Origin of the sequence: Pedococcus sp. 5OH_020 (assembly GCF_027812955.1) — a bacterium.
In the GTDB taxonomy this organism is placed as follows: domain Bacteria; phylum Actinomycetota; class Actinomycetes; order Actinomycetales; family Dermatophilaceae; genus Pedococcus.
The window spans coordinates 1-56,876 of sequence record NZ_JAPYZV010000014.1; the positions used below are offsets into that span (position 1 = coordinate 1).

51 protein-coding genes and 2 pseudogenes are annotated in these 56,876 nt (G+C 70.1%); 29 read left to right on the forward strand and 24 right to left on the reverse strand.

Features of this window, described 5'->3' with window-relative positions; all coding sequences use genetic code 11:
* Positions 1-93: 93 nt before the first annotated feature.
* Entirely contained in the window at positions 94-849 is a 756-nt protein-coding gene (locus PHA84_RS19180) for an alpha/beta fold hydrolase (RefSeq protein ID WP_270889752.1), read from the reverse strand.
* A 466-nt stretch (positions 850-1,315) separates the two neighbouring features.
* Between PHA84_RS19180 and PHA84_RS19185 the strand changes: the two genes are divergently transcribed.
* The 4 genes from PHA84_RS19185 (at position 1,316) to PHA84_RS19200 (ending at position 6,964) form a co-directional block, all read left to right on the forward strand.
* Complete coding sequence (locus PHA84_RS19185; RefSeq protein WP_270889753.1) at positions 1,316-3,250, forward strand: histidine kinase N-terminal 7TM domain-containing protein; 1,935 nt, start codon at positions 1,316-1,318, stop codon at positions 3,248-3,250.
* A gap of 97 nt (positions 3,251-3,347) precedes the next feature.
* The gene (locus PHA84_RS19190) at positions 3,348-4,802 is read left to right on the forward strand and encodes a glycoside hydrolase family 3 N-terminal domain-containing protein (protein ID WP_270889754.1); all 1,455 of its coding nucleotides are present in this window, start codon (positions 3,348-3,350) and stop codon (positions 4,800-4,802) included.
* Between the two features lie 139 nt (positions 4,803-4,941).
* The gene (locus PHA84_RS19195; RefSeq protein ID WP_270889813.1) at positions 4,942-5,541 is read left to right on the forward strand and encodes a DUF1684 domain-containing protein; all 600 of its coding nucleotides are present in this window, start codon (positions 4,942-4,944) and stop codon (positions 5,539-5,541) included.
* A gap of 40 nt (positions 5,542-5,581) precedes the next feature.
* Positions 5,582-6,964: a CoA transferase gene (locus tag PHA84_RS19200; protein WP_270889755.1), complete on the forward strand. Its 1,383-nt coding sequence runs from the start codon at positions 5,582-5,584 to the stop codon at positions 6,962-6,964.
* 3 nt (positions 6,965-6,967) lie between these two features.
* Here the strand turns inward: PHA84_RS19200 and PHA84_RS19205 are convergent, their stop codons facing one another.
* The 4 genes from PHA84_RS19205 to PHA84_RS19220 are packed head-to-tail and all read right to left on the reverse strand — an operon-like array spanning position 6,968 to position 9,559.
* Positions 6,968-7,717, reverse strand: a complete 750-nt coding sequence (locus PHA84_RS19205; RefSeq protein WP_270889756.1) for an energy-coupling factor ABC transporter ATP-binding protein — start codon at positions 7,715-7,717, stop codon at positions 6,968-6,970.
* Positions 7,714-8,427, reverse strand: a complete 714-nt coding sequence (cbiQ, locus tag PHA84_RS19210; protein ID WP_270889757.1) for a cobalt ECF transporter T component CbiQ — start codon at positions 8,425-8,427, stop codon at positions 7,714-7,716. Before cbiQ ends, PHA84_RS19205 begins: the two co-directional genes overlap by 4 nt.
* A gap of 50 nt (positions 8,428-8,477) precedes the next feature.
* Positions 8,478-8,873 (reverse strand): PDGLE domain-containing protein, encoded by a 396-nt coding sequence (locus PHA84_RS19215; protein ID WP_270889758.1) that lies wholly within the window; start codon positions 8,871-8,873, stop codon positions 8,478-8,480.
* Positions 8,870-9,559: an energy-coupling factor ABC transporter permease gene (locus PHA84_RS19220; RefSeq protein ID WP_270889759.1), complete on the reverse strand. Its 690-nt coding sequence runs from the start codon at positions 9,557-9,559 to the stop codon at positions 8,870-8,872. Before PHA84_RS19220 ends, PHA84_RS19215 begins: the two co-directional genes overlap by 4 nt.
* Positions 9,560-9,678: 119 nt before the next feature.
* On the opposite strand from PHA84_RS19220, the gene bcp reads away from it, so the two are divergent.
* The 3 genes from bcp to PHA84_RS19235 are packed head-to-tail and all read left to right on the forward strand — an operon-like array spanning position 9,679 to position 10,769.
* Complete coding sequence (gene bcp, locus PHA84_RS19225) at positions 9,679-10,149, forward strand: thioredoxin-dependent thiol peroxidase (RefSeq protein WP_270889760.1); 471 nt, start codon at positions 9,679-9,681, stop codon at positions 10,147-10,149.
* 28 nt (positions 10,150-10,177) lie between these two features.
* On the forward strand, positions 10,178-10,447 hold the full coding sequence (locus tag PHA84_RS19230; protein ID WP_270889761.1) for a DUF3618 domain-containing protein: 270 nt from the start codon (positions 10,178-10,180) through the stop codon (positions 10,445-10,447).
* A gap of 25 nt (positions 10,448-10,472) precedes the next feature.
* Positions 10,473-10,769 carry a GroES family chaperonin gene (locus PHA84_RS19235; RefSeq protein WP_270889814.1) on the forward strand — a complete coding sequence of 99 codons (297 nt, stop codon included), beginning with the start codon at positions 10,473-10,475 and terminating at the stop codon, positions 10,767-10,769.
* Positions 10,770-10,811: 42 nt separating this feature from the next.
* Here PHA84_RS19235 and PHA84_RS19240 read toward each other — a convergent pair whose 3' ends face one another.
* From PHA84_RS19240 to PHA84_RS19260, 5 genes are all read right to left on the reverse strand, one after another.
* Positions 10,812-11,360 (reverse strand): rhodanese-like domain-containing protein, encoded by a 549-nt coding sequence (locus PHA84_RS19240; RefSeq protein WP_333742396.1) that lies wholly within the window; start codon positions 11,358-11,360, stop codon positions 10,812-10,814.
* The gene (locus PHA84_RS19245) at positions 11,357-11,842 is read right to left on the reverse strand and encodes a cysteine dioxygenase (RefSeq protein WP_270889762.1); all 486 of its coding nucleotides are present in this window, start codon (positions 11,840-11,842) and stop codon (positions 11,357-11,359) included. The genes PHA84_RS19240 and PHA84_RS19245 overlap by 4 nt, the downstream gene beginning before the upstream one ends.
* A gap of 597 nt (positions 11,843-12,439) precedes the next feature.
* Positions 12,440-12,859, reverse strand: a complete 420-nt coding sequence (locus PHA84_RS19250) for a DUF1003 domain-containing protein (RefSeq protein WP_270889763.1) — start codon at positions 12,857-12,859, stop codon at positions 12,440-12,442.
* A gap of 27 nt (positions 12,860-12,886) precedes the next feature.
* A complete protein-coding gene (locus PHA84_RS19255; protein ID WP_270889764.1) occupies positions 12,887-13,516 on the reverse strand; it encodes an NADPH-dependent F420 reductase in 630 nt (209 codons plus the stop codon).
* A gap of 196 nt (positions 13,517-13,712) precedes the next feature.
* The gene (locus PHA84_RS19260) at positions 13,713-14,330 is read right to left on the reverse strand and encodes an RNA polymerase sigma factor (protein ID WP_270889765.1); all 618 of its coding nucleotides are present in this window, start codon (positions 14,328-14,330) and stop codon (positions 13,713-13,715) included.
* A gap of 158 nt (positions 14,331-14,488) precedes the next feature.
* Between PHA84_RS19260 and PHA84_RS19265 the strand changes: the two genes are divergently transcribed.
* Together PHA84_RS19265 and PHA84_RS19270 are read left to right on the forward strand one after the other, a co-directional pair.
* Positions 14,489-15,238 carry a hypothetical protein gene (locus tag PHA84_RS19265; RefSeq protein ID WP_270889766.1) on the forward strand — a complete coding sequence of 250 codons (750 nt, stop codon included), beginning with the start codon at positions 14,489-14,491 and terminating at the stop codon, positions 15,236-15,238.
* Between the two features lie 89 nt (positions 15,239-15,327).
* Entirely contained in the window at positions 15,328-15,972 is a 645-nt protein-coding gene (locus PHA84_RS19270; protein ID WP_270889767.1) for a dihydrofolate reductase family protein, read from the forward strand.
* 28 nt (positions 15,973-16,000) lie between these two features.
* Here the strand turns inward: PHA84_RS19270 and PHA84_RS19275 are convergent, their stop codons facing one another.
* Positions 16,001-17,458 (reverse strand): FAD-dependent oxidoreductase, encoded by a 1,458-nt coding sequence (locus tag PHA84_RS19275; RefSeq protein ID WP_270889768.1) that lies wholly within the window; start codon positions 17,456-17,458, stop codon positions 16,001-16,003.
* 344 nt (positions 17,459-17,802) lie between these two features.
* Between PHA84_RS19275 and PHA84_RS19280 the strand changes: the two genes are divergently transcribed.
* Positions 17,803-19,431, forward strand: a complete 1,629-nt coding sequence (locus PHA84_RS19280) for a M28 family peptidase (protein ID WP_270889769.1) — start codon at positions 17,803-17,805, stop codon at positions 19,429-19,431.
* A gap of 71 nt (positions 19,432-19,502) precedes the next feature.
* On the opposite strand, the gene PHA84_RS19285 is transcribed toward PHA84_RS19280, so the two are convergent.
* Entirely contained in the window at positions 19,503-20,708 is a 1,206-nt protein-coding gene (locus tag PHA84_RS19285; RefSeq protein ID WP_270889770.1) for a hypothetical protein, read from the reverse strand.
* 441 nt (positions 20,709-21,149) lie between these two features.
* On the opposite strand from PHA84_RS19285, the gene PHA84_RS19290 reads away from it, so the two are divergent.
* The 10 genes from PHA84_RS19290 (at position 21,150) to PHA84_RS19335 (ending at position 33,809) form a co-directional block, all read left to right on the forward strand.
* Positions 21,150-22,388, forward strand: a complete 1,239-nt coding sequence (locus PHA84_RS19290) for a toxic anion resistance protein (RefSeq protein WP_270889771.1) — start codon at positions 21,150-21,152, stop codon at positions 22,386-22,388.
* Positions 22,389-22,415: 27 nt separating this feature from the next.
* Complete coding sequence (locus tag PHA84_RS19295; protein WP_270889772.1) at positions 22,416-23,066, forward strand: hypothetical protein; 651 nt, start codon at positions 22,416-22,418, stop codon at positions 23,064-23,066.
* Positions 23,063-24,574 (forward strand): AAA family ATPase, encoded by a 1,512-nt coding sequence (locus tag PHA84_RS19300; protein ID WP_270889773.1) that lies wholly within the window; start codon positions 23,063-23,065, stop codon positions 24,572-24,574. The genes PHA84_RS19295 and PHA84_RS19300 overlap by 4 nt, the downstream gene beginning before the upstream one ends.
* Before the next feature lie 236 nt (positions 24,575-24,810).
* Complete coding sequence (locus tag PHA84_RS19305; protein ID WP_270889774.1) at positions 24,811-26,004, forward strand: hypothetical protein; 1,194 nt, start codon at positions 24,811-24,813, stop codon at positions 26,002-26,004.
* A complete protein-coding gene (locus PHA84_RS19310; RefSeq protein ID WP_270889775.1) occupies positions 26,001-27,062 on the forward strand; it encodes a glutamate ABC transporter substrate-binding protein in 1,062 nt (353 codons plus the stop codon). The genes PHA84_RS19305 and PHA84_RS19310 overlap by 4 nt, the downstream gene beginning before the upstream one ends.
* Entirely contained in the window at positions 27,059-28,288 is a 1,230-nt protein-coding gene (locus tag PHA84_RS19315; RefSeq protein WP_270889776.1) for a hypothetical protein, read from the forward strand. The genes PHA84_RS19310 and PHA84_RS19315 overlap by 4 nt, the downstream gene beginning before the upstream one ends.
* Positions 28,285-30,525, forward strand: coding sequence for a serine/threonine-protein kinase (locus tag PHA84_RS19320; RefSeq protein ID WP_270889777.1), 2,241 nt, complete (start codon positions 28,285-28,287; stop codon positions 30,523-30,525). The genes PHA84_RS19315 and PHA84_RS19320 overlap by 4 nt, the downstream gene beginning before the upstream one ends.
* Complete coding sequence (locus PHA84_RS19325; protein WP_270889778.1) at positions 30,522-31,697, forward strand: PP2C family protein-serine/threonine phosphatase; 1,176 nt, start codon at positions 30,522-30,524, stop codon at positions 31,695-31,697. Before PHA84_RS19320 ends, PHA84_RS19325 begins: the two co-directional genes overlap by 4 nt.
* Complete coding sequence (locus tag PHA84_RS19330; RefSeq protein WP_270889779.1) at positions 31,678-32,955, forward strand: vWA domain-containing protein; 1,278 nt, start codon at positions 31,678-31,680, stop codon at positions 32,953-32,955. Before PHA84_RS19325 ends, PHA84_RS19330 begins: the two co-directional genes overlap by 20 nt.
* Complete coding sequence (locus PHA84_RS19335) at positions 32,952-33,809, forward strand: FHA domain-containing protein (protein ID WP_270889780.1); 858 nt, start codon at positions 32,952-32,954, stop codon at positions 33,807-33,809. The genes PHA84_RS19330 and PHA84_RS19335 overlap by 4 nt, the downstream gene beginning before the upstream one ends.
* Before the next feature lie 170 nt (positions 33,810-33,979).
* Here PHA84_RS19335 and PHA84_RS19340 read toward each other — a convergent pair whose 3' ends face one another.
* From PHA84_RS19340 to PHA84_RS19360, 5 genes are all read right to left on the reverse strand, one after another.
* Positions 33,980-35,272: an RNA polymerase sigma factor gene (locus PHA84_RS19340; protein ID WP_270889781.1), complete on the reverse strand. Its 1,293-nt coding sequence runs from the start codon at positions 35,270-35,272 to the stop codon at positions 33,980-33,982.
* 93 nt (positions 35,273-35,365) lie between these two features.
* On the reverse strand, positions 35,366-35,737 hold the full coding sequence (locus tag PHA84_RS19345; RefSeq protein WP_270889782.1) for a YciI family protein: 372 nt from the start codon (positions 35,735-35,737) through the stop codon (positions 35,366-35,368).
* A 37-nt stretch (positions 35,738-35,774) separates the two neighbouring features.
* The gene (locus tag PHA84_RS19350) at positions 35,775-36,407 is read right to left on the reverse strand and encodes a DUF998 domain-containing protein (protein WP_270889783.1); all 633 of its coding nucleotides are present in this window, start codon (positions 36,405-36,407) and stop codon (positions 35,775-35,777) included.
* A 439-nt stretch (positions 36,408-36,846) separates the two neighbouring features.
* Entirely contained in the window at positions 36,847-37,554 is a 708-nt protein-coding gene (locus tag PHA84_RS19355; protein WP_270889784.1) for a hypothetical protein, read from the reverse strand.
* Positions 37,555-38,578: 1,024 nt separating this feature from the next.
* Positions 38,579-38,833 carry a Smr/MutS family protein gene (locus PHA84_RS19360; RefSeq protein ID WP_270889785.1) on the reverse strand — a complete coding sequence of 85 codons (255 nt, stop codon included), beginning with the start codon at positions 38,831-38,833 and terminating at the stop codon, positions 38,579-38,581.
* Between the two features lie 81 nt (positions 38,834-38,914).
* Between PHA84_RS19360 and PHA84_RS19365 the strand changes: the two genes are divergently transcribed.
* Complete coding sequence (locus tag PHA84_RS19365; RefSeq protein ID WP_270889786.1) at positions 38,915-40,495, forward strand: phospholipase D-like domain-containing protein; 1,581 nt, start codon at positions 38,915-38,917, stop codon at positions 40,493-40,495.
* A gap of 378 nt (positions 40,496-40,873) precedes the next feature.
* Here the strand turns inward: PHA84_RS19365 and PHA84_RS19370 are convergent, their stop codons facing one another.
* The 3 genes from PHA84_RS19370 to PHA84_RS19380 form a co-directional block, all read right to left on the reverse strand.
* A complete protein-coding gene (locus PHA84_RS19370) occupies positions 40,874-42,811 on the reverse strand; it encodes a helix-turn-helix transcriptional regulator (RefSeq protein ID WP_270889787.1) in 1,938 nt (645 codons plus the stop codon).
* A gap of 97 nt (positions 42,812-42,908) precedes the next feature.
* A complete protein-coding gene (locus PHA84_RS19375) occupies positions 42,909-43,430 on the reverse strand; it encodes a hypothetical protein (RefSeq protein ID WP_270889788.1) in 522 nt (173 codons plus the stop codon).
* A gap of 251 nt (positions 43,431-43,681) precedes the next feature.
* Entirely contained in the window at positions 43,682-44,116 is a 435-nt protein-coding gene (locus PHA84_RS19380) for a MarR family winged helix-turn-helix transcriptional regulator (RefSeq protein WP_270889789.1), read from the reverse strand.
* A gap of 160 nt (positions 44,117-44,276) precedes the next feature.
* Between PHA84_RS19380 and PHA84_RS19385 the strand changes: the two genes are divergently transcribed.
* The 6 genes and pseudogenes from PHA84_RS19385 (at position 44,277) to PHA84_RS19405 (ending at position 49,273) form a co-directional block, all read left to right on the forward strand.
* Entirely contained in the window at positions 44,277-44,819 is a 543-nt protein-coding gene (locus PHA84_RS19385) for a mycothiol-dependent nitroreductase Rv2466c family protein (protein WP_442952943.1), read from the forward strand.
* A 10-nt stretch (positions 44,820-44,829) separates the two neighbouring features.
* The gene (locus PHA84_RS19390) at positions 44,830-45,516 is read left to right on the forward strand and encodes a maleylpyruvate isomerase family mycothiol-dependent enzyme (protein ID WP_270889791.1); all 687 of its coding nucleotides are present in this window, start codon (positions 44,830-44,832) and stop codon (positions 45,514-45,516) included.
* 94 nt (positions 45,517-45,610) lie between these two features.
* Positions 45,611-46,062: pseudogene (locus PHA84_RS20890) on the forward strand (hypothetical protein).
* An 11-nt stretch (positions 46,063-46,073) separates the two neighbouring features.
* Positions 46,074-46,811: a type 1 glutamine amidotransferase gene (locus PHA84_RS19395; protein WP_270889792.1), complete on the forward strand. Its 738-nt coding sequence runs from the start codon at positions 46,074-46,076 to the stop codon at positions 46,809-46,811.
* A pseudogene (locus PHA84_RS19400) lies at positions 46,808-47,809 on the forward strand (aldehyde dehydrogenase family protein). Before PHA84_RS19395 ends, PHA84_RS19400 begins: the two are co-directional and overlap by 4 nt.
* Positions 47,810-47,917: 108 nt before the next feature.
* Complete coding sequence (locus tag PHA84_RS19405; RefSeq protein ID WP_270889793.1) at positions 47,918-49,273, forward strand: pyridoxal phosphate-dependent decarboxylase family protein; 1,356 nt, start codon at positions 47,918-47,920, stop codon at positions 49,271-49,273.
* Between the two features lie 56 nt (positions 49,274-49,329).
* On the opposite strand, the gene PHA84_RS19410 is transcribed toward PHA84_RS19405, so the two are convergent.
* Complete coding sequence (locus PHA84_RS19410; protein WP_270889794.1) at positions 49,330-49,506, reverse strand: DivIVA domain-containing protein; 177 nt, start codon at positions 49,504-49,506, stop codon at positions 49,330-49,332.
* A 299-nt stretch (positions 49,507-49,805) separates the two neighbouring features.
* On the opposite strand from PHA84_RS19410, the gene PHA84_RS19415 reads away from it, so the two are divergent.
* Positions 49,806-50,138 (forward strand): hypothetical protein, encoded by a 333-nt coding sequence (locus PHA84_RS19415; RefSeq protein WP_270889795.1) that lies wholly within the window; start codon positions 49,806-49,808, stop codon positions 50,136-50,138.
* 1,207 nt (positions 50,139-51,345) lie between these two features.
* Here PHA84_RS19415 and PHA84_RS19420 read toward each other — a convergent pair.
* The 3 genes from PHA84_RS19420 to PHA84_RS19430 form a co-directional block, all read right to left on the reverse strand.
* A complete protein-coding gene (locus PHA84_RS19420; RefSeq protein ID WP_270889796.1) occupies positions 51,346-52,965 on the reverse strand; it encodes a phosphodiester glycosidase family protein in 1,620 nt (539 codons plus the stop codon).
* Between the two features lie 201 nt (positions 52,966-53,166).
* A complete protein-coding gene (locus tag PHA84_RS19425; protein ID WP_270889797.1) occupies positions 53,167-53,385 on the reverse strand; it encodes a hypothetical protein in 219 nt (72 codons plus the stop codon).
* Between the two features lie 104 nt (positions 53,386-53,489).
* Entirely contained in the window at positions 53,490-53,708 is a 219-nt protein-coding gene (locus tag PHA84_RS19430; RefSeq protein WP_270889798.1) for a hypothetical protein, read from the reverse strand.
* Positions 53,709-53,769: 61 nt separating this feature from the next.
* Between PHA84_RS19430 and PHA84_RS19435 the strand changes: the two genes are divergently transcribed.
* Positions 53,770-56,763 (forward strand): S8 family serine peptidase, encoded by a 2,994-nt coding sequence (locus PHA84_RS19435; RefSeq protein WP_270889799.1) that lies wholly within the window; start codon positions 53,770-53,772, stop codon positions 56,761-56,763.
* The last annotated feature ends 113 nt before the right edge of the window (positions 56,764-56,876 follow it).

The window sequence follows — 56,876 nt, forward strand, 5'->3', positions numbered from 1 at the left end:
GATCCCGCCGATGGCCCCTACAGTTCCGGAGCCCCGCCGATCACTCCCAAAGTCCACCACTGGGCGGGACGCTCACCAAGGCCAAGCTTCGGCTCAACGGCCAGCAGCATCGGATCGACGTCCTGGCGCGCGAGCGATCGGATCCTCGACACACGTGGTCGGGCGGGCCGCCGAACCTGCGCCTCCGCCGAGCAGGAGTGCGGCGACCGCCTCGGGGGCCTCGTGCATTGCGTCGTGGCCGGTGGGGAGGTCGTGAACCTGCCAACCGGGATCGGCTTGGAGCCGGGTGCGGAGTTCAGCGAACGGCGTCCGGTGTTCCCATCCCGAGCAGTAGATGAACTCCCGACGAGGGACTTGGGCGAGCGTGCCTGCGAGCCGGATCGTTTGTAGGAACGAGGCCAGGGGATGGGGACGGCGGCGGGGATCGCCGCCCTTCGGTGGGCGGACGGCGTAGCCGGTGGTCGCAGCGCCGGCAACGAACGCTTCCCGGTAGCGCTCGGTCGTCGACGACCAGCACGACTCGCCGTCGCGCGGGACGTAGGCGTCGAGATGCACTAGTCGTGAGACCCGGCCGTCAGCGCGATCGGCGGCGGCGGCGATCACCATTCCGCCGTAGCTGTGGCCGACTAGCGTCGCGCTCGTGATGTGGGCGCGATCAAGGAGCCGCAATACGTCGTCGGCATGCGTGTCGAGGTTGGTGGTCGCCACCGTCGCGTTGTCGTCGTCTGACCGCAGACCGGTCAGGGTCATGGCGTGAACGGCATGACCGGCACGCTCCAGCAGCGGAACCACGGCCTCAAACGACCAGGAGCCGTGCCAACCGCCGGGCACGAGCACGAACGTCGCCATACGCTTCTCCTTCTCTCAAACCGCGGCATCGAGGCACGCTGCCTCGATGACATGTGGTTCGGTCGGGCGCTCTGCAGACTGAAGACCACGGCGCATGGAGCCAGTTTCACCAGATCAAGTTCTCGCTTGCGACCGATAGGGTGCCAACTTGTGCGTGTTCGCCGCCAACCTCGCCGGTCACCGGTGTGACGTCGCATGTGTGGCCCTCTGGCGGGTCACCTCTGGCCATCCGGCGAACAAGCGCAGTGCAGTCGCACGCACGGGGACACTGGAGTACGCGGCCAGCTGCACCAACACCACCCAACCAGCACCCTCATAACGAGTGCAGCCAGCGCCTGCCCTGGGCAGTGACAGGCTCAGTGCATGGATCTGGTCAAGAGCCTGGGGTTCTCCAGACCCGTACAGGAGCGCTGGACTAGCCTCGGCTCCACCGGCGAAGGGCCGGCTGTGAACTGTGTCCGGGCTGGTGAGCACACGTGTCGGCTCCCTGCGCGGACGAGGCGCCCAGGGGGTGAGTGTGCTCGGTCTGCTGACGGCCTCTGCTGTGGCAGCCGCGGTCGTGCTCGCCGTCATGGCCGGCTACGTGTCGCGTCGGGGCGGCTCACGCGCCGGGGTGACCCTGGCCGTCATGCTGCTCTCGGTGGCGTGGTGGGCCGCCGCATACGCCATGGAGCTGTCCAGCACCGACGGGGTCCAGAGCCACTGGGGCGACGCCAAGTACGTCGGCATCGAGCTGCTTGCCCCGGCGTGGCTGGTGTTCGTGGCGCTCTACACCGGGCGCGAGCACCTGGTGACCCGAACCCGGATCCTGCTGCTGGCCGTCGAGCCGGTCCTGGTCTGGGTCCTCCTGGCCGTGCCCGCGACGCACGACCTCATCCGCTTCTACCGAGCGAGTCCTGGACCGAACGGCCTACCGGTGGTCGGGGCAGGCCCGCTCTTCTGGGCCACCCTCGTCTACGGCAACGTCATCCTCCTCATGGCGACGGTGATGTTCGTCCGGACGATGGTGCGGCTCTCCCGCACGTACCGCGTCGCGGCCGTCGTGCTCGTGACCGCGGCGCTCGCCCCCTGGGCCGTGAACATTCTCTACAACTTCGAGGTCGGCCCGTTCGCGCGGCTGGACCTCACGCCGTTCGCCTTCGTACTCACCGGCGCTGTGCTGGTCTGGGGCCTGTACCGGGAGCGGCTGATCGACCTGTCGTCCGTCGCCTGGGGTCTGGTCGTCCACACGATGGCCGACGGGGTGATCCTGTGCGACGCGTTCGGACGGGTCAACGACGCCAACCCTGCCGCGGTGACGGCGCTGGGGCTGCGCCGAGCCGACCTCGTCGGACGCCAGCTGACAGAGGTCCTTCCGCTGCCTGCCGACCCCACGGCTGCCCCCGCGTCAGAGACGCCCGATGGCCCTGTACGGCACGACACGGAGGTGACCCTCGGGGCCGGGGAGGATCTGCGCTACCTGGAGCTGCGTCGCCAGCGACTCACCGGACCGGTCGGAGCGCGCAAGCTGGGCGAGCTGGTCCTGCTGCGCGACGTGACCGAACGCCGGCAGGGGGAGCACCGGACGGCCGAGCTGCTGGCCGAGCGGACCCGGATCGCCGCGACCCTGCAGTCGAGCCTGTTGCCGGTCGGCTTGCCGTCGATCCCGGGCTGCGAGCTGGCCGCGGTGTACGAGCCGGCCGGTGCCGCGCACGAGGTGGGTGGTGACTTCTACGACGTCTTCCCCCTCGACGGCAGCCGCTGGGGGGTCGTGCTAGGCGACGTCAGCGGGAAGGGCGCCCCCGCGGCGGCCGTGACCGCTCTCGTCCGCTACACCTTGCGCACCCTGGCGCTCGAGCATGACCGGCCCAGCGAGGTGCTGCGACGGCTCAACGACGTACTGCTGCGCGATGGGGACGGTGAGCGCTACTGCACCGTGGCGTACGCCGTGGCGCGCGTGACTGCGGCGGGGGTGGACCTGCGGCTGTGCCTCGGTGGCCACCATCCGCCGCTGTTGCGTTCCGCCGCGGGGCGGGTTCGCCCCGTCGGCGAGGTCGGCACCGCCATCGGACTCATCGACGAGCCGGAGCTCACCGACACCGCGGTCCGGCTCGGGCCCGGCGACCTGCTCTGTCTCTTCACCGACGGCCTGGTGGAGGCGCGTCGCGGGGGCGTCTTCTTCGGCGGTGACCGGGTGGCCGACCTGTTGGGCGCCGCGGGCGGCGGGGCTCCCGAACCCGTTCTGGAGGGGCTGGCCCGGGCAGCGCGGGAGTTCCACAGCGGTCCACTGAGCGACGACCTCGCCCTGCTCGCGCTGTCCGTGCCGGCTGGGGCCACCGCGTCGGTCGCCGCCTCAGCGCCGTGGACAGGGAGCCTCTCGGCAGCGCGTGAGGACGCTCGCAGCGTCTCGTCAGGAGAGTGACCGCACGGCGTACCGTCACCTCGGCGGGCACCAACCGCTTCGGTCGTCCAAGCGTCCTACAGGGTGCATCGTGCGGCAGGCTTCCCGGGAGGGTGACATGAACGTGCTCCGCGTACCGCTGGTGATGGTGACGGCCTCTGCTGCGATGGGCGCGTTCGCGCTGGCGGCGCCGAGGGAGGACCTGGTGGGTCCTGCATCGACCAGCTCCTCCATCGCGGGTATGAGCACGACGGCGGCCACGACCGCGTCGCTCGCTCAGGCGGCCTTCGACCGGATGACCCCGGCTCAACGGGTGGGCCAGCTGTTCATGGTCGGCACCCCCGTGACCGGTATCTCCCCGGCGACTGCGTCCCTGGTGACCAGGTACCACGTGGGGAACGTCATCCTCACCGGTCGTACGACGTCGGGCGCCCCGCCGGTGAGGGCGCTGACCGCACGGGCCGACACGCTCACCACGGGCGCGGCCACTGCGGGCGTCCCGGTGTTCGTCGCGACGGACCAGGAGGGCGGGTACGTCCAGGTGCTGCAGGGGCCGGGGTTCTCCCGGATGCCGACCGCTCTCACCCAAGGCACCTGGTCGGACACCACACTCGCCGGGAAGGCCTCGACCTGGGGCGGGCAGGTCAGGCGCTCCGGCGTGGACGTGGACCTCGCGCCCGTGATGGACACCGTGTCCGCGGCCTTCGCACCGCAGAACGCCCCCATCGGCCGCTATGACCGGGAGTACGGCCACACCCCGTCGGTCGTGGCGGACAAGGGCACCACGTTCCTGCGCGCGATGCGTTCGCGAGACCTCGCCATGACGGCGAAGCACTTCCCAGGCCTGGGCCGCGTGACGGGGAACACCGACACGACCGCGGGGGTCACCGACCGGGTCACGACGCGGACTTCTGCAGACCTCGTGCCGTTCCGCGCTGCGGTGGCGGCGGGCGCCCGCTTCGTCATGGTCTCCTCGGCCTACTACGCCAAGATCGACCCGCACAACCCGGCCGTCTTCTCCCCGACCGTGGTGACCGGCATGATCCGCGGCGACCTGGCGTTCCGAGGCGTGGTCGTCAGCGACGACCTGTCCAACGCGCGGCAGGTGCAGGCGTGGACGGCTGGCTCTCGGGCACTGAAGTTCCTGGACGCCGGAGGTGACCTGGTCCTGGCGGTGAACCCGGCCACGGTGCCGGCCATGGTCTCAGCGGTGATGTCGCGGTACCAGAGCTCGGCCTCGTTCCGCGCCCGGGCCGAGGCATCGGTGCTACGCGTCCTGCAGGCGAAGGCGGCTGAGGGACTGCTGGCACCCCGACTGAGCGCCGACGGACACTTGGGATCCGTGACGGTCACCGCCCTCCAGCGATGGCTGGGGGTGACGCGGACAGGTCGCCTGGACGCCACCACAGTGCGGGCCCTCCAGCGGCGTGTCGGCACTGTCGCGGACGGCGTCTGGGGACCGGCGTCGATGGCGGCCCTGCAGAGCTATCTCGGGACCTACCGCGACGGCGCCGGAACGTGGAACAGCCGCACGGTGACCCTTCTGCAGCGGTACCTGAACACCCAGCTCTGACTGCAGCGCTCGCCGGGGGCGTCCGTAGGGGTACCCGTGGATGGGAGGATGGAGCGTGACCTCGCCCGCCGACCCTCTGGACGACCCGGACGGCCTCGAGCACCTGGACGACCTCGAGCGCCTGGACCACATCGAGGACCTGGCCTACCCCGACCCTCTCGATGTCGCGGACTGGAGACGCGAGGTGCATGCGCTGTACGCGCGGGTCCGGGCGGAGACCGATCCAGCCACAGCGCATGACAGGTGGGTCGAGACGCGGTCCCGGCTGTTCCATGAGCACCCCGCCTCGCCTCGCCGGGCGGGGCAGCGCCTGCGACATGCGCCGTACGACCGGGCGTACCGGTTCGTCGTGCCGATCGAGAGGGCCGACCAGGAGCGTTGGGAGTTCACGTCCGGCAGCGACGGGACCGTGCCGTTCGCAGGTGCAGGCCGGGTCCGGCTAGAGGGGCTGGGCACGCTCGACGTCTGGTGGCTCGACTCCTACGGCGGTGGCCTCTTCCTGCCGGTGCGAGACGGCTCCGCGGGGGCGCAGACGTATGGTGCCGGTCGCTATCTGCTGGACACCGTCAAGGGCACCGACCTCGGTCGCGACGAGACCGGGCGTTGGGTGGTCGACCTCAACTTCGCCTACAACCCGTCGTGCGTCTACGACTACCGCTGGGTATGTCCGTTGGCCCCGGCGACCAACCGTCTCGCGGTCCCCACGCCGGTCGGGGAGCTTCTTCCTGACGGCTACTGAGGCCCTCTGACGGGTGGGAGCCGCGGCTAGCATCGGAGCCGTGAACCCGCTGCTGCGCGAGGTGCTTCCCGCCTTGGGCCTGGAGCCCGGGTACGTGGCACAGCGCCTCGACGTGCGGCCCGGTAACGCGCTCGCCGCTGCGCTTCCCGTGGGCACGCTGGCCACCGGGGCTGTCGCGGCCGCCGCGTTGGCGGGGCTCGCCCTCCGATCCGTGCCCCCGGGTTCGCAGGCTCCCCTGCCGGCGGACGCCCGGGCGCACGTCGACCCCCGGCAGGTCGCGGTGGCGTTCCGCAACGACCAGCTCCAGACCGTCCACGGCGTCCGGGAGGCCGGGTTCGCACCCCTGTCCGGGTTCTTCGAGGCACGCGACGGCTGGGTCCGGACCCACGCCAACTACCCGCACCATCTGGACCGCCTGGTGCGAGCCCTGGGACTGCCGTCGAGCGCCACCCGCGAGGACGCCGCGGCGGCCATCGCCACACGGGCGGCCCAGGACGTCGAGGACGCGGTGACCCGAGACCACGGGATCGCCGTTCGGGTGCGATCGCTGCGGGAGTGGATGGAGGGTGAGCCGGCCGCGGCGGTGGACACCCACCCGCTGCTCGCGGTCACGCGGCTGGGTCACGCGCCGTCTCGGCCAGTGCCCGAGCGCCCCAGGGTCCTCGACCTCACGAGGGTCATCGCGGGCCCTGTGGCCACCCGGACGCTGGCCTACCTGGGGTGCGACGTCCTGCGCGTGGACAGCCCACGGATGCCCGAGCTCACCGCTGCCCACCTGGAGACCGATGCGGGAAAGCGCTCGACGCTGCTCGACCTTCACGACGAGCATGCGCGCCGCCGGTTCCACGAGCTGCTCGACGGCGCGGACGTCCTGGTGACGGGGTACCGCCCGGGGGCGCTGGACGCGTACGGGCTCGAGCCGCGGCGGTTGGCGCAGTCCCATCCGCAGGTGGTCCACGCCGCGCTTTCCGCCTGGACCCCCGACGGGCCGTGGGGAGACCGCCGCGGGTTCGACAGCATCGTCCAGGCCGCCACGGGGATCGCCCTGCTCGAGTCGCCGGACGGGAGCCGCCCTCGGGCGCTTCCGGCGCAGGCTCTGGACCACGCCACGGGATACCTGCTGGCCGCCGGGATCCTGGCGGCGCTTCGCCACCGAGGCGCCACCGGCGGCACCTGGCACGTGGCCGCCCACCTGGCCCGGACTGCGCACTGGCTGCTGCGCACCGACGCTGTCGACGTGCCGGCGCAGCCAGTGCGTGACCCAGGGCCGTGGCTCGTGCGTGCTCGCACGGAGCACGGGACGGTCGTGCAGGCGCGGCCCGCGTTCGAGCTCGACGGCGGGCGTGACCGGTTCGCCTGGGTCGGTAAGCGGTGGGGAGGCGACGAGGCACGGTGGGCGGACGTGCCCCAGGTGTCGTCCTGACCGCTAGGGCGCTGGGACCGTGCGGGGGTCGAAGCCGAAGGGGAGCTCCAGCCGGTGGGCTTTCATCAGCGCGTCGTCCACCAGCACCTCGCGCGTCGGCCCGTCGGCCACCACGACTCCGTCGGAGAGCACCACAGAACGCGGACACAGCTCGTAGGCGTAGGGCAGGTCGTGCGTCACCATGAGGACCGTCACGTCCAGGGAGCGGATGATGTCCGCCAGCTCTCGCCGGGAGGCCGGGTCGAGGTTCGACGACGGCTCGTCCAGGACGAGGATCTCCGGCTCCATCGCCAGGACTGTGGCCACGGCCACCCGCCGGCGCTGCCCGAAGGAGAGGTGGTGCGGCGGGCGGTCGACGTAGTCGCTCATGCCGACGCGCTCCAGGGAGCTCACCACCCTGCGTTCGAGCTCGGCTCCGCGGAGGCCGAGGTTGGCGGGACCGAACTCCACGTCCGCCCGCACCGTGGGCATGAAGAGCTGGTCGTCGGGGTCCTGGAACACCACCCCGACCCGCCGCCGGACCTCCCGGAGGTTCTCGGGGCGGACCGGCAGCCCGGACACCTCCACGGTGCCAGCGCCTGGCGTGAGGATCCCGTTGAGGTGCAACACCAGGGTCGTCTTGCCGGCACCGTTGGGGCCGAGCAGCGCGACACGCTCCCCGTGGTGGACGTGCAGGTCCACGCCGAAGAGCGCCTGGTGGCCGTCCGGGTAGGCGTACGCCAGCCCCCTGACGTCGAGGACCGGATCCGTCACCGGGACACCGCGACGAGGAACGTGACCAGGGCTGCGGCGGGAACGGTCGCGGCCAGCCGCCACTGGGCGACGGACGCGCTGAGTGGGTGCGCGACGGGCAGGCGGCCGGTGTACCCCCGCGACACCATGGCCAGGTGGATGCGCTCGCCGCGCTCATAGGAGCGGATGAACAGAGCACCCGCTGTGGACGCGAGGACGGGCCACGAGCCCAGGGACCGCGGGCGGAACCCGCGCGACTCCCGGGCCACCTTCATCCGCGCGAGCTCTCCGGTGACCACCTCGAGGTACCGCACCATGAAGCTCATGATCTCGACGAGCTGGTGGGGAAGCCGAAGCCGGTCGAGCCCGGCCACCACGTCGGACGGCTCGGTGGTCGATGCGAGGAGCAGGGAGGCCACCACGCCCAGGGTCCCCTTCACCAGTAGCCCCCGGGCTCCGAGAAGACCTGGCTCGGACAGGGACAGAGGGCCCCAGTGCACCCGGGGCCCTGCCGCGACGAAGGGCATCAGCACGGCGAAGAGGACGAAGGGCACCTCGACGACCATGCGACGCCCCATATAGCCGAAGGGCACGCCGCTGGCTCGGACCGCCACCACGAGGAGGGCGGCGTACACGGCGAAGGCCCAGGTGGCCTGTGCGGGGGTGGCCACCACCACCAGGACGAAGCAGAGGAGGGCGGCGATCTTGGTGTGGGCCGGCAGCAGGTGCACCGGCGAGTGTCCGTGGTAGTGCAGGCGATGGCCGTGTCCAGCGCCCACGGCTACGACCGGTCGGCTCGGTCGACGTGCTCACCGCGCCGTCGCAGGAACAGTGCCAGCGCACTGCCCAGCGACGCCACGAGCAGCACGCCGACGACACCGGCGACGCCACTGGAGAGCCGCCGGTCGGAGACGCCCTTGGTGGTGTACCCGGCGAAGGGGGAGCCGCTGGCGGGGTGCCGGTGCTGGCTCGCCAGACCCAGCTTCTGGGCGACGTAGCTCAGGCCGTCCGGATGGCGCGAGGCGTAGAACGACACGACGCCGGCCAGGAAGAGCGCAACCAGGAGGCCCGCGACGACCACCGCGCGGGTACTGACCGTGCCAGGACGCCGTGAGCCCTGCCGCGAGTCCTGGGCTGAGTCACGCACGTCCGTAGGTGCGCCGGTCCTCCACGTCATGCCGGTACCTGTTCCCGGATGGTGAGCTCACGCCGCTGGAGGACGCGGCGGGCCCCGTACACGAGGTCCGGACGGACGGCCAAGATCGCGGACAGCGCCAAGCCGGTGATGACAGCCTCTCCGACGCCGATGAGCAGGTGCCATCCCAGCATCGCGACGGCGAGGGACTCCAGCGGCAGCTGCGTTCTGCCGCCCACGGCGTACAGCAGCACGAAGGCCAGCGCCGCGACCGGGACGGACACGAACGCACCGACCACCCCTGCGGGCACCACTGAGGAGACCCGGCGAGGAAGGATGGACTGGGCGCCCCGGAACACGGACCAGCCGACCCATACGCCGACCAGGCCCATCAGCGTGACGTTGGTACCCAGAGCGGTCAGGCCACCGTCAGCGAAGAGGAGCGCCTGCACGAGCAGCACGACGCACAGGCACAGTGTGGCGCTGCACGGACCCGCCAGGACGGCGGCCAGGGCGCCACCGAGCAGGTGCCCCGACGTGCCGACCCCGACAGGGAAGTTGAGCATCTGCGTGGCGAAGATGAAGGCCGCCACGAGCCCCACCAGAGGAGCGGTCCGGTCGTCCAGCTCGCGACGCGCACCGCGCAGCGCCAGGGCGACGCCCGTCGCGGCGACGACCCCGGTCCCGATCGATGTCGGTACGTCGAGGAAGCCGTCGGGAACATGCATGGGGTCTCCTTGCCTGCTCAGGTGCTCGCGCTGCGGCTGGGATAGGTTGGCCGCAGTGACCTGTCCACCTTATTGCAAACCATTCGCAATTAGACAAGCCCCCTGAGGTGAGGAGCTCCGTGACCGCACGACTCAGCCCCGGCGATACCGCCCCCGACTTCACGCTATCGGACGACGAGGGTGACCGCGTCAGCCTGTCAGGCCTGCGTGGGCAGAAGGTGATCGTCTACTTCTACCCGGCGGCCATGACGCCCGGCTGCACCACCCAGGCGTGCGACTTCAGCGACAACATCAGCTCCCTGCGACGGGAGGGCTACGAGGTCCTCGGCATCTCCCCCGACTCGCCGGAGAAGCTGGCCGCCTTCCGGGAGAAGGACGGCCTGACCATCAGGTTGCTCTCCGACCCGGAGAAGGCGGTGATGAACGAGTACGGCGCCTTCGGTGAGAAGAAGCTGTACGGCAAGACCGTCGAGGGCGTCCTGCGCAGCACCGTCGTCGTCGACGAGGAGGGCAAGGTGTCGCACGCCTGGTACAACGTCAAGGCCACCGGACACGTCGCCAAGCTGCGCCGTGACCTCGGCCTCGACTGACGCCCACCGAACCGGCCGAGGAGCCCCCATGAGTGAGAGCAGCCGCACGAAGTCCGTGGAGCAGATCGAGCAGGAGATCGCCGAGGCCCGCAGCCGGCTCGCAGGCACGGTCGACGAGCTGCATGCTCGCACCGCGCCGCAGGAGATCGCCCGACGGCAGGTGGAGTCGGCGAAGACGAAGTTCACCGAGGCCACCCGCACGCCCACCGGTGAGCTGCGGACTGAGCGCATCGCTGCCCTCGCCGCTGCTGCCGTCGCTCTGATCGGCCTCGGAGTGGCCCGCCGCCGCCGTGGCTGAGGAGGTCGGCCGGCTGCCGATCAGGATGCTGCACGACCGAGTGCTGGTCTCCCTGGAGGGCGAGGGGGGCGAGCGCCGGTCCGGTGGCGGCATCGTCATCCCGGCGACGGCGAGCATCGGCAAGCGACTCGCCTGGGGCGAAGTCGTGGCGATCGGCCCGACCGTCCGTCAGCTCGAGGTCGGCGACCGGGTCCTGTTCGACCCGCAGGACCGGGCGGAGGTCGAGCTGCAGTCGAAGGACTACCTCCTCCTGCGCGAGCGGGACATCCACGCAGTGGCCGCCGCCCGGGTCAGCGACGGGCAGACGGGGCTGTACCTGTAGGAGTCACGCCGCTCGGGGGTCACGCCGCGAGACGTAGGGGCGTCAGGACGCGACCGGGAGCCCTGCCTCCCGCCAGGCCCGAAACCCTCCTACCACGTCGGTGGCACGCCGGATGCCCAGCCGAAGCAACGAGTCTGCGGCCAGCGAGGACGTGTAGCCCTCCTGGCAGAGGACGACCACCCGGGCGTCGAACGTCGCCACGGGGAGCCGGGCCTCGTGGCGAGGGTCGAACCGCCACTCCAGCACGTTGCGCTCCACGACCAGGGGTGAGAGGTGCCGGGCCACCTCGCCCTCAGCGGCACGCTGCGCCGCGGGACGGATGTCGACCAGCAGGGCACGGCCGTGGAGCGCCTCCTGGTACGCCGCCCGTGCGCTGACCCGCACGAGCCGACCTCGCGCGTCGGCCAGCAGGTCGTCGACCCCGTCGTAGGACGGCGCGGCCCACCGCCGCCCCGGTAGGTCGGGGTCGCTGAACAGCCGTGTCTCCCAGTGCCGCCCGACGCCAGCCCTGGTAACGGCGGTCGCCGTGGCATCGGCGGTCGCTGGCGCCACGGCGGTCGCTGGGGCCACGGCGGTGGCTGTGGTGGTCACCACTGCTCCCCGGCGCGCTCGACTCCGACAGCCTCGAGGGTGTCGCCCGCGACGGCGTACCGCGTCATCCCCCGCAGAGCGGGGGAGTACACGTGGACCGAGAGCGCAGGTCGCTCACCGAGGTTGGTGACGTTGTGGACGTGGTGGCCACCGAACGACCGGCCCTCGCCATCCCAGAGGTAGCGCTCATGGAACGTGCCTGCGTTCCAGCTCTGCTCCGCGAGCTGTCCCGTGACGGTGAGGAAGGCGCCGTCGGACTCGAGGTGGTCGTGCCACCCGGTGCTGGAGCCCACCGGCCAGCCGATCAGCCAGATCTCCAGATGGTCGGTGGTGTCCAGACGGCGCCAGGTCCGGTCGTCGCCGTCCAGGTCGACGAGGTCTGCGAGGTGAGGGTCGGTCGCGAAGAGGCGGGCGGTGCGCAGCAGCTGGCTACGCGTGAAGCGGTTGACTCCGGGAGTTCCGGTGGTGGTGATGGTGGTCATGGTGCTGCTCCTGTGTCGAGGTTCGGATGTCGGGATGCGTGTGGTGGCAACGCATTCGACGACACAGCGAGCCCTCGGTGAGGAGCAGGTCGAGATGGATCCGGCGGTATGCCGTGTGGCTGGTGGCCATGGTCTGTCTCCGGGTTCGGACGCCGCGGCGGGCGAGCGTCAGGCTGGCGCGGGCTGAGGTCAGGCGCAGCAGCGACACCGCATGACGCCGCAGCACAGGGAGGCCATGTGCTCGCGCGTCGCCGCGGTGGTGGGAGACATGCGCCCAGTGGAGCACACGCCGGGCCGGCCCGTCCACGGCTGGTCAGCGGTGTCTCGCCTCGTGGACCCGCTGATCGGCCTGGCCCGCGACCGCGGGGCAGGTGACCGCCGCCCGGTCCGGGGTGGCGGCGTCACCGTTCTGCGAGACAGACGTCTCTCTCCCCGAAGCCTGCTCTGCCAGGTGCCTCGCAGAGGTGCCTGACCGGGTGGGCCTGCTCGGTCGCGGCAGTGTGCTCCCACAGGTCGACGCGACGGAGTCGGGGGGAGGCTGGTCCCGTCCGGTCGGGGACCCGGACGGGACCACGCTTCCCTCTCCCCGGCTCGGCGTCAGGAGCCGCCGGTGGTCGGGGGCGCGGCAGACATCACCCGCCGGTGCAGTTCGACGGTGAGGGCGTGGATCTGGCGGGTGAGCTCGGTGTTGGTCTTCAGCTCAAGCTCCGACTCGATGAAGTCGTGGTCCGCCTTCGCCTGCTGGAAGGCTGCCTGCCGGTTCTGGCCGATCATCACGAAGGTCGACAGGAAGATCGCCTCGAGCGACACGATGAGGGTCAGCGTGGGCCACGGACTGTGCTCGATCAGCGTCATCCAGACAACGAAGACGACGGTGTGGAGGTAGACGAACCTCATGGAGCCGGCGAATGACGTGATGTGGTCCGCCAGCTTGAGCTGAAGACTTGCGGCCCTGTTGGCCCTCAGCGCGGCGTTGACGGGGTGGATGCGATGGGTGGTGCGGTCGGGCAGTGCCATGGGAGCACTATGACCGCTCTTCCCCGCTCAGTCCTGCAGCAGCTTGAACGCGTGGGTCCAGCTACCGCCTCGCAGGCCGGGGATGCACCACAACATGCACAGCGGCTCGATGGCGCGGGCGGCAGCCGCGGTGCCCATGTCGGCGACCTCCCAGCCCAGACCGTCCAGGAAGGCGATGCTCTCGGCCTTGGCCGCGTCGTGGTTCCCGGCGATGAACATGGTCGGACGTGTGCCGTCGGCGAACCAGGGCTGCACCATCCGGGCGTTGCCCACGCTGTTGAACGCCTTGACGAAGTGGGCCTCGGGGGCGGCCCGCTGCAACCGCTCCATCAGGGACTCCTCGAAGGTGGTGAAGTAGGCGAGGACCCCGTCCGTCGGCGGCCGGTCGGCGATGGGGTTGGTGGTGTCCATCACGGTCTTGCCCTGCAGCTGCGCAGCCAGCGAGGTGACGAGCTCCTCGGCGATGGTGCCCTTGACGGCCAGGACGACACTCTCGGCCCCGAGGGCGGCCTCCGCGAAGGTGGCGGTCGGGCCGTCCCAACCAGCCACCGGCTTGCCAGTCCGGCTGCCGACGACAACGGTGTGTCCCAGCTCTGCAAAGCCACGCGCCAGCGTCTGCCCCACGACGCCGCTACCGAGTACTGCTACCGAGCTCATGCCGAACCTCTTCGTTGGTCGTTGACGGTGTCAGGCGGTCCACCTGACGGGAACCAACCGGACTAGCCACAGCGGTCGTCCGGCGGAACACCCGTACGGAAGGAGTCGGCCGCAGGGTTGCGGTGACGCCACGCGGCAGGCCACACCACCTGTAGGGACAGGGCCGCTTCACAGCCGGCCGTGCGGCTTTCCGCCGTCAGGCCGCCGTCCAGCCCGAGGTGCCCTGAGCGTCGAGGGCGACCCGCATCCCCAGTCGGGCTCGATGGGCGAGCTGCCGGGTGGCGGGGATGGTGAGGCCGAGCCTGGAGGCGACCCGGGGGTACGGCTGGTTCTCGAGGTAGACCAGGGCCAGGATCTCCTGCCAGCGACGTGGCAGCGTGCGCAGCGCGCTGAGCAGCTGGTCGTTCAGCAGCTGTTCCAGCACGCCGTCCTCCGCTGACCGTTCCGCGACCAGCGCGGCGGCGTCCGGATCGGCGGCGGTCGCCTTCTCCACGTCCGCCACCCAGCGGAAGAGCTCGTCGCGGCGCAGCTGACGCAGGTGCAGGTTGAGGACCGTGGCGCGAAGGTATGCCAGGAACGCGACCTCTGGGCCTCGACCGAGGCACAGCTGCTGCCAGGTGTTGGTGAAGGCCTCTGCGACGAGGTCGTCGGCCGCCTGCTCGCGGCGCGACAGCCGCAGGGCATAGCGACGTACGTGCGGGACATGTCCGCTGTAGAGCCGGGCGAAGGCCTGAGCGTCGCCTGCTCTGCAGTCGAGGATCAGCCGGCGGACCGAAGCCTCGTCGGCGCGGTCTGAGGTTGCATTCTCGGCCATGAGTACGCCCCTTTGCGCCCCACGCTGCTGGAGGCGACCTGGCCAGTATGCAAAACGGCTCACGAGAGGATGAGCCGTTTGGGCAAAGACGTCGGGCGTGCGTCCTTGCCTGTGCATTCGCCCTCGTCCCGGCCCACCGCTATGCGACGATTCGCCCCATGCATGGCAGTGGGGGAGTGCGTGGCCTGAAGGTCACCGTAATGTTGGGTGGCCTGCTGCTGGGCCTGACAGGGTGCTCGGGACTCTCGAGCTTGTCCGGCGCGCCGGTGCCGTCCGCGTCCGCGCCGGCTTCGAGGACCGCCTCCGCACGGGTCTCCGGACCGGCGCCCGAGGCGAAGACCTCGGCGCCGGCCGCCGGCACGGCCTCGGGCGCGAAGCCTTCCGCGCCGCTGCCTGCGGGGTACCGCTGGCGGACCGTCGCCAAGGCTCACACCAGGTTCGCGACGCCCGACACCTTCACGGCTCTGGACGCCAGCAAGCTGAGCGACGCGACAGCGGACTCTCCCCAGATGAAGGAGATGGCAGCGCGCAGCGGGTTCACCGCGCAGCAGCTCACGCAGTACCTGGCTCACGTCGACCTGTTCTTGGCCGGCCCGGCTGTGGGCGGGTACGCGCCCAACATCCAGGCCGTGGTGCTCCCTGTCATCGAGCTGCCGAGTGACGCAGCGATCACCCTCGACATCGGTCGCGTCGCGACCTCCAAGCCCACAGTGCGGCACGTCAGGACGTCTCTGGGAGACGCCGTCGACGTGACCTATCGCCTCGAGGTCTCAGGCAGAACCGTCCATGTCCGGAGCCTTCTTCTGGGCAGTGCCGACGGCGTGCTCAACGTGACCATCGCCGCGCCGGACCAGGCGACCGCCTCCACGATCGCGCGCACCGTCTTGCGGACGGCACGCCGAGCCTGACGGAAGACTTCGATGTCGGGCGGGCCGCTCTATATCGAGCTCTCCCTAGATCCGAATGCCAGCCCAGTCACCACCCGAGGAGCCCCCGGATGTCACGCACACGGATCCACAACCTCTCCATCTCACTGGACGGGTTCGCCACCGGGGAGCCGCAGTCCGCCGAGGCGCCCTTCGGCCATGCAGGCCAGCGACTTCACGAGTGGATGTTCCGTACGCGCTTCTGGGACGCCGCCGCCGGCACCGCGGGAGTCGACGACGCCTTCGCCGAGCGCCACAGTGTCGGCATCGGCGCCGAGATCATGGGCGCCAACAAGTTCGGGCCACCGGGCTGGAGCGACGACCCGGACTGGAAGGGCTGGTGGGGCGAGAACCCGCCGTTCCACACCCCGACCTTCGTCCTCACCCACCGCCCGCGGCCCTCGATCGAGATGCAGGGAGGCACGACCTTCCACTTCCTCGACGCAGCCCCCGCAGAGGCGCTTGCGACGGCGCGCGACGCAGCGGGAGGTCAGGACGTCCGGATCGGCGGCGGCCCCACCGTCGTACGGGAGTTTCTCGCCGCCGGCCTCGTCGACCACCTGCACGTCGTCCAGGTCCCGATCCTGCTGGGCCGGGGCGTACGCCTCTGGGACGGTCTGGAGGCGCTCGAGGAGGCGTACGACGTGGAGGCGGTCTCTTCCAGCAGTGGCGTCACGCACCTCACCTTCACACGAGAGGTCCCGAGCACGCTGTGAGCCGCTGGGCCGGCCGGGGCCCGTGCGCCTAGCCCGATGCGTGCCCGAACCAGGTGGTGAGCGCGTCGGTGAGCCCCTCTTGGCTGGTCTCTCCGACCCACGCCACGTGGCCGTCGGGACGGACGAGAACGGCGGTCGGGGCGGGAACGGGACCCAGTACCGGTAGCTCCCAGCTACCGGTGTGGTCGGCGTCGAGATGCTGGACGCGGTCGGTCCACCCTTTGAGGTCGATGGTCGCAGGCTCGCCGAGGTTGAGCAGTACCGGTCGTCCCTGGTGAAGCAGGTCGTAGACGCGTCGGGGTCCGTCCGACGTGACGAGATCGAGGTCCGGCATGCGGCGCCCGAGCAGGGGGTGTCCCTTGCCGAGGTCGTAGGCGACATCGAGCCCCGAGACCAGCCCCACCATCAGCCTGCGCGGCTGGTCGTACGCCAGCATCTCCCCGATGGTGTCGCGCAGCGCCTCCTGCCGTGCGTCGGCGCGCTGGAAGAGCGACTGCCCCATCGTGTACCTCAGCGCGCGAGCCGTGGCGGGGTGCCGCTCCGCCTGGTAGGTGTCGAGCAGGCTGTTGTCTGCGACGCCCCTGACCACCTCGGCGAGCTTCCACCCGAGGTTCACGGCGTCCTGCACCCCTAGGCCGATCCCGAGCCCACCGGTGGGGTAGTGGATGTGCGCGGCGTCCCCGGCGAGCAGGACCCGTCCGTCGCGGTACGCGGCTGCCTGGCGCGTGGCGTCGGTGAACCTGGAGAGCCAGGTCGGATGGTGGACCCCGAAGTCGGTGCCGTACACGTCGGTGAGGGCCCTGCTGAGATCCGCCAGGGTCGGCTCGGTGGCGGGGCCGATCTCCTGCTCGGTGACCAGGACCCTCATGGTGCGCCCGTCCTCCATCACGTGGAGCCCGTGGACGCCCACGGCGTCGATGCGGACGCCCGGCGGCGTCTCCTCGCTCACCTCCACCTCGGCGATCAGGTTGCTCCGGCTTGCCTCGCATCCGGGGAAGTCGATGCCGGCCGTCCTTCGGATGACGCTGCGACCGCCGTCGGCCCCGACGAGGTAGGCGGTGCGCATCGGTGGACCTCCGGCCAGCTGGAGGTCCACGCCCGTGTCGTCCTGGGAGAACCCGGTGACCTCCTGCCCGCGGTGGACCGGCACTGCCAGTGACTCCACCCAGCCGAGCAGGATCCGTTCCACGTGGTTCTGGAACAGTGCCAGCGTGTAGGGATGTCGGGTGGGGAAGTCGCTGACGTCCAGCACCGTGTTTCCGAAGGTCACCGTCTGTACGGTCCGTCCCTCGTCGAGGAACCGGTCGGCGATGCCCCGCTGGTCCAGGATCTCGATGGTGCGTGAGTGGAACCCTCCGCCACGAGAGCCGACCAGCTCCGGTGTCGGCCGTCGCTCGACGATCGCCACATCGATCCCCGCCAGGGCCAGCTCCCCGGCCAGCATGAGGCCTGTCGGCCCACCCCCCACGACGACCACGTCGTTCATCTCAAGCCCTCTTTCCGCAGCACGAGTGAGAACTATGAGGCCTCCCAGGGGCCTTGCCGCAAGCCCCCCTCAGGGCTATACGTTGACCATGGCAGGGAGATCTGCTGCCTGCCTTTGCAGTGTCCCGTGCGCGTGGTGGGCTCCCTCGCCGGCCGGGGACACGCCGGCGCCGGGACGGGATGAAAGCCTCCGTTCACCAGCTCCGCGAGCCTCCACGGCAGTAGCATCGGAAGGCTCGTCGACAACGACGCCGGCGGGTTGCGCCGTGAGCAAGGGAGCACACGATGAGCCCAGGAGACCGTCGACGCCGAGGATGGCGCCTCGCTACAGCCACAGCCGCTGCCGTGACGGTGACCTGGGGTCTGCCCACGGTGGCGTCGAGCGCCCTTGCCACGACCTCGACCACCGACGCCAACCCGACGGCCTGCGCCAACCGCGTCAACAACATCCCGCAGAAGCTCGTCGACTGCGTCACCAAGGACGACCTCTGGGCGCACATGGTGAAGTTCCAGGAGATCGCGGACGCCAACCCGGGCGCTGACGGTCACCCGTCCCGCAACTCGGGTGAACCCGGCTACAAGGCCTCGGCCGACTACGTGGCCGACGTCATGAGAGCAGCCGGCTACGCAGTGACGTTGCAGGAGTACAAGTTCCACTACTTCAGCTTCGTCGGCACCCCGGTACTGCGCGAGGACTCGCCCACCCCCCATTCCTTTGAGCTGGGCAAGGACTTCAACCCTGGGCCGGTCGTGGGCTCGACGACCGCGAAGCTCCAACCCGCGCGCGGCATCGTCGTGCCCGCGACTCCTGCGCCCAGCTCGGCAAGCGGCTGCCAGGCCTCCGACTTCACCGGGTTCGTCCCGGGCAACATCGCCCTGGTCCAGCGCGGCACCTGCACCTTCGTCCAGAAGGTGGCGAATGCCGAGGCCGCCGGCGCCTCGGCCGCGATCATCTTCAACGAGGGCAACCCAGGACGTACCAGCCTCTTCTCCGGCTCCCTCTCCGGCTCGGAGCACATCCCGGTCGTCTTCACGACATACGCCTTGGGCACCCAGCTCCTGGGGCAGTACACCCCCGGTTCAGGCCCGGTCCTCACCATCGACGTCAACGCCATCGATGACCCGAACCGCTCCGACTGGAACGTCATCGCCGACTCCAAGGGCGGCGACCCGAACAACATCCTGGTCGTCGACGCGCACCTCGACGCCATCTATGGGGCCGGGATGCTCGACAACGCCTCCGGCTCGGCGGCGATCCTCGACATCGCGCAGCAGCTGCGGAACACCAACACCCGTAACAAGCTGCGCTTCATCTGGTTCGGCGGCGAGGAGGTGGGCCTGCTCGGCTCGGACTACTACGTCAGGACCCTCCCGGCCGACGAGCTCGCGAAGATCAAGCTCGACCTCGACGCCGACGTCCTCGCCACCCCGAACTATGTCGCCGGCGTGCTCGACCCGAAGGACGGGGTCAACCTGTTCGGACGCGCACCGGGCACCCCAATGCCACCGAGCATCTGGGGCCCCTCGGGGATCGCGCGCGACTATGGGATCGACTACCTGCGCTCGATCGGCAAGAACCACATCCTCTTCTCGGCCGACGGCACGGATGCCTTCATGTTCCAGCAGGCCGGGATCCCGGCGAGCGGTGTGCTCACCGGCCAGGACTGCTGCAAGCTGGCGTCTGACGTCGCTCTGTTCGGCGGCTACGAGGGCAACTTCGAGGGCACCGTCCCGGGGGATGACGGCGGCTGCGTGGACAACCCCTTCCGGTGGTGCGACAACCTCAGCAACAACGACCCCGAGGTCCTGACCTGGATGTCGAAGACCTTCGCCAACATGGTCGGCCACATGGCGTACGACACGCAGGTGTTCACGTCCAGCCAGGGCAGCGGCGGTCACGTCAAGGGTCACACCACCCCCGCGAAGGTCACCGCAGCGAAGGTCGGGACTCTCAAGGGCGCGGTCGACAGCTGAGTCGCTGACCACCTCTGCTGCCGTCTGACAGCTGGTCCGGACGACGGTGCCTGATCGTCATGTCATCGGTGTCAACGAATTTGGGCGTACCACACGGCGTCGCCGCTGGCAGAGCTGCAGCTGGCGAACAGGGTCGACCCGGTAACGACCACCTGGCGGACTGCAGCATGATCGGGTGCTTCGATCCAGGACCAACGCCCCTGCCCATCACGAACGACGATGCCCCTGCCGGGAAGCGCCAGATACACGCGATGGTTGCGGACCGAGGGCGGGGCCGTGGTGGCGGTGGTTGGGAAAGGCAGCCCAACCCGGCTTGCGCTCCCGTTCTGCAACCGCCAGAGGCCGAGCACTTGGCCGTCCAGGCCTGTGACCCAGCATTCCGAGCCCTCGCACGTGGCAGCGCCTGCGGAGGCGGAGGAGTGGCTCGCTGGCAGGGTCCACGTCGTCCAGCCGGCACCGTGCGACTGCCACACCTCGGCAGTCTGACGCACTTCGGCCTCGTCGAGGTGGACCGAGGAACCTAGGAGCAGGACCCCGGACTGGCTCGCGGCCGCGCCGGCGACCTGCGACTGGGTGCCGCTCGTACTCTCCAGGGCCGTTCCCGCCGACGACCTGCGAAGCCATTGCCCGGCTGGCTCCTGGCCCCAGACGGCGATGTCGAGTCGTCCACCTGTGCCGTCCCAGGCACCTACGACGACCGGTCGACCGTCGGCGAACGCCACCGCCGACAGCCCTCCGGAATGGGAGCCGCCGAAGGTCTCGGCGGACTGGGGGAACTCGATGAGCCGGGTCGCGTCGCCGCGCCAGATCGTCCAGCGGGTGATCGAGTGGGCCCCGCCGGCCATCCCGCCGATGGCGACGATGTCCGTGCCGTGAGTGGCGATAGACCTCCAGCGCGTTCCGGCTGCGTACGTGCTCCTCGCGAGCAGCGGCACCGACACCGTCTCACCGTCGGTTCCCACGTGAACGACCTGTGCCTTCGCCTGCCGGTCCACCCCCTGCGCGCCGACGAGGAGCCCGTCCAGGTATGGCGCGATGGTCATCACCCGGACGTTGGGCACCTCCGCGCGCCTCCAGTCGAGGCGGATGGTGGGCAGCTCCGGCGTCCGATCGTCGTCTCCTGGGCGCCGCGTTGCCAGGAGCGATCCGAGCGCTGCGATGATCATGACGACGATCGCTGTCGCCAGCCGTGCCGCCACCACGCGCGCGTCCGCGGTGAGGCGCGGCTTGCCCTGAGAGGGCGACTCAGCGCCGGCACGGGGCGGGCGATGGGGCATAGGTTATGCGACCACGGCTGAGCGACACGCTGTCGGTCCGACCTGGTCGAGCGCCCGCTGACGTGACCGCACTACGAGTGCATCGGTTGTCCCCACGCCCATCACCTCCAGTCCTCTGATGATCTCAGCCATCGCCCACGAGCTGGCGAACATTCAGCAGGTCCCCCGGGGATCGTGGTGCGTCGGAGCCCCTTCTGCGTCGTTCGCGAGGCTTCGGCCATGTCGAAAATTGCACCAATCCGCACGACGCCGGACCTTGCTCAGCCTCTGACCTACGGGCGTTGGCTGAAGGGTCCCGCACGCTTGACGTCGTAGGCGCCGGATCGCGCGCCGAGCCCGTGTCCGCCGAAACGCGGTCGCCGCCCGTGGAACCGCGTAGATTCGCCACTCGTCAACAGGGGACGAGCCACTTCCGCGGGCGCTCGAGGAAAAGGGACGAAGATGACCGACGCACAGCCTGCACCGCTCCAGCCTCCCGGTGCCGTCGCGGGCTCCCTCACCCTGACGGCTCCGCCCGCACCTCAGCCGGTCGCGGCCACGTCAGCACCCAAGATGGCGCCGGCCGTCGACCCGGCTGCCCTGCCCGGTCTCGACGCGCGAGTGGACGCCTATCTGCAGTCGCTGCTCACGGCGGCTCCCCGGTCGCCGGAGTTCTCGGCGAAGGCGACCGATGTCCGCACCATGGGGGACGGCGACATACGGCAGGCAGCCGAGACGTCCAACCGGCTCCTGGCCTCGCCGGTCAAGGCGCTGCAGGAAGGCGGGCTCGCCGAGGGCTCGAAGGTCGGTGCGACCCTCATAGAGCTGCGCAGGACCGTCGAGAGCCTCGACCCCAAGGAGGCCGCGGGCGCCCGCAAGCTCCTCGGACTCGTGCCCTTCGGTGACAAGGTCACCGACTACTTCCGCAAGTACCAGTCAGCTCAGAGCCATCTCGACGGCATCCTGCACGCGCTGCGGGACGGGCAGGACGAGCTCGGGAAGGACAACGCGGCCCTCAACCTCGAGAAGCAGCAGCTGTGGGACGCGATGGCCAGGCTCAACCAGTACGTCTACGTCGCCGAGCGGCTCGACGCCCGGTTGGCCGCCGGCATCGCGGACCTCGAGCCCACCGACCCGGACAAGGCCAAGGCGCTGCGCGACGACGTGCTGTTCTACGTGCGGCAGAAGCACCAGGACCTGCTGACCCAGCTCGCCGTCTCCATCCAGAACTACCTCGCCATCGACATCGTCATCAAGAACAACATCGAGCTCATCAAGGGCGTGGACCGAGCCTCGACGACGACCGTCTCCGCGCTGCGCACGGCCGTGATCGTCGCCCAGGCGCTGGGAAACCAGCAGCTCGTCCTCGAGCAGATCTCGGCGCTGAACACGACGACGTCGGGAATGATCGAGCGCACGAGCGAGATGCTGCGCGACAACTCCGTCCGCATCCAGGAGCAGGCCGCGTCGGCGACGATCGGGCTGCCTCAGCTCCAGGCCGCCTTCCAGAACATCTACGCCACCATGGACGCGATCGACACCTTCAAGGTGCAGGCGCTGGACACGATGGCGGCGACCATCGGCACGCTGGAGACCGAGGTCGGGAAGTCGCGCAAGTACCTGGACCGGGTCGAGCGGCAGGACAACAGGGTGGCGCACGGATCGCTGGACCTCGGCGACTCCGCGCGAGCGGCCCGCTGACGAGCTGCTTCGGGGGATAGTGAGCACATGCCCGGTGGAATCTTCGACCGTCTCTTCGGTCGTGGACAGAACGAGGTGCGGCACGAGCAGTTCCTCGTGCCGCCGGTCCCCACGAGCGATGACCTGCTCGCCGCCCTGGACAGGGTCGAGGCGATGGTCACGGCAGGTGCCGTGCCCGCCGCCGTCGCCTCGCGGGTGCGGCGCGTCGACGCCGTCGTGCGCGACACGATTCCGCGACTGTCGAGTCTGGGCCCCGGCAGCGCTCAGGCGTACTCGGTGATGGCCACGGCGACCGACTACCTCCCGGAGGCGGTGGGCGGCTACCTGCGCCTGCCGCGGCAGTTCGCGGACAGCCGTCCGGTCGATCGCGGCAAGTCCTCGCTGCTGGTGCTTGTCGACCAGCTGGACCTGCTGGCCGCCACGATGGACAAGGTGTTCGATGCCGTATGCCGCGACGACGCGGCCGCGCTCGTGGCTCACGGGCGGTTCCTCGCGGCGAAGTTCGGTACGGGCTCCACCGGCGGCGTGCTCGACGTGGGCCCAGCCTCCTCAGCTGCCGTGGCGGCGCAGCCTTCGTCGCCTCCGGTGGACCAGGTGGTCCCCGCCTCGTCCTCGGTGGACGAGGACACCGGCGACCTCCAACGCCTGCAGCCGCCCGCGGGCCGGGACCCGTCGTGAACGGGGAAACCCCAGGCCTGGAACGACCGGGTCCCGCGACGAACCCCGGCCTGGCCGCTGCCCTGGACGGTCTCGCGGCGGTGGCGGCGGCGGCCGGCCTCGAGCCTGCGCTCGCCCGTCAGGAGGCGCTGTCCCTCGCCGCCGCTGTCGCGGAGTCCGCGCCCCGGGCGGCGAACGACTGGGCGCGGGCCTGCGGTGGCGCCAGCACCCGGGACTTCTTCGACGCAGCGAGTCGCGGTCGTCGGTGGCGTGAGTCACCCACGGACCTCTTGAGCGGCTTGGCTGCCCAAGGCTCCCCGCAGGCCGCTGCCTATGCGCGCGCGCTGGCCGAGGTCGCCTCGGCCGCCTGCCTCCTGGGCGAGCCGACCATCCGGGTCCTGGGTAACGCCTCGGTGGCCGCCGCCGCGCAGCTCGCGGTCGTCACGTCGGGGATCGGGTCTGCGACCGGAGGGGACATCCGGGCCGAGAGGACCGACGCGGGCGCGCCCACGGGACCGGCGGACACGCTTGCGCTGGTGGGAGATCCGGGCCCTGCACCGGCGACGGACGTAGGCGCCGCAGCCCCGCCCTCGCCACCGCAGCGGACGCTCGAGGAGCTGTTGGCCGAGCTCGATGGCCTCATCGGGCTCGGGCACGTCAAGCGTGAGATCCACCGGCAGGTCGCCCTCCTTCGCGTCGACAGGCTCCGGGCGGACGCCGGGCTGAGGAGCGCCACCATCACCCGTCACCTCGTCTTCACGGGCAACCCCGGCACCGGCAAGACGACGGTCGCGCGGCTGGTGGGGGGCATCTACCGGGCGCTCGGCCTGCTGACCCGCGGACAGCTGGTCGAGGTCGACCGCTCGGAGCTGGTGGCCGGCTACCTGGGGCAGACCGCGACCAAGACCGCCGACGTGGTGGCTTCCGCTGCGGGGGGCGTGCTGTTCATCGACGAGGCCTACAGCCTCACGGGGGGCCAGGGCGACCAGTACGGCCAGGAGTCGGTGGACACCCTCGTGAAGGAGATGGAGGACCGGCGCGACGACCTCGTGGTCATCGTGGCCGGATACCCGGAACCGATGGACAGCTTCATCTCCGCCAACCCCGGTCTGGCGAGCCGCTTCCGGACCACGATCGAGTTCGAGGACTACACCGACGAGGAGCTCGTCGCCATCCTGGTGCAGCTGGCTCAGGCCGCGGACTACGAGCTGCTTCCCGAAGCCGTGGACCGGTTCCGGCAGGGCCTCGGTGGCACGCCGCGCGGGCGGAGCTTCGGGAACGGCCGGTTCGCACGGAATGCGCTCGAGGCGGCGATCGGCCAGCACGCCTGGCGGCTGCGCGAGGTGAGCGCCCCCAGCATCGACGAGCTGCGCCGGCTGACGGCCGCGGACTTCGACGACACGGAGTTCGACACAGCGTTCGACGGCACCGAAGGCCACGACACCGATGGCCACGACACCGAAGGCCACGGCGCAGCCGTCGACGCCGCGGCTCACGCATCCCGGACCCGAGCAGGAGGTCGGTCGTGACCAGTCCCACGCCTGCCGCGACGGCGGAGCCGCTGCCTAGCGGCGCAGGCACGGTGCCGTCGTGGACGCCTCGGCAGCCCACCCTGCCACCGGCTTCTGCGGACACTGGGGCTTCTGCAGGCACTGGGGCGGGACCCTCGCCATCCTCCTCACCGACACCTCTTCGCGCGTCCCGGGGACGTCTGCATACCGTCTCGTCAGCCGCCCGCGCCGCACTCGCCGGCACGCCCGGACGGATGAGGGCGCTGGGCGGCCTCGCGGTCGTGGTGACGCTGGTCTTCGGGCTGGCGGCGGGTCAGGCGTTCCGCGCCGCGGACGGCGCGCTGGCGCGCGCCGCAGCCAACACCGACCAGCTGGTCCGGATCCAGGCCATCCAGACGCACGTGGTCCAGGCGGACGCCGACGCGACCAATGCCTTCCTGGTCGGCGGCCTCGAACCGGCCGGCCAGCGGGCCGACTACACCGCTGCCGTCGCCGCGGCCTCCCAGCTCATCGCCGAGGCCGCCCAGAACCAGCCGGCGGACGGCCGAGCTCTCGGCGCGCTCAACCAGGCCCTGCTCGACTATGCCACGGAGATCGAGCAGGCCCGCGCCAACAACCGCCAGGGCCTGCCCATCGGGGCGCAGTACCTCAAGGACGCCAGTGCCCACCTGCGCTCGGATGCGGTCCCCCTGCTCAAGAACCTCGTCACCGCCAACACCGCGCGAGTCGGGACCGAGTTCGACAATGCGCGGCGTGCCTCGCTCTGGCTCGTGGTGTTCGGTCTGCTGACCCTTCTCGTCCTGGTGCTCTGCCTCGTATGGCTCGCTCGCCGCACCCGGCGCCTGGTCAACGTGCCCGTGGCCGGCGCCGCCCTGGTGGTGCTGGTCGCCCTGGTCCTGGGCACGGTGGGACTCGCCGGCATCTCCCGCCACGTCGAGGCGACCCGCAGCGGCGTGTATGCCGCGACGCTCTCCACCGCCAAGGCACGGATCGCCGCCTTCGACGCCAAGTCCAACGAGAGCCTCACCCTCGTGGCACGCGGCTCCGGCTCCGCGTTCGAGAAGGCCTGGACGTCCTCGGATGCCGCCGTGAGGGCCGAGCTGGCACGGCTGAACGCCAACCCTTCCCCGTCCGGACAGCAAACGCTGCCGTGGGCGGGCTACGAGGCGGCGCACCGGAAGATCCGGGCGCTCGACAACGCCGGTGACTGGGACGCGTCGGTCGCGCTGGCCACCGGCACGGGCAGTGGCTCGGGCAACGCCTCGTTCGCGAGCTTCGACACCGCCTCTGAACGGCAGCTGGCCACCCTCAGCCGGCAGACTGCCTCCGGGCTGCACGAGGCAGGCGGCTGGCTGCCCTTCGCCGGGGCGCTCGGTGTGCTGGCAGGCCTGCTCGCCGCGGTCCTGTCGTGGTGGGGCGTCTCCCTCCGGCTTGCGGAGTACCGGTGACCGCCGGTCGCGTCGCCTCGGCTGTCGCCACAATGGTGGCCGTCGGCCTACTGGCCACGGCGTGCTCGAGCGCGGGGGTGTACAAGCCCACGCCGCTGCCCGGTTCCGCGACTGCGGTGGCCGCGTCAGGCGGTGGCGCTCCCGCCACGGGTGCCGCCCCGTCCACGGGTGCATCGCCCCAGGGCACCGCTACCCCCGCCCCTTCGGGGACGGCCGTGGTCACGGCGAACTGCCTCCCGTCGTACGCCCCGCCCGCGGAGCTGCCACCTCCGGGGCAGATGCCGCCGGGCTCCACGATGAGCAGGATCCAGAGCCGCGGCCGCCTCGTCGCGGGAGTTTCGGCGGACACGCTCCTGCTCGGGTCCCGCAACCCCATCTCGGGTCGGATCGAGGGCTTCGACATCGACCTGCTGCATGCCATCTCCCAGGCGATCTTCGGCGACCCGGACAGGCTCGAGCTGAGGGTCATCACCGCGGCCCAGCGACTGCCCGTCCTTGAGGACGGCAGCGTCGACATCGTGGCCCGCAACATGACGATCACCTGCGCCCGCTGGAAGGACATCGCCTTCTCCAGCGAGTACTACCGCTCCGGTCAGAAGGTGATGGTCCGCCTGGGGGACACGACGGCCAGCGGCGGACGGATCACCGGCATGCGGGACCTCGCCGGCAAGAAGGTCTGTGCTCCGAACGGCTCGACCAGCATGGACGAGCTGCGCACCTTCCCAGGGCTGCAGCCGGTCGGCGCCGACACGCACACCGGGTGTCTCGTGCTGTTCCAGCAGGGGAAGGTCGACGCGATCACCGGCGACGACACCGTCCTGGCGGGGCTGGCCGCCCAGGACCCCTACGCGCACGTCGTCCAGGCGCCCGCTTTCACGGCCGAGCCGTACGGCCTGGGCATCGGCAAGGGCAACGTCGACTTCGTGAGGTTCGTCAACGGTGTGCTGGCCGAGCTGCGAGCCGACGGCCGCTGGCAGAAGAGCTACAACCGATGGCTCGCCGACGCCCTGGGCAAGGCCCCGAACCCCCCGGCCGCCGTCTACGGACGGACCCCATGATTGCCGCTCCGACATCGGCGTCCGCTCCGCCCGCTCCCGGGCGCCTGGGCGTCCCCGTCAGTGCGCAGGACGCCCTGCGCTACCTCGATGCACTCGGGCTCTGGCGGGACCGTCGCAGGTCGGAGCTCGACGCTCTCGACGAGGCGGCGCTCGCGGCGACGGACGAGTCCGCGTTCACCGGCGACCTGCTCCTGTCGATGGCTCTATGGAAGGCGGTCGCCGACCGGTACGACCTGCTCGTCGCGACGTGGGACTCCGGACGGGCGGGGCCCAAGGAGCTGGAGCGGATGTCCACGCTGGTCTGGGGACGGTTGGACACGACGTTCCAGCAGCGCGTCCAGCCAGCGCCCGCGGCCCAGGCCAGCGCCACACCCGCCGCCACCGGTGGTCTCGCGGTGTCGCTCCCGGAGGCCTGTCGTCTGTCCGACGCGCTCGCCACATCCTTGCGAGCGCGGTTGGGCATCGACGCCTCGGAAGCCGACGTGACGGCGCGGCTACGGCAGCTGCGTGCCGGCGCCGAGCGGCTCCGCGACCTGGTCGACCGCGAGCCGGCTCGCACTCGGCACGCTTCGGCCGAGGTGCTGGTCCGGCTCGACGCCCGGGTCCACGACCTGGCCGCCCGCGTCCAGCGTGGCGCTGACGTCGGGGGCCTTCTCGGGCCTCTCGAGGAGGCCGTGGCCCGCGCCGAACGGGACCTCATCGTCGCCGCCTCACGGCGTCGCGCCGACGCACGGGACGAGGCGCGGGCAGTGGCCCTGCGGGCCGAGCTCCAAGCCCGCGGGGCGGCGCTACGGGACCTGGCGGACCGATGCGTGGCACAGGTGGAGCCCGCGCCGCGCCTGGCCGTCCCGGACGTGGCAGCGCTGGGTGCCGTGCCCACGGAGCCGGAGGCGGTGGACGCCTACCTCGTCAGGCTCGATGCCGTGGCCCGGGCCATGACGATGGCTCAGGACGCCTACGCCACGGCGCTGGCCGACCGGCAGTCCCTGCGTGGGGAGCTCGAGGCGTACGCCGCGAAGGCCGCCGTCCTGAGCACTTCCCCCGGCTTCCCCCCGGCGGCTTCCGGCGACCTGGCCGAGCTCGAGCGGCGGGCCACCGGGGTGCTGGACCACGAGCCGGTCGACCTGCGTCGCGGCCAGGCCCTCCTCGCGGCATACCGCGCGTATCTCTCGGCGGTCGAGCAGACCCAGCGAGGCAACCAACGCACCCCTGGACGGGCGTCATGAGCACCATCGCCTGCACGCAGCCAGGGTGCACCGGCTCGATCCTCGACGGCTACTGCGACGTCTGCGGCTCACCGCAGGCGACGGCCTCGCCGCCGAACGGGGCTTCGGCCGTGACGGCCCCCGCGACGGCCCCCGCAGGAGTCTCCCAGACCCCCTCCACGGTGTCCCGCACCTCCGACCGGCTCGCGTCAACGGCCCTTGGCTCAGCGCGGGCAGGCGTGGGCGGAAGCAAGGTCACCCGCCGGGTCGGCGGGTCGACCAGGCTCCGCGGCGCGCGCCTGGGAGCTGGCCTCACCTCCATCCCCCCGGTGCCAGCCGTGGATGCCGCCCGCGCGGTCATGGCGGACCCGATGGTGCCCGAGGACCGTCGGAGCTGCCCCTCCTGCGGGTCACCGGTGGGACGGTCGCACGACGGTCAACCGGGGCGCACGGAAGGCTTCTGCCCGAAGTGCCGCACTCCCTTCTCCTTCGCTCCCAAGCTCAAGGCCGGTGACGTCGTCGGCGGGCAGTACGTCGTCGCGGGAGCCATCGCGCACGGGGGCCTTGGCTGGATCTACGCGGCGCAGGACCGCAACGTCTCAGACCGTTGGGTCGTGCTCAAGGGCCTGCTGAACTCCGGCGACCCGGACGCGCTTGCCGCCGCGATCGCGGAGCGGCAGTTCCTGGCACAGGTGGAGCATCCCCTCATCGTCGAGATCTACAACTTCGTGACGCACGAGGGCGCCGGCTACATCGTCATGGAGTACGTCGGCGGCACGTCGTTGAAGCAGCTGCTCAAGCAGCGGATGAAAGCCGCAGGCGGCAGGTACGACCCCCTGCCGGTGGACCAGGCGATCGCCTTCGTCATCGAGGTCCTGCCGGCGTTCCAGTACCTCCACGACCTCAACCTGGTCTACTGCGACCTCAAGCCGGACAACGTCATCCAGGTGGGCGACGCGGTCAAGCTCATCGACCTCGGCGGCGTCCGCCGGCTCGACGACCTGGACTCGGCGATCTACGGGACCGTCGGCTACCAGGCCCCGGAGGTGCCGGAGGTCGGCACGTCGGTGGCCTCGGACATCTACACGATCGGGCGGACGCTGACCGTGCTCGCCATGGAGTTCCGCGGGTACCAGAGCACCTACGTGGCCTCGCTGCCGCCGGTGGGCGAGACGCCGCTGTTCCAGCGACACGACTCCCTCTACCGCCTGTTGCTCAAGGCCTGTGCGCCCGACCCGGCCGACCGGTTCGCCTCCGCCGACGAGCTGCGGGTCCAGCTGCTCGGGGTGCTGCGCGAGGTCGTCGCCCTCGACCGCGGGGGAGCGGCGGAGCACTCGACGCGCTCCCTGCTCTTCGAGGCACCCACGGTCTCGGACGACACGCTGGACTGGCAGGATCTGCCGACCCTGCGGCCCGACGACAGCGACCCGCAGGCCCCATGGCTGCGCACGGTGAGCGTCGAGGACCCCCGGGAGCGGCTCGTGGCCCTGCAGAACGCTCCGTCGGGCAGTGCGGAGGTGCTGCTCGCCCGGGCCCGAGCAGCCCTGGAGGCCGGCGCGTACCAGCAGGTCGACGAGGCCGGGCAGGCCCTACTCTCCGACGACCCCTGGGACTGGCGGGCCGTCTGGATGGCCGGTCTGGTGGCCCTTGCCCGAGGCCAGACCTCAGAAGCGCAGAGTGCCTTCAACGCCGTCTACGGCCAGGTCCCCGGAGAGCTGGCACCCAAGCTGGCCCTGGCCTTCGCGTGCGAGCAGGGCGGCGAGGCCGACGTCGCGGAGTCGCTGTACCTCATCTGTGCCCGCACCGACGCGACCTACATCGCGCCCGCGGCGTTCGGGCTCGCCCGGATCCGCGCCGCCCGAGGCGACCTCGACGGCGCGGTCCGCGCGCTGGACCTCGTGCCCGCCACCAGCCGGGCGTACACCCCCGCGCGCCGGCGCCGGGCTACCCTGCTCGCGGAGTCCGATGGCGGCCTGCGGTCGCTCGCCGCGGCGCTGGACAGCCTCGACCAGCTGACCATCGACCCGGTGGACCGGTCGCGATTCCGGGTCGACGTGCTGCGGGCGGCCCTGGGCGTCGTCGAGTCGCAGGGAGCGGACCTCAACGTCCAGATCGCCGGTCGCCCGGCTGCCGAACCGGCGTTGCGCGACGGCCTCGAGTCGGCGTACCGGGACCTCGCCTCGTACGCCACGACCCGCGAGGAGCGCGTCCACCTGGTCGACCAGGCGAACGCGGTGCGACGGTGGACGCTGCGATGACCACAGTGGCCTTGACCTGCCCCTCGTGCTCCGGCCCCGTCTCCGCCGGCGACCGGTACTGCGAGGCCTGCGGCGCCGAGCTGGCGTGCGAGGCACCCTCCGGACCGGCCTCCGCGGCGTCGCCCGTCCTGACTACGGCTCCCCGGGCCGGCTGCCGGGAGTGCGGCGGCGAGGTCGCACAGGACGGCTACTGCACCCAGTGCGGCGCACGGGCCGTCAGCGCGCGGGACCACTTCAGCGAAGAGCCGGCCCCCTGGGTCGCCGGCGTATGCGACCGGGGCATCCGGCACCAGCGCAACGAGGACGCGCTAGCCCTCGACGCGGAGCCTGAGCCGGGCAGTCGTGCCGTCATGGTGGTCTGCGACGGCGTGTCGTCATCCCAGGACTGCGATGTCGCCAGCCTCGCGGCGGCCCGCACGGCCCGCGACGTGCTGGCCGGCAGCACCCCCCGGGGTGCCGGCACGGTCGCCGGACAGGTGGCGGCGACCGTTGGAGTCCTCGAGGAGGCGGTCACCGCGGCCAACGAGGCCGTCATCGCCACGACTCCAGCGGGCGCGCCCAACCCGCCGGCGTGCACCTTCGTGGGTGCCGTCCTCGACGAGTCGCTGCTCGTCGTGGGGTGGGTGGGGGACAGCCGCGCGTACTGGGTCCCGGACGAAGGGGAGCCGCGGCTGCTCACCATCGACGACTCGTATGCCGCCGAGCAGGTCGCCCTGGGGGTGCCGCGGGCTGAGGCGGAGGCTGGCCCGCAGGCCCACGCCATCACCCGGTGGCTGGGGATCGACGCGCCCGACCACGTCCCGCGCACGACCTCCGTGGAGGTGCTCGGTCCGGGCTGGGTGCTCGTCTGCTCGGACGGCCTGTGGAACTACTGCTCGGAGCCCGGGGACGTCGCGTCGCTGGTCCACGACACGGTCTGGGCCTCGACCGGGGCCGGGCCCCTGGAGCTGGCGAGCGCCCTCGTGGACTGGGCCAACCACCAGGGCGGCAGGGACAACATCACCGTGGCCCTCGCGAGAGCCCCTGCCGCGCCACCTCCTCGTGAGGAGCGGGCTGCCGTGGAGGGAACTGCCGCCGGCGCCCTCGACCCGACGACCGCCCTGCCGACGCTGGAACCCCGGCAGGCGGCATACCGAGAGGAAGGCCCGCCAGATGGCGACGTTCTCAGCTGAGGTCTACCAGAACGAGTTCCTGCCGGACGGCGGGACCGACGTGCATGCCATCGTCACCATCACCTGCTCCGGCGCCGGCGAGGCGGGCAGGTCCGGAGCCGGTGACGCCGCCGAGGTCGTCATCGTCGACACCTCCGGTTCGATGGGGCGGGAGAAGATCAGGGCTGCGCAGCTGGCGGCAGCGGCCGCGCTCGACCAGGTGCTCGACGGGGTCTGGTTCGCGGTGATCGCCGGCAGCCACCAGGCGCGGCTCGCCTTCCCCGAGGCGGCTCAGCCCCGGCTGGTCCGGATGGACTCCTATACCCGCTCCCAGGCGCAAGCCGCGGTGGCGGGCCTGCGGGCCGACGGCGGCACCGCCATGGGCACGTGGCTGACGCTGGCGACCCGCGTCTTCGCGTCGGTACCCGGCCTGGCCCAGAAGCACGCCATCCTGCTCACTGACGGCATCAACCAGCACGAGTCGCCGGAGGACCTCAGCGCCGCCATCGAGTCCGCCCGCGGCCAGTTCCAGTGCGACTGCCGCGGTGTCGGCTCCGACTGGCAGGTGGCGGAGGTGCGCCGAATCGCCACGACCCTCCTGGGCACCGTCGACCTCATCGCCCGCCCGGAGGAGATGTCCGCGGACTTCGAACGGATCATGCGGCAGTCGATGGGCCGCGGTGTCGCCGAGGCTGCTCTGCGCGTCTGGGCCCCGCAAGGCGCCCAGGTCCTCTTCGTCCGCCAGGTGTCACCGACCGTCGAGGACCTGACCACCCGCCGCCAGGAGGTCAACCCGCTCACCGGCGCCTATCCCACCGGTTCTTGGGGCGACGAGTCGCGCGACTACCACGTCGCCGTCCGGCTCTCGGCGAAGGGCGTCGGCCAGGAGCAGCTGGCGTCCCGGGTGCAGCTCGCCGTGGGGGACGAGGTGGTGGCGCAGGGGCTCGTGAAGGCGCTGTGGTCCAACGACGACACCCTCACCACCCGGATCGACCCTGCGGTCGCCCACTACACCGGGCAGGCCGAGCTCGCCGAGGCGATCCAGGACGGCCTGGCGGCGAAGGCCTCCGGGGACGCGGACGTCGCCACCGCCAAGCTGGGCCGTGCGGTGCAGCTCGCTGCCGCCACAGGCAACGACGAGGCGACCGCCCGGCTGAGGAAGATCGTCGAGATCGACGATGCCGGCACCGGAACCGTGCGGTTGCGTCGCGGAGTGAACAAGCTGGACGAGATGGCGCTGGACACCGCGTCGACCAAGACCACGAGGGTCAAGAAGTGAGCACTGCCACGTGCCCCAACGGCCACGTGTCGGCCTCCACGGACTACTGCGACACGTGCGGCGCTCCGATCGCGGCCGGGCAGGTCGGGGCGACCGGGGCCGCCGGGGCCGCGGCCCAGCCGTCCCCGGGGGAGCCGGGCCGGTCGAGCGCGGCCCCCACCGCACCCCCGGCGGCGGGGGCGGCCTCCACGCAGGCCTGTCCCAGCTGCGGCGCCGAGAACGACGCGGCGGCACTGTTCTGCGAGGCCTGCGGCTACGACTTCACGACGGGCACGATGCCACGCTCAAGCGGGGCGACCAGCGAGGCGAGCACCGAGGCGCCCGATGGCGCGGCCACCGGAGTGGCCGGCGCGGCCGGGGAGGCGTCCCCGGCCCAGGCCGTCGCCGGTTCGACGCTCGACCTGGGCACGGCGGCCGAGCAGCCGTCGGTGGCGCCCCCCATCGGGCTCACCTGGGTCGCCGAGGTATGGGTCGACCCGGACTGGTACGCCTCCCAGGAGAGCGAGGACCCGTGTCCGTCGCCGGGGCTTCCCGTCGTCGTGCCGCTTCGGGTCCAGAGCGTGCTCATCGGGCGGCCCTCCTCGAGCCGCAACATCCATCCGGAGATCGACTGCACGGGCGACCCCGGCGTCAGCCGCCGGCAGGCCCAGCTGACCACGGACGGCCAGCGGTGGTGGGTCGAGGACCTGCAGTCCTCGAACGGCACCTACGTCGGCCCGGCGAGCGGCCCGCTGCCCACCCAGGCAGTCCCGCCCGGCCAACGGCGCGAGCTCGCGGCGGATGACCGCGTCTACCTCGGTGCCTGGACGAGGCTCGTGGTCCGCCGGGCCACTCCGGAGGAGCAGCACGCCTGAGGCTGGGGGCGCACCGGCCCTTGGTGGCGACGAAGCGCCAGCGATGTCGTGGCTTGTGCGCACCAACGCACCGCGCCGCGCTTCCTCGTCCTGTGTGCCAGCCGAGCCGTCGTGCCGTCGCGAAGGGGCGCAGTCCCCACCGTCCGTGCAGTTCTGGTGCCGACGGCAGCTCAGACATCGCAGCTCGCGGCGGCTGCCCGGCTCGCGAAGACCGACCTCTCGGCCTCACTGCGCGTCAGGCCGGCCGCCTGCTGGAACGCCGCCGCCGCCTCGGCTCGGCGGCCGGCGCGTTGCAGCAGGTCGCCGCGCACCGAGTGAAGGTGGGGATAGTCGGACAGTCTGCCAGCGGCCAGTACGGCATCGACGACTGCCAGCCCGGCTTCCGGTCCCCTCGAGAATCCTACGGCGACAGCGCGGTTGACCTCCACGACGGGTGAGGGCCAGATGGTCGCGAGCAGGGCGTAGAGGTCGGAGATGCGGGCCCAGTCCGTGTCCTCGGGGCGAAGGGCGCGGGCGTAGCAGGCGGCGACAGCGGCCTGCACGGCGTACGGGCCGAGAGGACCGCCGGTCTGCTCGGCACGCGAGAGCGAGGCCAGTCCCCGACGGACGAGTAGCCGGTCCCAGCGTCGACGGTCCTGATCGGGCAGCAGCACCGGTTCACCACCTGGGCTGACACGGGCCGCGAGGCGCGATGCCTGCAGTTCCCTCAGGGCCAGCAGTCCGTGGACCTCGGACTCGTCCGGCAGCAGGGTGGCGAGCACGCGACCCAAGCGCATCGCCTCCTGGCACAGTGCGGGCCGCACCCAGTCGTCGCCGGACGTCGCGGCATACCCCTCGTTGAAGATCAGGTAGACGACCTCGAGGACCGCTCCCAGACGTGTGGCCAGCTCCTCACGCGGCGGGAGTTCGAACCGGACCTGCCTCTGGCTCAACGTCCTCTTGGCGCGGACGATCCGCTGCGCCATCGTCGGCTCCGGGACGAGGAAGGCACGGGCGAGCTCGTCGGTCGAGAGCCCGCCGAGGCAGCGAAGGGTCAGGGCGACACGGGACTCAAGCGACAGGATCGGGTGGCAGGCGGTGAGGACCAGACGCAGCAGGTCGTCACCGACATGGTCGTCCATGGCGTCGACCCGCACATCGGCGTCCACGGCCGGCGCGTCGGATGTCAGGTCAGCCGCGATGACGGCGATCCGACGGTCGTGCGTGGCGGCGCGGCGATGGGCGTCGATGGCACGTCGCTTCGCCGTCGTCATGAGCCAGCCGCCCGGATTGGGTGGGATGCCGGTCGACGGCCACTGTTGGAGGGCTGCGACCAGCGCCTCCTGGGCGACGTCCTCCGCGACCCCCACGTCACCGGTGGCCCGCGCCAGGCCCGCAATGAGCCGGCTCGACTCAATGCGCCAGACCGCCTCGACCGCACGCCTGGCAGCCGTAGTCCGTTCGTCCAACCCCTCATCGGTCACCGGCCGAGCCTACGTCCGCACACGGCTGCGTCGGAGGGGTTGCGCCACTCCTGGCCCGGTGGCGCGAGCCCGACAAGCAGGTGGCCTCATGGGTCACCGCGGTGGGCCGAAGTCCTCGGGCGCCAGGATCTTGATGACGTCGCACTCACCCCTCCAGCCCGGCCACAGCTCCAGGTGAGCCTGCATGAAACGCGAGGTCCACTCGACCGCCTCCTCCTTCGAGCGCACCTCGTAGACGGCATACGAGATGTACTCCTTGGCCTCCGCGAACGGCCCGTCCATGACGGACAGCTCACCGCCGGCGACGGTGATCCGGGCTCCGGCCGCGCTGGGTGAGAGCCGTGCGTTGTCGAGCAGCGCACCGGAGGCAGTGGCCTGCGCGCCGAGGTCCACGATGGCGGCCATCAGCCCTGGAGGCGGCGGGCCGGCGGGCTGGGTGCCCTTGAGGACGGCGATGTAGCGCATGGTGCTCTCCTCTGCTGTGAAACGTGCTGGGTGGGGGTCAGCCGGCGAGCCGGCGGTACCGGTGGATGGCGACGACGGTGATCCACGAGAAGACGAGGACCACGGCGCCGGTGAAAAGCAGGTTGGCCGCGACGCTACCGGCGCCGGAGGCGACACGGAGGAAGCCGCCGAGGAAGACCACGCCGGTGACGCGCGAGGACATCGCCAACGAGCCTGCGCCCTCTGCGACGAACCGCCGCGCCAGCACGAAGCAGCACGCTGCGATGGCCACGAATCCGGTCGTCGCTGTTGCCAGGTGCCCGATGCCGTGCGCCGTCACCCTGGCCGCGCCCTCCGGCGTGCCGACCGGGAAGCCGAGGGCGGGGTCGGCCCGCAGCACGCCGGCGGCGACCAGGCAGGCGCCGAAGACCGCGGTCAGCACTGGTGCCCACCGACCACCCGGCCCACCGGCGAGCGCCCGGCGCAGACCAACGGCGAACGCCAGCAGCATCAGCCCGGTGAGGACGAAGTTGCTGACCTGGACCCAGCCGAGGTTTCCGTTCTCCAGCAGGCTCCACTGGTGCCGCGTCAGGCTGTAGCCGTCCCGCGTAACGGCCAGGCTGAGTGACACGGCGACGTAGAACGGGCCGGCGACGGCACCCCAGCCGAGCAGGCTACGCGTGACGTTCACCGGGCTCCAGCCGTCCTCACACGGAATCAGTTTGGGGCTAGGGGCGGTTTGCGGTTCGGTGGTGCTCATCGTGGCCTCCCGAGATGTGCGCCGGCCTGGTGCCGTGCGCCGTCACCATCTCCACGAACGGCGCGACGGCGGATCGACATCGCACACCGGGAGACTTGGCCCGGGCCCCCGCGCCCCCGCGAACGGGCGAGCCGGGAACGGCCACCAGGCCAGCCCCACGCTCGGCCGCGGCCTCCAGGCACTGTGAGCGTTACCTCCAAGGGCGATATGGGGTGGTCAGCGCGACCAAGCTGATGCCGCCTGACCCCGAGATCGTCGCGAATGGCGGCGACTGCTCAAGAGTGTCAGCCTCATCTTCATCCACCCCTTCCGGGGATTCGCGTTTGGGGAGCCGGCACCGCATACGTCCACTGCCTGCGAGACCTGCCGCTCAGCGAACTTTGGAGGGGAACTGGGCGATGATTCCGCTGCTGAGCATGTCTGCCATCTCGAGAATGTGGCGGTGCACGGCGTCATAGTCGGCGACGCTGGCGGCATAGTCGCCGCTGAGCTCGTGGGCTGCCTCCGCGAGCGTCTGGTCGAGGTGGGTCTTCATGTCGGCCCGCATCACGCTGTCCGGCCAGGACTTCGGGTTCGCCGCCGCCAGGAAGTCGGCGATGTCGTCGGCGTTGGCGTACCAACGCGCCTTGGCCTCGGCGAAGGCGCCGGCGTTGCCCGTCTTGGCCGCCTGGAGAACCTCGACGGCGATGGTGATGTGGTCATGCAGAAGCGCGGTGAGCCGGTTGCCGGCCGCATCGCCGTAGAACGGCTTTATGGCGTCACCGATGTCGTCCTGGTTCTCCACGAGGCGCCCTGCCGTCGTCGGGAAGCCCTTCGTGTCGGCAGCGAAGGTGACGATCGCCAGGCGCGTCCAGGTGATGTGGTCCTCCCAGAGCCGGCGCATCTCGTCATGCAGCGCGAGCCGCGGGTGGGTGCTGATGCTGATCGTTGCCTGCGGCATGCCTTCCGACATGGTGGTAGGGGTCTGGGCGCTCGCCTGGGGGATGGCCAAGGCGAAGGCCGCGAGCGAGGCGAGCGCCGCAACGATGCGGGGAAGCCGTAGCCGAGAGGGGGACTGGTGGTCGGACGTGTCGGTCATGGGGCTCCTTCGTATGCCTTGCTGTGGACCGCCCGGGCGGCCGCGACGCTGAAGGCCGGCCCGGGACATGGTGTTAGCGTCGATGCGTCGCCGGTTCATACCCCGACGAGCTGGATCACGTTCCGAGAGGCTGGAAGTCGGTGGGACGAAACGGCCTTCTCCGTCACACACCAGGCATGGGAGCGATCCACGGCAGCGCCGAAGGGTGGAACGTCGAGCGGCCTGGGAAACATTGCGTCCCCCTGCGAGCGGCCACACTCGCGGGCATGCTGATGGCATGAGCGTCGACCCCGTAGTCACGAATCCCTGAGCACTACACGGTCATCTTCGAGAACGACAAGGTGCGCGTCCTCCAGTACACGGACCGGCCGCGCGACAAGACGACGCCACATGCCCACCCCGACAGTGTCATGTACACCCTGAGCTCCTTTCGTCGGCGGCTTGTTTCGGGCGACATGCAGCGCGAGGTGGAGCTTGAGGCAAGGACCGTGGGCTGGCTACCCGCGCAGCAGCACCAAGGAGAGAACATCGGCGAGACTCCGACCCACGCGCTTCGTCGATTGAAGGAAATCGGCCGGGGGAGTCTTCTCACCCCTGACCGGCGCCGCAGGGCTTGTGGCCATCTGTGGGGCGGGTTCGGGGTCTCCGAGCGGTGCGCATGCCGGCTGGTTGGCGTGCGCCGATCCAGCCACGGGCTACCCCGGCGGCGCCGGCCGGACGAGGAGTCACGGCTGCGCACCATGACCTCAGCGCCTGGCTCGACGAGGTCCCTAGGGACGCATCGACGCACCGGTCCGGTCACCCGTCCCCTGTCGGACCTAGGCGCACTCAATGCGGCATTTCGCCGGGAGCTAGGTGGCGTAACACGCCTTGTTCGTACCGACAGAGACGGCGAGGTCGGCCAGCGGGGTCAAATAGTCGATTGGCCCCAAACCTGATGCCCGGGGGCCGGCCGGCGGTCGGCCAGAGGTGCTGCGCGGCCGTTGCGCCGGTGAGAGGCACACGTCGCGGTCGCTTCAGCGGCCTACTTCCAGCGGAAGTGGACGAACACCCGGCCGAAGTTGTCCGAGTCCTTCTCGACTCGGTGATAGACCGCCTTGACCTCTTTGCGATCCAGAAAGCGCAGGACGCGCTTCTTGAGCTGCCCCGAGCCCTTGCCCGGAATGATCTCTACCAGTGGCGCCTTCTTGGCGACGGCTTCGTCAATGACGGTTTGGAGCGCGCGCTCGATCTCGTCGCCGCGGTTGTAGATGTCGTGCAGGTCGAGCTTCAGCTTCACCAGGTCATTGTGCGGCTGCGCGCCGGCTCACGGGGCGCGGCGGCGATCCACGCCGGATCGTGGATGCGGCATGCTCGGGGCATGGTGGACCCAGCCGAGTGGTTGCTGACCCAAGTGGAGCGCGCGAACCCGCTGACCCGGCTCGACGACCTGCACGATGGCGGCCGGGCGTGGTCGCAAGGCAACCACGTCCGGCCGCTCATCCACGGGGCGACCTACTTCCAAGCCCTGCACGACGCGCTCGAGGCGACACGCCCGGGCGACGTGGTCTTCTTCACCGACTGGCAGGGCGATGCCGACGAGCAGCTCACCGGAACGCCCGGTAGTGAGGTGGTCGAGGTGCTGTCCCGCGCGGACCAGCGAGGCGTCACCGTCCGCGGCCTGGTGTGGCGCTCCCATCTGGACAAGACCGGGTTCTTCGCCACCGAGAACCGTCACCTGGGCGAGCAGCTGCGCAGGCGGGGCGCGGTAGTGCTGCTCGACATGCGGGTGCGCGCGGGAGGCTCACACCACCAGAAGTTCGTCGTGGTCCGGCACCGTGACGACTCCAGTCGTGACGTGGCATTCGTTGGCGGTATCGACCTGGCCCACAACCGGCGGGACGACGCCGCGCACCTCGGCGATCCGCAGGCACAGCCCCTGACCAAGGAGTACGGCGCACGCCCGCCCTGGCATGACGTACAGGTGGCGATCCACGGGCCCGCCGTCCACGACGTCGAGACCGTCTTCAGGGAGCGTTGGAATGATCCCGCGCCACTGTCGCGTTCCCCGTGGCGGCGAGGGGCCGACAGGCTCCGGGGCCTGAACAGCTCGCCCGACCACCTCCCCGACCAGTGGCCGCCGCCGGAACCTGCAGGCTCCCATACCGTGCAGCTCCTGAGGACCTATCCCAGCCTCCCTTTCGGCCGCGACTACCCCTTTGCCAAGGGCGGTGAGCGCAGCGTCGCCCGCGGCTACTGCAAGGCCGTGGGCCAGGCTCAGGACATCATCTACGTCGAGGACCAGTACTTCTGGGGCCACGACGTCGGGCGAGTCTTCGAGGGACAGCTGCGGGCGCGGCCCGAGCTGCGCCTGATCGTGGTCATCCCGCTCGTGCCGGATCTCGACGGACTCAACCGCGTGCCACAGCTGCTCGGTCGTCACCGAGCGATCGGTCGACTGTTGGAGGCCGCTCCCGGACGCGTCGCGGCGTACGGCTTGGAGAACCACGCCGGCGTCCCCGTCTACGTGCACGCCAAGGTCTGCATCATCGACGACACCTGGGCCAGCACCGGCTCGGACAACTTGAGTCGCCGCTCGTGGACGCACGACTCGGAACTCACGGCCGTCGTCCTGGACGAGGACTACGCCCGCGACCTGCGGCTCACCCTCGGCGCGGAGCATCTGGACAGGCTCGATGAGGTGGCCAGTCGTGGCCTGCAGGCGACGATGAGTGACTGCGTCGATCCTGCGGGGATGTTCCAAGCCTACGCCGACTACGCCGCAGGGCTCGACGACTGGCACGCAGGGGGTAGACAAGGAACGCGACCCCCGGGGCGACTCCGCCGGCTGCCACTGCCCCTGCTCACTGCGCGTGAGCGTCACTGGGCAGCGTTGCCACTGGACGTGGTCCAGGACCCTGACGGCAGACCACCGGCACTGCGAAGAACTGACCGCTACTGACGACAGAACGGAACGTGGTGCGGCTGGGTCCCAGCGGTCGGGTGTTGCGGTCATCGTGACTAGGAGCACAGGGATGCGTGAGACATACGTGAACCAGTCTGAGAAGACGAGATCGGACCACGTGACCTCCCGGTCGAAGTCGATGTCGGCTATGCATCGGTGACCCGCTGGGGTGTGCATTCTCCGTAGGCGCCGCCGCATCGGCACCCTTCGGGAACGACGACCGCTGATGCTTCGATCAGAGCCTGGGCTTCGTCTTCCGTGGCGTACTCGGCGACCAGGCCCAACGTGCTGCGAACGGAGAGAACTCGTCTGCCGCCGTCCGCGCGGGGCGTCACACCGCCGCTTGGCCTGCAGGCTCGCCCTCGCCCCGCAAAGTCACGGGTCGAGGTGGTGTTCGTAGGCGTAGCGGACGGCTTGGCTGCGGTCGCGGACTCCGGTCTTGGTGAAGATGTGGTTGATGTGGGTTTTTACCGTCGCGTTGGACAGCACGAGGGTGTGGGCGATCTCGGTGTTGGAAAGGCCGCCGGCGATGAGCTTGAGGACCTCGATCTCGCGTGCTGTCAGCCCATCCAGGGTGGCCATGGATGGTTCGCTTGCTCCCGGGGCCGGGCGGGCTCGGCTGTCCAGTAGGGAGGCGACCAGGCGCTGTTGGATGGTGGGGTCGAGGTGCGTGCGACCGGCGGCGACGTCGACCAGGGCGCGTTGGATTTCCTCGGCCGTGGCGTCCTTGGTGAGGTAGCCGGTGGCCCCGGCTCGTAGCGCGGGCAGCAGGTCGGCGTCCTCGGCGTAGGTGGAGAGCACGAGCACCTGCGTCTTGGGGTGGTCGACCCGGATGGTTCGGGTGGCCTCGATGCCGTCCAGCACCGGCATGTGTAGGTCCATGAGGATGACGTCCGGGGCCAAGGTGGCGGTCTGCTCGATGGCTTGGGCGCCGTCGCCGACGGCTCCGACTACGTCGACGCCGTCGAGCAGGCCGAGCACCAGGGTGAGGCCGTCGCGGACGACTCGCTGGTCGTCGGCGATCAGTACCCGCAGGCGCGCCGAGGAAGGGCCCGGCGGGTCCGGGCCGGTCATGGCGACCCTGCCGGGGTGGGGACGGCCAAGTCGACCAGCCAGCCCTGTTCGGTGGGTCCGGCGTGCATGGTGCCGCCGATGCTCTCGATCCGTTCCCGCATCCCGGCCAGGCCGTTGCCGCCCCCGGACCCGGACAGGGCAGCCGCTCCGGCGCCGGCCAACCGATCGCGGCCGGGCGCCGGTTGGGTGTTCTCGATGCTCACGGTTGTTCGCTCCGGCAGGTAGGTGAGTCGGATCTGGGTAGATGCGCCGGGGGGGGTAGCGTGCCGCGTTGGTCAGGGCCTCTTCCACACCTCGATACAGGGCCAACGCGGGTGCGGGTGGCAGGGGGTGCGGGGCGCCCTGCACGTGGAGGGTGGCGTCGAGCTTCAGGTCACGCCGGCAGTCGTCGACGAGGCGCTCGAGCTGCGCCACCGGTGAGATTCCGGCGCCCCGCAGCGCTCCCACCGCTTCCCGGGCGTTGACCAGGCCATCGGCCACCAGGTGGGCGGCGCGCTGGATCGCCTCCGTCAACACGGGTCCGGCGTCCTGTTGCTCGGCGAGCATCCGTGCTCCCTGCAACTGCAACGCCGCCCCGGACAGGGCGTGGGCCAGCACGTCGTGGAGCTCGGCCGCGATCTTGCTTCGCTCGGCCACGACCGCCGCCTGGGCCTGGGCGTCGCGGGCGTCGGCGAGCTCAGCCAGCAGCACCTCAGTGTGGGCCTGGCTGTCTCTTCCCTGCCGCACCATGTACGCGACCAACGCCAAGAGTCCGGTCAGCAGCAACACCGCCAGGACGGTGGACGGGCTGCCGGTGCGGCCTGCCGCGGCCGCTCCGGCGATCCCCACCCCGACCGTGATCGCGATGCCGACCTCCACACGCAGCCGGGTGACCGCCATCCACGCGGCGGCGCCGGCGGCAACGTCGGAGGCGCCGCGCGGCTGAAGCCATGACAGCGTCACACCAGCAAGCGCCATCCCCACCACGATGGCGACCCGTATGGCGTCGGACCGGGCCAGGAAGCGGTTGCTGATTGCGGCCGCGGTGGCGGCGGCATACGCCAGTGTTGCGACGGTGATCGCGATGCCGGTGGCGCTTCGGCCGGGGCCCGGTTGCTGAGTGAGCACGCCGGCAACCACCACCGCGATCACCGCCCAGCCGAGCGGTCGCAGCAGGTCGCGTTGGTGGCGGAGTCGTTCCTCGGCGCGTTCCTGGGCCTGGGCGACCCGCACCGAGATGACCGCTTGGTCAGAGCTCATCATTCTGCCCTCCACGCGACCGATCCGCCTGTCGTGTCGTCTTCATGGAACCTTGTCACGGGCTCGATGGCGAGTCCCTGACGAGGCCGGGTTCGGGTCAGCTGGGCGATCCCGCCGGCACTGCACGCACGAAGGCGGTGCGCCGGTACCCGCGCAGGTGGACCACCACGATGCGGGCGCTCACCTCGCACAGAGCCATGGCGACCAGCGCCACAGGCCACGCGGCGGCATCAATGTTGTGGGCGATGCTGAAGGTGCGGATGGCCGGCTCGAACCCGTGGTGTACCGCGAACACGAATAGCATCCGGGCGCTGATTCCGGCCACCAAGAACCCGCCGGCCACCCACCCCACCCGGGCCCACCGCACGCCGTCCTCGTCGGCCCGCACGAAGGTGGCGAACCCGCACAGCACCCCGAAGGCCAGTCCCACCGCTGTGAGTGCGGCGACAAGGGCAAGATCGTCGCCGCCCGTGGGGATCGAGCGCACATAGTGAGTGGCCACGAACAACACCAGTGCGAGCGGGGCAATCACGCTGCGGACGTCAAGGCGCCGCTCCCGAGACTGGCGCAGCACCACGAGGACGAAGATTCCGTTGATCAGATAGTCGGTGAAAGTCATGACCACACCGTCGCCCGGCCGTGGTGACCCGCGCATCGGCGCCAGGCCCGAGTTCGGGTTGATCCACCGTCTCAACCCCGGGGATGAGACGGTGGGCGCCGTCCTAGGCCCGCCGGGCAACCCAACCCGCAAGGAACCTGCTGGCGGCGCGTCGTGGCCGCACCATACAGCGGCCTTGAGGCATGGCCCTTGCATGGGGTCTGAGCTCCGAGCCCCGGGCCCCCGGTTCGCGGCCGATCAGTCCTCGGTGATCACTGGTAAGGGTCGGTGATCCTTCGTAGGTCGGTGAGGGCTTCGCGGAGCTGCTGCATGCGCTCAGTGCCGAGGTGTGCGCGCCACTCCTCTTCGATGCGGTCCTCCTCGGCTCGTGCGTGCGGGATCGCCTCCTTGGCGCGGGCGGTCATGCGCACCAGGCGCCCCCGGCCGTCTGTGGGGTCGGCGACGCGCTCGACGTAGCCGGCGCGCTCGAGCTTGTCGACCAGGGCAGTCGCCGTCTGCTTGGCGATCTGGGCGCGTTCGGCGAGCACGCTCAGCCGGGTGCCCTCGGGGTCGATGCCCATCATGAGCCTGCCCTGCGCGATGGTCACGTCGTCGAAGCCACGTTCATGGAGCGCCTCGAAGATGCGGTTGGCGGCCGATCGCGAGGCGATGAACATCAACAGGCTGGCCGGCAGCTCGCGCTCCATTGGATCCCTTCACAAAGTCCTATCATCGAACTATAGTAGTTCGCCGATGGGACTAGTTTAGCGTTGGAGGCGTCGTGGATGCGACTTGTGACACGGTGCTCGACTTCTGGTTCGACCCGTGTGCCCCTACTCGTGGACTGGCTCCCGCTGGCTGCAGGAAGTGGGCAGGCGAACGCAGCTCAGGGTGCGGCACCACGTCATGAGCCTGTACCTCCTCAACCGGGACCGGACGGACGTCGTTCAGGAGGATCGCCGCAACGTCGAGGCGAGCCGGGGGCCTGCCGAAGTCGCCACGGCGGTGGCGACGCGGTGCGGGCCGGAGGCACTAGCCGACTTCTACACCGCCTTCGGACACCGGGTGCTCGACGTATGGCGCCGACCCGCCGCTGCGGAGTACCACGAGGCGATCCGCGCGGCCCTGGCGGAGGTGGGGCTGCCTGCTGACCTCGAGGACGCCGTGGAGCCCGAGGAGAACGACGACGCCATGCGCGCCAGCCATGACGCCGCGGTGGCCCTGGTCGGTGGCGAGGTCAGGACGCCGATCACCTGCATCGACGGCGTGGCGTTCTTCGGCCCGGTCCTGAACGCCATCCCGCGGGGCGAGCATGCGGTCCAGGTGTTCGAGGGCGCACAGCTGCTCGCGGGCTACCCGCAGTTCTACGAGCTCAAGCGCACCCGCATGCAGCCCCCCGTCTTGACCTGAAGGAGGAACGATGCCAAGCCTGACCACCACCGAAACGGACGCCCTGTGGGCCGGGATCGACGACCAACGAGCCAGGACCGCCGCACTGCTCGAGGCACTCTCACCGGAACAGTGGGAGCACCCGTCGCTTTGCGACGGGTGGACCGTGCGACACGTCGCCGCGCACCTGACCATGCAGCAGCAACGGGTGCGTGATGCGTTGGGCTTCATCGGCCGCCATCCCCGGATCCTGCTCAGCATGCCGTTGAACACCTTCATCCACGACGCCGGGGTCCTGCAGGCACAGGCGTTGTCCACGCAGCAGATCGTCGCGGGGATCAGGAACGGCATGGGATCACGTCGACACAATCCCGGCCTCACCTCCCTGGAGACGCTGACCGACATCCTCGTGCACAGCCAGGACATCGCCATTCCTCTCGGCGTGGACCTCCCCATGCGGCCCGCACTGGGCGCCCTGGCCGCGACCCGTCGGTGGGACACCCGCGACACCTGGCTCGCCAGCGTCAACCACCGACTGCCCTGGGCCAACTGCCGGCTCATCGCCACCGACACCGACTGGCGCCGCGGCCAAGGACCCGAGGTCACCGGCCCGATCGCTGCCATCCTGCTCCTAATCACCGGCCGGACCGCCGCTCTAGAACAGCTCGCCGGCAAAGGCGCGGACGCCCTCCGTCTCACCCAGACCCGATCCGCGTAGATAGACGGCACCGACGCTCACGCATGGCAACGTTGGGCGGACACGGTCCGCGACCTGCGCGACTACTTCGCGCAGTGGCCGCAAGAAGCGAGCCCTGCTCAACCCGACGATCAACTCCTACAAGCCGTTCGGCCCGGGCACCTTGGCCCCCTGGCTGATCGACTGGGGCTTGGACAACCGCAGCGCCATGGTCCGGATCCCGCCAGAGCGCGGCCGCGCCTCGCGGATGGAGCTACGACTGGGCGACGCGTCGGCAAACCCCTACCTCGCGACCGCCGCCTTCCTCGGCGCCGCCTACCTCGGCATCCGCGACAAGCTTGAGCCCCCGCCAAGCTGGAGGGGTACGGCTACGACACGAGCAAGGCCGAGCTGCTCCCCGGCGACCTGTCGACCGCGATCGATGCACTCGAGGCCGACGAGGACCTGCGTGAGCTGCTCGGGCCGGACTTCGTCACCGCGTTCGTGACCTACAAGCGCAACGAGCTCGAACGGTTCTCGCACTGGGTGACCGACTGGGAGTTCCGTGAGTACAGCTACCACCTCTGAGACAGGACGTCATGCAACTTCTCGTCATCCAGCACGACCACGCCTCTCCGCTCGGGCCAGTGGCTGAACGCCTTGTCGAGCGAGGCTTCGACCTGACCGCGCACCCTGTGGTGCCGGAGGCGTCGTTCCTCGCACCCGGCGTCGAGACCGACTTCCCCGACTTCACCGGCTTCGATGCGGTCGTGTCTATGGGGGCGCCCTGGTCGGCGTACGACGAGATCATCGACAGCTGGGTTCGCCCGGAGGTCGAGCAATTGCGCCGGGCGGACGAAGCCGGCGTACCGGTCCTCGGCATCTGCTTCGGCGGTCAGCTCCTCGCGGCCACCCATGGCGGCTCCGTGATCCCCTCCAGTACGCCGGAGATCGGCTGGGCTGAGGTGTGCTCGGATGACGACGCTCCGGTGCCGTCCGGACCTTGGCTCCAGTGGCACTACGACCGGTGGGAGCTCCCGCGCGACGCAAACGAGCTCGCGCGCAACGCCGCCGGGTCACAGGCCTTCATCCTGCGCGGCAACCTCGCCGTGCAGTTCCATCCCGAGCTGACCACCACCATGCTCGCCGGTTGGCTCGGCAACGGTGGGTCCGAGAAGGCGGCCTCTGCGGGCCTGGACCGGGAGAAACTTCTGACCGAGACGCGACAACGGGAGGGAGCAGCGCGCGTCAGGGCGCACCGGCTGGTCGATGGCTTCCTACGCGCTACGTTCGACACGAGTACACATCGGCCCATGGCCGTGGAGAGGACGTCATGAGCGGTCCCCAGACATCCGGACCGGCCTACCAGGTGGTCAACCCCGCCACCGGTCAGGTGGTCGAGACCTTCGACTACGCGACCGACAAGGAGATCGAGTCGGCGCTGGCTGCTGTGCACGCTGGGTACGCGGTGTGGCGGGACGTACCGATCGCCAAGCGGGCCAAGACGGTCCAGCTGATCGGCGAGCTGTTCGCCGAGCGGCAGGCCGAGCTCGGTGCGCTCGCCACGGAGGAGACGGGCAAGCCGCTCGCGCAGTCCAAGGGAGAGGCGGCGTTCTGCGGCGAGATTTTCGACTACTTCGCGACCGAGGGCCCCGAGCTCGCTGCGGACCAGCCGATCAAGACGTTCTCGGGTGGCACCGACGACGCGGTCGCGGCCGCCGACCTGGCCTGGGAGACCCGGATGAGCAACACCCGCCAGGCGTGCAACTCCAACAAGCGGATGATCGTGATGGACGACGTGTACGGTCGGCTCACCGACCTCGCGAAGGACCTGCGTCCCGGTGATCCGGCGGGGTGCCGAGGGCACCTTCGCGCCGCTATCCTCACGGGCCGCGGCAGAGCGGCTCGCCCAGCAGGTCGAGGACGCCGTCAGCAAGGGCGCCACCCTGCACGCGGGCGGAGTGCTGAGCGAGGGGCCGGCGGCGTACTACTCCCCGGCGGTGCTGACCGGGATCACCGAGGAGATGCGCGCCTACCGCGAGGAACTGTTCGGTCCGGTGGCGGTGGTCTACTCGGTCTCCAGCGACGACGAGGCCCTGGCCTGGCCAACGACAGCGACTACGGACTCGGCGGTGCGGTGTTCAGCAAGGACACCGACCGCGCGCGCAAGCTGGCCGAGCCCCTCGAGGTGGGCATGTCCAACGTGAACACCCCGGCCGGTGAGGGCGCGGAGGTGCCCTTCGGTGGCGTCAAGCGCAGCGGTTTCGGTCGCGAGCTCGGCCCGCTGGGCATGGACGAGTTCGTCAACAAGCGGATGTTCTATGTCGCTGACTAGCTACATCGGGCACAGGCGGGGCACGCGCCGACCTGTGACCGACCCGACAGGTCTGGTGCCCGTACTGATCACTGACGGCGCTCAGCACTAGCCAATAGAGGATGTCTGATGACGGAACTACCACCTGAGATCGTGGCGCGGCTTACCCGCACCGCGCGACTGCTCGAGCCAATGGCCCAACTCTGGGAAGAGACCACGCTGCTCACCGACCGTCAGCGGGAGGCGGTTGACGAGCTGACGCGTCGTCTCGCGGACAACTACCCCTACGGCGACGTGAGGTATATCGGGCAGATTCTCAAGCCTCCTCATCCGGTCGCTTGGATTTCTTACGCGGCAGCTTCCCTGATCAATCCGAACAATCACGCACTCGATGCAGGTCCGGCGACCTCAGCGATGGAGAAGGAAGTCGTCGGGGACATCGCCGAGATGTTTGGGATGCCGCAGCACCTCGGTCACCTCACATCCTCGGGCACCATTGCCAACCTCGAAGCGCTGTACGTTGCTCGCGAACTAGCGCCCGACACGGTCGTCGTGTCCAGTCAGGCAGCCCACTACACGCACGGGCGGATGAGCCAGTTGCTTGGAGTGACGCACGAGACCATCCCGCAGGATCGCCTTGGCAAGATGGATCTGGACGCTCTTGAAGCTCGGCTCGAGGGTGGCGGGGTCGGAACGATCGTTGCCACGCTGGGAACGACCAGCCTGGGAGCACTCGACCCAGTCGACGAAATCGTCACATTGGCGCGACGCTACGAAGCCCGCGTTCATGTGGACGCGGCGTACGGCGGGTTCCACACGCTTCTCGCGACCACAGATCCGTGCGTCGACCCGCGGCCGTTTCATGCGCTACCTCACGTGGACTCGATCGTCGTCGACCCACACAAGCACGGACTCCAACCGTATGGGTGTGGCTCGATCCTCTTCTCGGACCCCACAGTGGGCCGCTTTTTCGCCCACGACTCCCCATACACCTATTTCACTTCGAGTGAGCTGCACTTGGGCGAGATCAGCATCGAGTGCTCACGCGCCGGCGCAGCCGCTGCGGCCTTGTGGGCAACCCTGCGTGCTCTCGGCCTTGACCGAGATGGGTTGGGCGAAGTCCTCTCGAAGGGCCGGCAAGCGGCTGTGATGATCGCGGACAGCGTGAGAGGTTCCGAGACCGCGCGTCTGGTCGCCGAGCCTGAACTCGATATCGTGTGTACCTACGCAGCATCAGGGAGCACCTCCGAGGTCAGCCGACGTTCCGAGTCCGCCTTCAAAAGGCTTCAAAGCTTGGGCTGGCACGTAGCTAAGCTTCAAGTGAACAGCGAATGGCTCGCAACTGCCGACGAGGCGCTGATCGTCGACAGCGACCAGACCACGGTCTTGCGTTGTTGTGTCATGAAGCCGGAACATCTTGTGGTGGCCGAGGAATTTGCGTCCACGCTCGTCGACGCCCTTGCGCCGAGCGGGTCATGTATTTGACAACGCAGCCCATGCAACGGATTCACAAGACCTAATGGTGTAATCGTTCTATGGTCTTATGGCCCGTTGACATAGGAGGACTCCGGCCGGGTCGGGGAGGCCGGCGCCTGCGGGCCGCGCCGACCTCCCTGTTCGTAGTAGTGGAGAGTCTCGACCACCTGGTCGAGGAAATCGTCGACTTCGCGCTCGTCGTACCCGCGACGAAAGGACGTCGGAGTGAAGCTGCGGTTCATGACTTCACTCGGCGGGGCCGAAACCACGTCCTTGACATAGACGGGAACCGCAATGACGCATGCTCTGAGGGCGCCAACTCGTTGTCGCCTTCACCCCACGCCCTCTGTTCAGCCTGGGGACACTACCCCTTCTGTGGGGTGGGACGGCACGCGGCACTGAGCGGATAGTTCCCCGGCGGTGAGGCGCTACCCGGCAGGTTTCCCTTCGCCGCGGCTGCCCAACCAGTATCGCTGCCTGAAAGGCACGGGTGGGCGGCCAAGGAGTGCATGACGTCCCAACGCTGGGGTAGGAGCCGTCCATGAGCGACCAAGAGCCGACGCCAACGGTCGGCGACGAGAAGAGCGACAACATTCCGCATGAGTCCGTTCGGGACCTGAGCAAACCTGACCGCCGCCTCGAGGGCTCGGGTGAGAACGACGACGCCCCAGAGCTCAACGACGATCAGGTCGCAGCCCTGAAGGAGCGGGAGGAGCCCGCTGCGGTAATGGACTTCGGCACTGCGTTCAGCGCGGACCCGAGCGACGCCGAGGTCGGGAACGAGGCGGGTGCTCCGCAGACCCGCGAACCGGATACGAGCCTGGGGCGCGAAGGCGGGCAGCGCTACGAGGACTACGCCGGGGACAAGGACTGATCAGTCCCATTCTCCCCTCCTGCGAGGCGCCTGGGTCCCATGAGCCCTTTGGGCTTGGACACGTTGAACAGCAGCCCGTGCTGGTACGTGGCGTACTTCCTGGCGGACCGGAACTGATAACGGCCAACCCGTCGCTCAAAGTACGCTCACTGATGTGCCCTCTCTTGCCGCTCTGCCCGCCTGCGTTCTCCTGGGGGCTCTGGCGGTGTTCCAGGTCCTGCTGGTCTGCGGTTTACCCCTGGGGCGGTTCGCCTGGGGGGTCAGCTTGAAGTGCTCCCGACGCGGTTGCGGGCCGGCGACCTCGTCTCCGTGGCCGTCTACGTAGTCGTGGGCTGGGTGCTTCTCGCTCGCGCCAGTCAGGACAGCGGCGGCCACGGTACTTTGGGCGTGGTCACATGGGTTGTCGCGGGCTTCTTCCTCCTCGCGGCTGCGGGCAACCTGGCTTCGAGGAGCCGTCCCGAGGGGGCTTGGTCATGACTCCCGTCGCTGTGCTCCTTTGGGCTATGACTGTGGTCGTCGCCGTTCACGGCTGACGCCGGAGCTCTTCCCCGCCGACGCCGTTGGTTCGCGCGGGCAGGCGTCGGCTCATGTTTCCCACCTGATGACCCCTCGACCGGGTCCAGATCGCCGGACGACTCGGGACGCCGGCCTCGACCGTGCACGCGGTGCTGTTGCGATGCCGGATCAAGCCGCGGGCCGAATGCAACGGGGGCTGAAGTGCAGCAGGGCTGCCGGCCTACGTGCTCGGCGGCTGCGCCAGGTGCGGCTGGCTAAGGGATCTGCTGCGAGGGAGCCGACGCCTCAGGTGCGGACGGTGCGGTCGGCTCAGTTGTCGGCGGCCGCAGACAAGCAACGCTGAACATGCAACGTCCTGTGAGTCTGTAATGACTTATCTGTTATATGGTCCTTACATCGTTCTGCTGACGTCCTTGCCCGATCCCCCGTGAACATCGTGCCCACCACCCTCCCCGCAGATCGGAGCTGACGACCTGCCCGCGACTCGTCCGTGAGGGAGGGCCAGTCCTCGCTCGCTGGGATCCTTCGGGCCGAGCGCGTGCCCAAGCGGCATGGTCAAGTACCTCTGCTGCCCTCCTCGAGCTAACCAGCCTCCCGGGAAGGATGGCTCGCTCCGAAGTCTGCCCAGCTGGAGGAACCTCCATCCGGTCTCTGCTATGAGTACTGCTCATTACCCACAGGCGCGGGCGGGTCACCGGATGTAGATGGCGTCCCCGACGGGGCGTTCCCCCGTGGCATCGGAGGGATGGCTGATGAGCCGGCCGTCGATGGCCATCGCCGTTGAGCCTCCGCCGTCGAGGTTCATCGCGTCCCGCATACCCAGGGCCTTCGACACCTGAGCGGTCTCGGGAATCGACAACCCCAGATCCTCGAGCTGGCGGCCGTCGACTGTCACCAGAAGCGTACGGCCCCGGGCGTCGACACCTGCGAAGGTGCGTGGGTTCCGCTGCAACACCCACCCGTAGGCGAAGGACGGGTCCCCGGGGTGCACCATGCCGTCCTGAGCCTGGGTAATGTGCAGGGCGCCATCACGCAGCAGCTGCGGCCCTCCGTTGATGACGTTGACCCCAGGCCGCACCAGGCGACCGCCCTGCGGCGTGGTCAGGGTGAGGTGGAGACGCGCCACCTCGCCCGTGCGGAGGCCGGCGATGGCGTCGGCGAGGTTACCGATGCCCTGGACCGACCGCTGCCCCGCGGCGAGAGCGGTGCCGCGCTCGTGGGCGACCTTCACGACCCGATCACGGCGGTCGAGGACGACCTCGGCCCCGGGGCCGGTTGGCGTGGAGGCTCCGTAGGCTGCCGTGAAGGCGACGAGCTCGTCGGGATCGGTGCAGGTGACGTCGTGCAGCGGAAGGGAGGTGGGCTGGTCGGAGGTATCACCACCACAGTTGCGGATCAGACCGGGCACCCGGTTGAGGCCGTCAAGCACAAGGCTTCCCGTGCGCGTGCGCAGGATGCCACGCCACACCGGACGGACCACCGCGGTATGCCGCGCGGTGCTGGGCAGGACGAGGGCGGGCCGGCTGGCGACCGTCTCCGATTCCAAGACCCCCCCGTAGACGCCGACGCCAGCCGGGTCCCCAGGAGCGCCTGCCTTCGGGTCGAGCACGAAGAAACCTGCGTTGACCGCAGCCTTCGCGTGGGCGTAGGCGCTCAGCGCGGTCGTCGTCTCCCGGTTTTCCAGGTCGGGTCCGAACGTGCCTCCCAGGCGACCACGGAAGGTGCGTGGATCCACCGTGAGCACGTTGACAGTCCACCGTCCCTTGCTGGGACTGCCGCCGTCCCAACCGGAGTACCAAGAGCGACCAGAGAACCCCGCGTCTTTGAGCTTTACGACTGCCTCGTCGGCGTCGGCCTTGCTGGTGAACATCTCGGTGAGGCGGACGCGGTAGCCGATCACCCCCGCGGGAACATCCGCGACCGCCGGTTGGCGGACGGGCTGCGCCTGGGCGTCGAAGCCGGCCACCTTCAACTGCTGCACCAGATCCTCGGCGCTGGCCCGGTCCTGCACGGACCGAGGCGGCGCATCCGGGTCAGGACTGGACGCCGACGAGGGGATGCTCAGCTCGACCACCCAGCGCGTGTTGGCGTCCAAGGCGCCCCGCTCGATGCGAGTCAGCGTCACGCCCGGCTGCAGCGTGGTCGTGGAGCGCGTCTCCCGCAGATCCGGCGAGCCAAGCGGCAACCCCACGCCCACTCCGGTCGCGGCGCGGTAGGCAGGCGACACGGACTGTGCCGAACTGGCACCCGGTGCCACACCCCCACACGCCATGACGGTTGCAGCGGCCACGCCCACGACTCGAGAAGCCATACGCCTACTTTGCCCCGCATTCGCGCCGCCAAGCGGAATCCTTGGTGAAGGACTTGGCAAAGACTCCACCCGTGGACGGTCGGCTCCACCTGTCAGGCCCCCCGCTCGAGCGGACCCCGGCTCAGGGCCCTCTCGCCGCTCGACCAGGGGGACCAGGCAGCCGCGCCGTCGCTCGGGCCGGACGGAAACCGTCGGCTGGGCTCAGAGGACTGCGCCGCGCGGCGCCAGTTCGACCGCGGCCACACCCCTGCCGTAGAGCACCATGAGCCGATCTCCATGGCTCGTGCGAAGCACGCCGGAGGGATCCGCAAGGGTTTCGACGACTCGCTCGATGACCTCGTCCTGGTCACCCGCAGCCTCAAACCTGACATCGAGTTGGTCGCCGCTCACGAGGCGGACCCGCAGCACCACTTCAGCCACGCACGCACCTCAGATCCTGTCGCGCCGGCCGATCGTGTGGCCGATTGCCACTCTGCCACAACCGGAAGCGCTACGTAGCGGTAGACCGGCTTGTTGCTCATTCCTCACGCATGTGCGTCTGACCCCCGGGGTTCAGCCGTGTTGTACTCGTCGTCGGTGACCGCGTCGGGCGAGGTGCCGACCTGCCCCTGGTCGCCCGCCTCGTTGAAGGCGATGTGCGCCATGAACCGGGCGGTGGCGCCGTTCCCAGTGCTCCTCGTCAGGCTCGAAAGGACGTCTGTATGGAATGCGTCCCGCTGATGGGGGTGGTGGCGACGCTTCACGGCCGTTATCTTCCGCCCAGGGTGCACACATGGGGCGCTCAGACACTGGAGGATTTAGCTGATGATCCAAACCACTGTGCGGCGGCCCGTCACCCGGGTCGTCGCTGCCGCGACGGGAGCCGCGGCCGTTGTCGCCGTCCCGCTGGCGATGATGGTTCCGATGCAGGTCGCCGCCGCGGGTGCCCTGCCGTCCGGCCGGTACATCGTCATGACGGGGGGCGCCCCCCTTGCTACGTATGCCGGAGGTGTCCCAGGCTTCAAGGCCACCAAGCCGAAGGCGGGCGCCAAGGTCGACACCCGCAGCGCGAACGCGCGAGGCTACGCGAAGCACCTGTCCGAGGGCCACGCCAAGGCGCTCGCCTCGGTCGGGGCCTCTACGGCGCGACGGCACGACTACTCGGTGGCGTTCAACGGCTTCTCCGCCTCGCTGACCGGGGCGCAGGCTGACGCGATCGCTAAGGCGCCGGGCGTCGTCAAGGTCTGGAAGGACGAGGTCCGCAAGGCGGACACGATCAGCACCCCCGGCTTCTTGGGACTGTCGGGCACTGGCGGTGTGTGGCAGAGGCAGTTCGGCGGCGTAAGCCACGCAGGCGAAGGAGTGATCATCGCCGACCTCGACACCGGTGTCTGGGCCGAGAACCCAGCCTTTGCAACTCTTTCCAGCCCGCGCCCCGACCAGGGGACGATCAACGCCAAGTGGCACGGTCTGTGCGACGCCGGAGCCGAAGAGCCGATCACCTGCACGAACAAGATCATCGGCGCCCGCTATTACGGGGCCGACTTCGGGAACACGGTCATCCCCGAGGAGTTCGTCGGCCCCCGCGACTACAACGGCCACGGGTCGCACACCGCAAGTACGGCGGCGGGCGCCAACGGCGTGACCGCAGTGATCAATGGCGGTGTCGTCGGCCAGGCCTCGGGCATGGCCCCGGCCGCCCGGCTGGCGATCTACAAGGTCTTGTGGGAGACGGCCGACCACACCAGCGGCTCTGGGACGACCTCAGGCATCGTCGCGGCGATCGACGATGCGGTGAGCGACGGCGTCGACGTTATCAACTACTCGATCTCCGGCTCGTCGCAGTACATCGTGTCCCCCGACGAGCTGGCGTTCTTCGGCGCTGCCCAGGCAGGGGTCTTCGTCTCGGCTTCTGCCGGCAACAGCGGCGACACGGTCGGCGCAAGCAGTGTGGCCCACAACGCCCCCTGGGAGATGACCGTTGCGGCGAGCACCCACGACCGGGGCAACACCAACACGGTCACCCTCGGCAACGGTGCCGTCTACCACGGCGTGGGGGTGTCACCCGGCATCGGACCCAAGCCGCTGATCCGGTCGACCGACGCGGTCCTGGCAGGCGCCGACTCCCAGGCCGCCCGACTTTGCTTCAGTAGCGCCACCCCCGGTGGCAACGCGCTCGACCCGGCCATGGTGGCCGGCAAGATCGTCATCTGTGACCGCGGCGTCAACGCCCGGGTCGACAAGTCCCAGGCCGTGAACGAGGCCGGTGGCGTGGGCATGGTGCTGGCAAACACGAGCGCCGCTCAGTCGCTCAACGCGGACTTCCACATCATCCCTACCAGCCACGTCAACTCAGCCGACGGCGCCGCGATCAAGGCGTATGCCGCCTTGGTCGGGTCAAGTGCGACGGCGACCATCTCGGCGCGCGACACCACCCCGGTGCGAGCTCCGGAGATGGCGGGCTTCTCGTCGTTCGGTCCGGCCCTGGCGGGCGGGGGTGACCTGCTCAAGCCGGACATCACCGCTCCGGGCGTCGACGTCGTGGCAGCCGTGGCCCCTCCGGGGAACAACGGCAACAGTTTTGACGCGTACTCCGGCACCTCGATGGCTGCGCCGCACATCACGGGCATCGCCGCCCTCGTCCTGCAGGCGCACCCTGCTTGGTCGCCGATGTGGGTCAAGTCAGCGCTCATGACGACTGCGTCGCCACTCGACAACAAGGGCCTGCCCATCCAGCGTGGCGGTGCCGACGCGACGCCGCTTCACTACGGCAACGGCCACGTCACTCCCACGCCGGCGTTCGACCCGGGCCTGATCTATGACAACGGCGCGGTCGACTGGGTGCGGTACGGCTGTGGCATCGGGCAGTTCCAACTGGTCTCAGACCCCTCGTTCTGCGCGACGTACGGCTCCATCGACCCGAGCAACCTCAACTACCCGAGCATCGCGGTCGCCGGGCTGGCCGGCTCACAGACGGTGACCCGCACTGTGACGAACACCTCGCTCGACCAGGCGTCGCAGTACACCCCCACGGTCGTCGCCCCGGCCGGCTTCACCGCCAACGTCAACGTCGACAAGCTGACTGTCCCGCCCCTGCAGTCGCGCTCCTTCAGCGTCACCTTCACGCGTACCACGGCGCCACTCACCAAGTGGGCCTTCGGTTCGCTCACGTGGACGGACAAGCGTGGTCACTCGGTGCGCAGCGCGGTCGCGCTCCAGCCTGTGGCAGCGACAGTTCCGACGGAGGTGAGCGGGAGCGGTACGAGCGGGTCCACGACGGTCTCGGTCGCCCCCGGCTTCACCGGCACCCTGACAGCGACAGCCGCGGGCCTCACCCCCGCGACGGTCGGCACGGTGACCGCCTCCAAGGGCGCCGCCGGCACGGCGACGTTCACCGCACCCGCCGGCACCAAGGTCCTCCGCTTCGCCACGTATGACGCGGACTACCCGGCCAACACCGACGTCGACCTCGTCGTCAAGAAGGGGACTCTGGAAGTCGGGTCCAGCGCCGGTGCCACCGCTCAGGAAGCAGTCAACCTCTCGGGTGACGACCTCGGTGGCACCTACACGATCCAAGCGACCTACTTCGCCGGAGCCACCGCGTCGCTCGGCATCCAGGTCAACAGCTTCGCGGTGAGCGCCACACCGGTAGGCAACCTCACGGTCACTCCGGCCACCCAGGCCGTGACGATCGGCCGACCGGCACCGGCCACAGTGGCGTGGACAGGCCTGGCAGCGGGCACCCGCTATCTCGGCACCGTCGACTGGAGCGACGGCACCAACTCGGTGGGTCGCACCTTGGTGGCCATCCTGAAGTAGCCGCACCTTGGCGAGGCCCCCACCGAATCCTCGGTGGGGGCCTCCCGCGTCCAGCTATGCTCTGCGGCGAGTACGAGCTGGGCGCCGTGCCCCCTGAGTCCAGTGCTTCCCGT

Excerpts from the sequence above, each read along its gene's own strand:
- PHA84_RS19405 (WP_270889793.1), top strand. The coding sequence starts at position 47,918 with ATGACGGAACTACCACCTGAGATCGTGGCGCGGCTTACCCGCACCGCG.
- PHA84_RS19290 (WP_270889771.1), top strand. The coding sequence starts at position 21,150 with ATGACCGACGCACAGCCTGCACCGCTCCAGCCTCCCGGTGCCGTCGCG.
- PHA84_RS19180 (WP_270889752.1), bottom strand. The coding sequence starts at position 849 with ATGGCGACGTTCGTGCTCGTGCCCGGCGGTTGGCACGGCTCCTGGTCG.
- PHA84_RS19215 (WP_270889758.1), bottom strand. The coding sequence starts at position 8,873 with ATGACGTGGAGGACCGGCGCACCTACGGACGTGCGTGACTCAGCCCAG.
- PHA84_RS19305 (WP_270889774.1), top strand. The coding sequence starts at position 24,811 with ATGAGGGCGCTGGGCGGCCTCGCGGTCGTGGTGACGCTGGTCTTCGGG.
- PHA84_RS19190 (WP_270889754.1), top strand. The coding sequence starts at position 3,348 with ATGAACGTGCTCCGCGTACCGCTGGTGATGGTGACGGCCTCTGCTGCG.
- PHA84_RS19220 (WP_270889759.1), bottom strand. The coding sequence starts at position 9,559 with ATGCATGTTCCCGACGGCTTCCTCGACGTACCGACATCGATCGGGACC.
- PHA84_RS19415 (WP_270889795.1), top strand. The coding sequence starts at position 49,806 with ATGAGCGACCAAGAGCCGACGCCAACGGTCGGCGACGAGAAGAGCGAC.
- PHA84_RS19260 (WP_270889765.1), bottom strand. The coding sequence starts at position 14,330 with ATGGCCGAGAATGCAACCTCAGACCGCGCCGACGAGGCTTCGGTCCGC.
- PHA84_RS19435 (WP_270889799.1), top strand. The coding sequence starts at position 53,770 with ATGATCCAAACCACTGTGCGGCGGCCCGTCACCCGGGTCGTCGCTGCC.
- PHA84_RS19250 (WP_270889763.1), bottom strand. The coding sequence starts at position 12,859 with ATGGCACTGCCCGACCGCACCACCCATCGCATCCACCCCGTCAACGCC.
- PHA84_RS19270 (WP_270889767.1), top strand. The coding sequence starts at position 15,328 with ATGTCACGCACACGGATCCACAACCTCTCCATCTCACTGGACGGGTTC.
- PHA84_RS19330 (WP_270889779.1), top strand. The coding sequence starts at position 31,678 with ATGGCGACGTTCTCAGCTGAGGTCTACCAGAACGAGTTCCTGCCGGAC.
- PHA84_RS19365 (WP_270889786.1), top strand. The coding sequence starts at position 38,915 with ATGGTGGACCCAGCCGAGTGGTTGCTGACCCAAGTGGAGCGCGCGAAC.
- PHA84_RS19410 (WP_270889794.1), bottom strand. The coding sequence starts at position 49,506 with ATGAACCGCAGCTTCACTCCGACGTCCTTTCGTCGCGGGTACGACGAG.
- PHA84_RS19390 (WP_270889791.1), top strand. The coding sequence starts at position 44,830 with ATGCCAAGCCTGACCACCACCGAAACGGACGCCCTGTGGGCCGGGATC.
- PHA84_RS19295 (WP_270889772.1), top strand. The coding sequence starts at position 22,416 with ATGCCCGGTGGAATCTTCGACCGTCTCTTCGGTCGTGGACAGAACGAG.
- PHA84_RS19355 (WP_270889784.1), bottom strand. The coding sequence starts at position 37,554 with ATGACCGACACGTCCGACCACCAGTCCCCCTCTCGGCTACGGCTTCCC.
- PHA84_RS19265 (WP_270889766.1), top strand. The coding sequence starts at position 14,489 with ATGCATGGCAGTGGGGGAGTGCGTGGCCTGAAGGTCACCGTAATGTTG.
- PHA84_RS19370 (WP_270889787.1), bottom strand. The coding sequence starts at position 42,811 with ATGAGCTCTGACCAAGCGGTCATCTCGGTGCGGGTCGCCCAGGCCCAG.
- PHA84_RS19380 (WP_270889789.1), bottom strand. The coding sequence starts at position 44,116 with ATGGAGCGCGAGCTGCCGGCCAGCCTGTTGATGTTCATCGCCTCGCGA.
- PHA84_RS19230 (WP_270889761.1), top strand. The coding sequence starts at position 10,178 with ATGAGTGAGAGCAGCCGCACGAAGTCCGTGGAGCAGATCGAGCAGGAG.
- PHA84_RS19420 (WP_270889796.1), bottom strand. The coding sequence starts at position 52,965 with ATGGCTTCTCGAGTCGTGGGCGTGGCCGCTGCAACCGTCATGGCGTGT.
- PHA84_RS19245 (WP_270889762.1), bottom strand. The coding sequence starts at position 11,842 with ATGACCACCATCACCACCACCGGAACTCCCGGAGTCAACCGCTTCACG.
- PHA84_RS19275 (WP_270889768.1), bottom strand. The coding sequence starts at position 17,458 with ATGAACGACGTGGTCGTCGTGGGGGGTGGGCCGACAGGCCTCATGCTG.
- PHA84_RS19345 (WP_270889782.1), bottom strand. The coding sequence starts at position 35,737 with ATGCGCTACATCGCCGTCCTCAAGGGCACCCAGCCCGCCGGCCCGCCG.
- PHA84_RS19375 (WP_270889788.1), bottom strand. The coding sequence starts at position 43,430 with ATGACTTTCACCGACTATCTGATCAACGGAATCTTCGTCCTCGTGGTG.
- PHA84_RS19325 (WP_270889778.1), top strand. The coding sequence starts at position 30,522 with ATGACCACAGTGGCCTTGACCTGCCCCTCGTGCTCCGGCCCCGTCTCC.
- PHA84_RS19395 (WP_270889792.1), top strand. The coding sequence starts at position 46,074 with ATGCAACTTCTCGTCATCCAGCACGACCACGCCTCTCCGCTCGGGCCA.
- PHA84_RS19255 (WP_270889764.1), bottom strand. The coding sequence starts at position 13,516 with ATGAGCTCGGTAGCAGTACTCGGTAGCGGCGTCGTGGGGCAGACGCTG.
- PHA84_RS19285 (WP_270889770.1), bottom strand. The coding sequence starts at position 20,708 with ATGCCCCATCGCCCGCCCCGTGCCGGCGCTGAGTCGCCCTCTCAGGGC.
- PHA84_RS19235 (WP_270889814.1), top strand. The coding sequence starts at position 10,473 with ATGCTGCACGACCGAGTGCTGGTCTCCCTGGAGGGCGAGGGGGGCGAG.
- PHA84_RS19315 (WP_270889776.1), top strand. The coding sequence starts at position 27,059 with ATGATTGCCGCTCCGACATCGGCGTCCGCTCCGCCCGCTCCCGGGCGC.
- PHA84_RS19320 (WP_270889777.1), top strand. The coding sequence starts at position 28,285 with ATGAGCACCATCGCCTGCACGCAGCCAGGGTGCACCGGCTCGATCCTC.